Origin of the sequence: Rhodococcus sp. LW-XY12 (assembly GCF_019317345.1) — a bacterium.
Classification (GTDB): Bacteria; Actinomycetota; Actinomycetes; order Mycobacteriales; family Mycobacteriaceae; genus Rhodococcus; species Rhodococcus pyridinivorans.
The window spans coordinates 4,253,552-4,311,222 of sequence record NZ_CP079225.1; the positions used below are offsets into that span (position 1 = coordinate 4,253,552).

Below are 57,671 nucleotides of genomic sequence, written 5' to 3' on the forward strand. Positions count from 1 at the left end.
CCACGGCGCGACCGCCGGCATCGAAGTCGTCGTCGCGACCGGTCAGCACGCAGACGGGGTCGGCGACCGACAGGATGTAGTCGATTCGCTCGCGGGGGTGATCGGGGTCGAGGGGGACGTACGCGCCGCCGGCCTTCGCGACGGCGTACATGCCCACGAGCAACTCGACGGAGCGACGCATCCCCAGCGCAACCGCCGTCTCGGGCCCCACGCCGAGGTCGATCAGGTGACGGGCGAGACGGTTGACCCGTCCGTCGAACTCGCGGTAGGTGAGGGAGCCGGCCTCGTGATCGAGCGCGACGGCGTCCGGCCGGGCCGCGACCTGCGCGTCGAACAGCGACACCAGCGTTCCGACGGGAACGTCGTGCCGAGTGTCGTTCCACTCGTGCAGGATTCGCGTTCGCTCGACGGTGTCGAGGATGTCGAGATCACCGACGGGACGGTTGGGTTCGGCGACGATGCTGTCGAGCAACCGGACGAACCGATCGACGAACCCGCGGGCCGTCGACTCGTCGAACAGGGCCGACGCATAGGTCAGGTAGCCGACGATGCCGGTGGGTGTACCCGACTCGTCGTAGCGGTCCTGGACGATCCAGTGCAGGTCGAACTGCGAGGTGTCGTGTTCGAGGTCGACGAGGGCGACGTCGAGTCCGGGCAGCGCGAGGGTGCCCTGTTCGAAGTTCTGGAACGAGAAGCCGACCTGGAACAGCGGGTGCCGCGCGGTGGAGCGCTGCGGGTTGAGCACCTCGACGAGCCGCTCGAACGGCACATCGGCGTGCGCGAAGGCCCGCAGGTCGGATTCGCGGACGGCCGCGAGCAGGTCGTCGAAGGTGACGGCGCCGGATACCCGGGTGCGCAGCACGAGGGTGTTGACGAACATGCCGATCAGGTCGTCGAGTTCACGTTCGCCGCGACCCGCGATGGGTGTGCCGACGGCGATGTCGTCGCTGTCGGACAGTCGCGCGAGCAGCACCGACAGGGCGGCGTGCACGGCCATGAACAGCGTGGCGTGACGGCTCTGGGCGAGGTCGACGAGCCGGGCGTGGAGGTCGGCGTCGATGCGGATCTCGACGCGTCCGCCCTCGTAGGACTGCACGGCGGGCCGCCGGCGGTCGGTCGGCAGCGACAGTTGGTCGGGCAGTCCGGCGAGGGCACCGCGCCAGTAGTCGAGTTGCTGCGACACCAGCGAGTCGGGATCGTCCTCGGACCCGAGCACACGACGCTGCCACAGCGCGTAGTCGGCGTACTGCACCGGCAGGGGCGCCCACTCGGGCTCGGAGCCGGTGAGGGCCGAGGTGTAGGCGACGAGCAGGTCGCGCACCATCGGGGCGATCGAGAAGCCGTCGCCGGAGATGTGGTGGACGACCATCGCGAGGACGTAGTCGTCGGCGCCGAGTTCGAAGAGCCCGATCCGCAGCGGCACCTCGGTGGTGACGTCGAAACGGCCGGTCGCGAACGGCGCGACCGCCGCGAGCAGGGCGTCGTCCCCACCGGCGACGGTGTGGACCTCGATGTCCGGAGCGGTGTCGGCGGCCGGCAGCACGACCTGCACCGGCCCGTCCGGGGTGTCGGGGTAGACGGTGCGCAGCGATTCGTGTCGCTCGACGACGTGGGCGACCGCGATGCGCAGCAGGTCGACGTCGACCGAGCCCGACAGACGGATCGCCATCGGCAGGTTGTAGGCCGCCGAGTCCGGATCGAAGCGGTTGAGGAACCACATCCGCTGCTGGGCGAGCGACAGCGGCACCTGTTCGGGCCGCTCCCCCGCGGCGAGCGCGGGTCGCGCGGCCTGCTCACCGTGCTCGGCCACCGCGGCGGCGAGCGCTTCGACGGTGGGATGTTCGAACAGCGTGCGCAGCGGGATGTCCGCGCCGAGCGCGGCACCGATGCGGGCGATCACGCGGGTCGCGATGAGTGAGTTGCCGCCGAGCGCGAAGAAGTCGTCGTCGAGACCGACCCGCTCCACCTCGAGCACCTCGGCGATCGCGGCCGCGACCGCCTGTTCCGTAGGGGTGACGGGAGGGCGGAACTCCCGGATCGCGGCGAGGGGCGCGGGCAGAGCGCGACGGTCGAGCTTGCCGGATGCGTTGAGCGGAAACGCGTCGAGCACCATGAGCACGTCGGGCACCATGTAGCGCGGCAGCGACCTGCCGACCGCCGCACGCGCCGCCTCGATGTCGACACTCGCGCCTGAGGACGGGACGACGTAGCCGACGAGTTGCCGGCCGTGGTCGCCGTCGTGCACGACCATCACGGCTTGCGCGATCTCCGGCAGCGCAGTCAGGGCGCTCTCGATCTCGCCGAGTTCGATGCGCAGACCGCGCACCTTGACCTGGAAGTCGGTGCGGCCCAGGAAGTCCACCTCACCACTGGGCAGGATACGGACGAGATCGCCGGTGCGGTAGAGGCGTTCGCCGTCAGGTGCGGCGACGAACCGTTCGGCGGTGAGGTCGGGACGGGCGTGGTAGCCGCGTGCGACCTGCACTCCCCCGAGGTAGAGCTCACCGGGCACCCCGATCGGCACCGGGCGGAGTCGCGCGTCGAGCACCTGCACGGTGGTGTTGCGGATCGGACGGCCGATCGGGACGCTGCCCGCGTGCTCGCCTTCGACGCGCAGGACCGTTGCGGTCACGGTGGTTTCGGTGGGTCCGTAGGTGTTGTCGAGCGCCGCCGTCGATCGTGCGGCGAAGTCGGCGGCGAGATCGGCCGGCAGGGCTTCGCCGCCGACGGACAGGTAGCGCAGCGACTCGGGAAGCTGCAGCGCCGGGTCGGCGAGGAACACCGCGAGCATCGACGGGACGAATTCGAGGATGCTCACGCGCTCCTCACGCGACACTCGTGCCAGATAGGCGGGGTCGCGGTGCCCACCCGGAACGGCGACGACGAGGCGTGCCCCGACCTGCAAGGGGTAGAACAGCTCCCACACCGACGCGTCGAACGTGATCGGTGTCTTGTGGAGCGCAGCGTCGGCGGCGCCGAGGTCGTACCGTTCGCGCATCCACGCGATCTGGTTCGCGGCCGAACGATGGCTCACCGCAACACCCTTCGGGCGACCGGTGGAGCCGGAGGTGAAGATGACGTAGGCGGTGTTGTCCGGTCGCAGCGGCGCGACGCGGTCGGCGTCGGTGAGCGGCGCGTCGGAGACCGTCGACGGCGCATCGATCTCGAGCACCGGTGCCGCGGCGGGCAACGAACCCCGATCGGCTGCGGTGGTGAGCACGACGACGGGCCGAGCGAGGTCGAGCACGTACTCGGTGCGGTCGGCGGGATGTTCGGGGTCGAGCGGAACGTACGCTCCCCCGGCCTGCAGGATCGCGTAGATCGCGACCATCATCTCGATGGACCGGCCGGTGTACACGCCGACGAGGCTCTCCGGACCCACACCGAGTCCGACGAGGTGCCGCGCGAGACGGTCGACCCGCGACGCGAACTGCGCGTACGTCAGGGTCGTGTCCTCGAAGATCAGCGCCGGCGCGTCCGGGGTGCGGGCGGCCTGCTGGTCGAAGCGGGCGAGCAGGGTCTCGTCGACGGACCCCGCGTCGGCCGCATTGATTTCGTCCAGCAGGCGGATCTCGTCATCGTCGCGCAGGTCGATGTCGCCGACCGCGATCTCCGGTGCACTCACCGCGGCATCGACGAGTGCCACGAGGCGCTGCGCGGCCTGCGTGATGGTGTCTTCGGTGAACAGGTCCGTGGCGTAGGTGATCGAGCCGTCGATACCGAGGCGTCGGCCGTCGGCGTCGAAGGTCTCCCCGAGGTGGATTTCGAGGTCGAGCTTGGCGCCGGTCGCGCCCGGTTCGACGGTGCTCAGCCGCAGCCCGGGCAGGTCGATCTCCGAGCGCGTGAAGTTGTGCACCACGAGCAGGGTCTGGAACAGCGCCGAGTAGGCCGTGGAGCGGACGGGATCGAGCAGTTCGACGAGTCGCTCGACCGGCACGTCCGGATGCGAGAAGGCCGCGAGGTCGACGTCGCGCACCTGGTCGAGGATCTCGTCGAAGGTGGCGCCGGCGTCGATGCGGGTGCGCAGGACGAGGGTGTTGCCGAACATGCCGACGAGGTCGTCGAGGGCTTCCTCGCCGCGACCGGCGATCTGGGTGCCGATCGGGATGTCGCTGCTCCCCGACCAGCGTGCCAGCAGCACCGCGACGGCCGCGTGGGCGAGCATGAACAGCGTGATGCCGCGTTCGCGGGTGAACTGTGCGACGCGGTCGGCGAGCTCGGCGTCGAGGGCGATCGGGACGGTCGCGCCCCGCGACGACTGCACGGGCGGACGCGGCCGGTCGGTGGGCAGTTCCACCAGGTCGGGCAGGTCGGCGAGGGTGTCGGTCCAGTACGCGAGCTGACGGGCGAGCAGCGACTGCGGGTCGTCCTCGCTGCCGAGGAGCTTCTGCTGCCAGAGCGCGTAGTCGGCATACTGGACGCTCAGCGGCGACCAGCCGGGCTCGGCACCTTCGCGACGCGCGAGGTAGGCGGTGACGACGTCGCGCGACAGCGGTGCCTGCGACCCGCCGTCGCTCGCGATGTGGTGGGCGACGACGGCGAGGACGTGCTCGTCGTCGGCGATGCGGAACAGCCGGGCGCGCACGGGCACGTCGACGGTGAGATCGAAACCGCGCGTGACGAAGTCGGTGAGGACGCCGGTGATGTCGTCGGCCGCGACGTCCTGCGGTCCGAGATCGGACGCGGCCTCGCCGACGGGCACGATCACCTGGGCGGGCCCGGCGTCGCTGTCGGGGAAGACGGTGCGCAGCGCTTCGTGCCGGTCGAGGACGTCGAGCAGCGCGGCCTGCAACGCAGGCACGTCGAGCTCGCCGCTCAGGCGCAGCACCATCGGGATGTTGAAGGCGGCCGAGCCGGGATCGAAGCGGTTGAAGAACCACATGCGCTGCTGCTGGAGCGACAGCGGGATGCGGTCGGGGCGTTCGACGGCCACGAGCTCGGGACGACCGCCGGAACCGGCGGTGCGCGCCACGGCGGCGGTCAGCGCGGCAACCGTCGGAGCGTCGAACACCGTGCGCACGGGCACGGTGGTGTGCAGGGCGGCACCGAGCCGCGCGACGAGTTGGGTCGCGTTGAGCGAGTTGCCGCCGAGCGCGAAGAAGTCGTCGTCGAGGCCCACGCGGTCGACACCGAGCAGGTCGGCGTAGACGGACGCGACCGTCTGTTCCACGGGTGTCTCGGGTGCGCGGAAGGCGCGTGCCTCGAAACCGGGGACGGGCAGTGCCTTCCGGTCGAGCTTGCCGTTGGCGGTGATGGGCAGCGCGTCGAGGACGAGGATCTGCGCGGGCACCATGTACGACGGCAGTTCGTCGGCGAGGCGGTCGCGCAGCACCTGCGGGTCGGCTGCGGTGCCGGTCGCCGGGACGACGTAGCCGATGAGGCGTTCGCCGGTGCGCGCGTCGGTGTGCAGGACGACGACGGCCTGGGCCACCTCGTCGGCGCGGCTCAGCGCCGCTTCGATCTCGCCGAGTTCGATGCGCAGGCCGCGGACCTGCACCTGCGCGTCGCTGCGGCCGACGAAGTCGAGTTCGCCGGTCGCGGTGCGGCGCACGAGATCACCCGTGCGGTACATGAGCCCACCGGTGAACGGGTTCGCGACGAACCGCGCTGCCGTGAGTCCCGGCTGCGCGTTGTAGCCGCGCGCGAGACCGGCACCCGCCAGGTACAGCTCTCCGATGACGCCGTCGGGTACGGGATGCAGACGCGTGTCGAGGACGACGGCACCGGCACCTTCGATGGGCGCGCCGATGGTGATGCGATCGCCCGGAGTGAGCGGCGCGGTCTCGGTGATGATGATGGTGGTCTCGGTGGGACCGTAGCTGTTGACGAAACTGCAGACCGGTCCGAACTTCTCGACGAGTTCCGGCGGGCACACGTCGCCGCCGATCACCACGGATCCGAGGTCGGGCAGGTCGTCGGGGGTGACGGTGCCGAGCGCGGCGGGCGCGGTGATGATGTGCGTGATGCGTTCGCGGCGCAGCAGGTCGGTCAGTTCGGCACCGGCGACGATGTGCGGCGGCACGACCACCACGGTGGCACCGGCGGAGAACGCCGAGATCTGCTCGAAGACCGACGCGTCGAAGCTCGACGACGAGAACCGCAGCATCCGCGAGCCGGTGCTCAATCCGAGTTCGGGGCGGTGGTCGGCAGTGAAGGCGTTGAGGCCGCGGTGGGTGACGACGACGCCCTTCGGCGTGCCGGTGGAACCGGACGTGTAGATCATGTACGCCGCCGACTCCGCATTCACCGCGGACGTCACCGGTGCAGAAGAGTAGTCGTCGGCGTCGACGCTCAGCCACGGAACGTGCGACGGTCCGTCGCCGAGCCCGAGGATGGCCCGGGAGTCGGTGAGCAGGTACGCGATACGCGCTGCAGGCAGTGCCGGATCGACGGGCACGAACGCCGCGCCGGTCTTGACCACGGCCCACAGGGCGACGACGGCGTCGAGACTGCGCGGGAACGACAGCGCCACCACGGTTTCCGGCCCGGCACCGTGGTCGATCAGCTTGTGCGCGAGCCGGTTGGACGCGAGGTCGAGTCCGGTGTAGGTGAGCTGCCGTTCGCCGTCCACCACCGCGACACCGTCCGGGTTCGCGGCGACCCCGGCCGCGAGGATTTGCGGGAACGTCCTCTGCGGCAACGGCGCCGGCACCGAGTACGACAGTGCCCGACCGGTCTCGGCGTCCGACAGGAGGGCGATGTCACCCACGGCAGCCGTCGGGTCGGCCGTGCTCGCGTCGAGCAGCTGCACCCACCGCGCGGCGAGATCGACGGCGGTCACTTCGTCGAACAGGTCGGTCGCGTAAGTGAGTTCGGCGGCCAGTCCGCCACTCTCGTCCTCACGCAGCGCGATGTCGATGTCGAACTTGGCGATGGCGAGATCCGCTGTGAGCGGTTCGACCCGCAGCCCGGGCAGTTCGAGCTCGCCGATGCCCTGGTTCTGCAGCGACAACACGACCTGGAACAGCGGCGAGTGACTCTGCGAACGCACCGGATCGACGGCCTCGACCACCTGGTCGAACGGCACGTCGGCATGCGAGAACGCCGCGAGGTCGGTGGTGCGGACCTGCTCGAGGAACTCCGCGAACGACGCCGCGGGATCGATACGGGTGCGCAGCACGAGGGTGTTGACGAACATGCCGACGAGGTCGTCGAGAGCACGATCACCACGACCGGCGACCGGCGTGCCCACCGACACGTCCTCGGTGCTGCCGAGACGCGCGAGCAGCACGGCGAGCGCGGCGTGCAGGACCATGAAGCGGGTCGCGCCGTGGGCGTGCGCGAGACGGTCGACGCGGGCGAGGACCTCGGGGGCGATCCGGAAACCGGTGTTGGCACCCCGGTACGACGCCGCCGCGGGTCGCGGCCGGTCGGCGGGCAGTTCGAGCACGGCCGGGGTGTCGGCGAGGACCGAGGTCCAGTAGTCGAGTTGCTGCGCGATCGGGGCCCGCGGATCCTGCGGGTCGCCGAGCACTGTGCGCTGCCACAGCGCGAAGTCGGCGTACTGCACCGGCAACGGCTCCCAGGACGGCTGTGCGTCGTCGAGGCGCGCGGAGTAGGCGACGAGGACGTCGCGGGCCAGGGGCACGGTCGACGCGCCGTCGGCGCTGATGTGGTGCACGACCACCACGAGCACGTGGGTACGGTCGTTCTCGCGGAACAGCGCGCCGCGGATGGGGACCTCCCGCGTGACGTCGAAGCCGCGTCCCACCACTCGGGCGATCGCGGTGTGCAGTGCGCCGGTGTCGGGGGTGTCGATCGGGGTGAGGTCGAGCGGCACGTCGCCGGTGGCGAGTACGTGCTGCGACGGCCCGTCTTCGTGTTCCGGGAACACCGTGCGCAGTGCTTCGTGCCGGTCGAGCACGTCGCGGACGGCGGCAATGAGGGCGTCGACGTCGAGGTCGCCGTGCAGGCGCACTGCAAGCGGGATGTTGTAGAGCGGCGACGTCGGGTCGAAGCGGTTGAGGAACCACATGCGTTGCTGCGCGTACGACAGCGGCACCCGCGCGGGACGCTCCTGCGGCACGAGCGGCAGCCGCTCCCCCGTGCCGATGTGCGAGCCGGCGGTCTCGGCGAGCGCCTGCACGGTCGATCCCTCGAACACCACGCGCACCGGCACCGTGGTGCCGAGCGCTTCCCCGATGCGGGCCACCAGGCGCGTTGCGATGAGCGAGTTGCCGCCGAGCGCGAAGAAGTCGTCGTCGAGGCCCACGCGTTCGACGCCGAGCAGTTCGGCGACGATCTCGGCCACCGTCTCCTCGACGGGGTTGGTGGGGGCACGGAACTCGCGGGTCACCGGATCGGGAGCGGGCAGCGCCTTACGATCGAGCTTGCCGTTGACCGTGACGGGCACCGTCTCGATCGGCACGATCTGCGAGGGCACCATGTACGACGGCAGGACGTCGGCGACGGCGCTGCGCAGCGCATCGGCATCGACCTCGGCGCCGTTGCAGGGCACGACGTAGCCGACGAGCCGTTCGCCGGTGTGGGCGTCGCGGTAGACGTCCACGACGGCGTGCGCGACGCTGTCCTGACGGCTCAGCACCGCCTCGATCTCGCCGAGTTCGATGCGCAGACCACGCAGCTTGACCTGTGCGTCGCTGCGGCCGGCGAACTCGAGCTCGCCCGACGCGCGTCGGCGCACGAGGTCGCCCGTGCGGTACATGAGCCCACCGGTGAACGGGTTCGCGACGAACCGCGAGGCCGTCATCCCAGGTCGGTCGTGGTAGCCGCGGGCGAGCGCCTGGCCCGCCAGATACAGCTCGCCCAGCACTCCGTCGGGCACCGGCTGCAGGCGTGCGTCGAGCACGACGGCACCGGCGCTCCGGATGGGCCGGCCGATGGTGATGGCTCCGCCCGCGACCAGCGGGTCGGTCATCGTGATGACGATCGTGGTCTCGGTGGGGCCGTAACTGTTGACGAACCGGCAACGCGGCGCGAACCGCTCGACCAGCTCGGGCGGGCACACGTCGCCACCGACCACGACGGCCTCGAGATCCGGCAGCCTCGCCGGGTCGACGCCACCGAGCGCGGCCGGTGCGGTGAGCACGTGGGTGACGTTGTGGCGCAGCAGGAATGTTTCGAGGTCGGCACCGGCGACGATCTCGGGCGGCGCGACCACCATGGTGGCTCCGGCACCGAAGGCGGCGAGGATCTCGAACACCGACGCGTCGAAGCTCGCCGAGGAGAATCGCAGCACCCGCGCCTGCGCGGTGAGCCCGAGTTCGGTGCGGCATTCGGCGGTGAAGGCGTTGAGGCCCCGGTGCGTGACGACGACGCCCTTCGGGGTGCCGGTCGAGCCGGACGTGTAGATCATGTACGCCGCGGCGTCGGGTGCGACGCCGACGTCGAGCGCGGCGGTCGACACCTCGGCGCACCGGTCGACGATGCCGTCGGAATCCAGCGCGAGCCAACGGAAGTCGACGGCCGGAGCGATCCCGCTCATGGTCAGGCCGAAGGCGGCACCCGAGTCCGAGAGCATGAACGCGATGCGGTCGACGGGCAGCTTCACGTCGATCGGCACGAACGCCGCGCCGGTCTTCGCGACCGCCCACACCGCGACCAGCGACTCGATGGTCCGCTCGAAGGCCAGGGCCACCACGGTTTCCGGTCCGGCACCCTCGGTGACGAGGACACGGGCCAGAGCGTTGGAACGCTCGTCGAGGTCGCGGTAGGTGAGCTGTCGTGTCTTGTCCACGGCGGCAACACCGTTCGGCGACGCGGCGACACCGGCCGCGAGGATCTCCGGCAGCGTCCGGATCCGGATCGGTTCCGGTCGGGCCGCGTCGAGTGCCCGGGCGGTTTCGTCGGCGTCGAGATACGGCAGGTCGCCGACGGGGCTGCGCGGGTCGTCGAGCAGCTGCGCCAATATGCGGTTCCAGCGCTCGGTGGTGCGGGCGGCGGTGGACGCGTCGAACAGGTCGGTGGCGTAGGTGAGGGTGCCGGCCAGGGCACCGTTGTCGTCGCGGAGCGTGAACTCCAGGTCGAACTTGGCGATGCCGAAGTCGGGCACGATCGGTTCGACCCGCAACCCGGGCAGTTGGGGGTCGCTGGGGTGCGCTTCCTCGACCGACAGCGCGACCTGGAACAGCGGTGCGCTGTTCTGCGACCGCACGGGGTCGACGGCCTCGACGACCTGCTCGAACGGCACCTGGATGTGGGCGAAGGCGTCGAGGTCGACGTCGCGGACGGTGGCGACGATGTCGTCGAAGCCCGCAGCCGGATCGACAGGGGTCCGCAACACCACTGTGTTGACGAACATACCGATGAGGTTGTCGAGGCGGCGGTGGCCGCGACCGGCGACCGGCGTGCCCACGGACACGTCGTCGGTCGCTCCGAGCCGGGCGAGCAACACGGCGAGCGCGGCGTGCAGCACCATGAACCGGCTCACGCCGTGGGCCTGCGCGTAGGCGTCGAGGCGGCGGACGGTCTCGGGATCGACGGTGAACGGCACCGCGGCGCCCCGGAACGACGAGCTCGCGGGTCGCGGCCGATCGGTGGGCAGTTCGAGCAGCGCCGGTGCGCCGGCGAGTTTCGCGGTCCAGTGGTCGAGTTCGCGCGCGGCGATCTCGGTGGGTTCGCCCGGTGCGCCGAGCAGCTCGCGCATCCACAGTGCGTAGTCGGCGTACTGCAGCGGCAGCGGCTCCCAGAGCGGTGCCCCACCTGTGGCGCGCGCAGAGTAGGCGAGCACGAGATCGGTGGCGAGGACCTGGGTGGACCAGCCGTCGATGGCGATGTGGTGCACGACCATCACGACGACGTGGCTGCCGTCGGCACACTCGAGCAATGTCAGCTCGAGGGACGGTTCGACGGTGATATCGAATCCGCGTGCGGTCAGCGTCCGGATACGTTCGGAAAGGTCGTCTTCCGCGACCGTCTCCGTGCCGGCGACGAGCAGGGGACGATCCCGCAGCGCGTCGTCGACGGAGAGGATGTTCTGGTACGGACCGGCATCGGAGTCCGGGTATGTCGTCCGAAGTGTTTCGTGCCGTTCGAGGATGTCGACGACCGCCGCGCGCAGGGCGTCGAGGTCGAGATCGCCGCGCAGCCGTAGAGCCGCGCCGACGTTGTAGGCGCCGGAGCCGGGGTCGAACCGGTTGACGAACCACATGCGGGTCTGCGCCGGCGACAACGGAATCCGGTCGGGGCGCGGCCCGGCCGTGGGAACGGTCGCCGCGGCACCGGTGCCGCGGGCACGGTCGACGGCGGCGGCGAGGCCTTCGACGGTGGGCTCGTCGAACAGCGCGCGGATGCCGATGGTGGCGTCGAACGTCTCGTTGACGCGGGCGATCAATCGGGTTGCGCCGAGCGAGTTCCCGCCGAGCTGGAAGAAGTTCGACGACGCACCGACCTGCTCGACCTCGAGCAGCTCGCCCATGATGCGGGCGACGGCGGCCTCGGTATCGGTGCGCGGCGCGACGTAGGCGGCGGAGGCGTCGAAGTCCGGTTCCGGCAGGGCCGCCCGGTCGACCTTGCCGTGCGCGGTGACGGGCAGGTCGTCGAGCAGCACGAGCACCGACGGCACCATGTGCCGGGGCACGCGGTCGGCGACGGACGCGAGGACCGCGTTCTCGTCCGGCCGCTCACCGGTGGCGACGGCGTAGGCGGCGAGATAGTCGCCGTGCCGGCCGGTGCGCAGCGTGACGACGGCCTGCGTGATGCCGGGATTCGTGAGCAGGGCGCTCTCGATCTCGCCGAGTTCGACGCGCTGACCGTTGAGCTTGACCTGGAAGTCGGTACGGCCGAGGTATTCGAGTTCGCCGTCGCGGTTCCACCGGACGCGGTCGCCGGTGCGGTACATCCGATCGCCCGAGTTCCCGAAGGCGTTCGCGACGAAGCGGTCGGCGGTGACGGCGGGACCGGCCTGGTAGCCCCGCGCGACCTGCGAGCCCACCACGTACAGCTCACCCGGCACCCCGACGGGCACCGGACGCAGCACCGCGTCGAGGACGAGGAAACGGGTGTTCCACACGGGTCGGCCGAGCGGCACCTGCTCGGCATCGTCGCGGCGCGCGGTGCGGTGCGCGACCTGCACCATCGCGGTGCGGTGCGCGACCTGCACCGTCGTCTCCGTCGGGCCGTAGAGGTTGTGGACCTCGGCGCCGAGGACTTCGCGGACGCGGGCGGCGGTGGACGCCCGGAGTGCTTCACCGCCGGAGAACACCGCGCGCAGCGACGAGGCGTCGATGCCCGCGTGCTGTACCTCGGCGACGAACAGGTCGAGCACCGACGGCACGAACTGCGCGACGGTGACGCGTTCGCGGTGGACGACCGACGCGAGGTAGGCGGGGTCGGCGTGCCCGTCGCGGTCGGCGACCACCAGCCGCGCCCCGCTCTGCAGCGGAAGGAACAACTCCCACACCGACGCGTCGAAGGTGAAGGGTGTCTTGTAGAGCACCGTGTCGGCGGCGTCCGGCGCGAAGGCCGCGCGCATCCACGCGAGCTGGTTGTGCAGGGCGCCGTGCGTCACCGCGACACCCTTGGGCCGGCCCGTCGAGCCGGACGTGAACAGCACGTAGGCGAGGTTGCCGGGGCGGAGTGCGGGTCGTTCGTCGTCGGTCAGCGGGTCGCCGGCGTACCCGTCGACGTCGGACACATCGAGCACGCGCAGGCCGGCGGGCAGGCTGTCGCGGGTCTCCTCGGTCGCGAGCACGAGCTGCGGCGAGGCGGTGGTGAGGACGTGGGCGGTGCGCTGGGCGGGCTGGTCGGGATCGACCGGCACGTACGCTCCACCGGCGGCGAGCACGGCGTAGATCGCGACCAGCTGGTCGTAGGAGCGCGGAACAGCCACGGCGACGCGCGTTTCCGCAGCGACACCCTCGGCCAGGAGCCGACGGGCGAGACGGCGCACGTCGGACGCGAACTCGGCGTAGGTCGACGCCGATCCGTCGACGACGACGGCCGGCGCATCGGGTGTCCGCGCGACCTGCTGCTCGAACAACGCGACGACATCTCCGGCGGGCACGGGGTGCGCGGTGTGGTTCCAGGACTCGAGGACCCGTTCGCGTTCGCCGGGCAGGAACACGTCGACGGCGCCGACGGCATCGTCGGGGCGCTCGGCGACGAACTTCAGGATCTGTGTGAAGCGGCGGGCGAGGTCGTCGACGGTCGCGGCGTCGAAGACGTCGGTGCGGTAGCGCAGGCTCAACCGCAGGTGGGGTTCGAGCAACGCCATGAGCGAGAGCGGGTAATGCGTGGCGTCGCGGGCGTCGACGTCGGTGACGCGCATGCCGGCGATGTCGGTGTTCTCGTCGAATCCGGCGCGGTCGACGGGATACGACTCGAAGACGGTGAGCGTGTCGAAGAGGGTGCCGGTGCCGATGCGGTCCTGGATGGCGCCGAGGCCGACGAACTGCTGGTCGAGCAGGGCGGTCTGTTCACCCTGCAGGCGCAGCACGAGGTCGGCGACCGACTCGGTCTCGTCGATCCGCACCCGCACGGGCAGGGTGTTGATGAACAGGCCGAGCATGTTCTCGACGTCGGGCAGGTCGGCGGGCCGCCCGGAGACGGTTGCGCCGAACACCGCGTCGCGGGTACCCCAGTGCCGGGCGAGCAGCAGGCCCCAGGCGGTCTGGACGATGGTGTTGAGCGTCGCGCCGGTGCGTCGCGAGAGCCGTGCGAGGGCGTCGATGTCGTCGGCGTCGAGGTCGATGTGGATCTGGGCGGGTGCGTCGTCGACGGCGTCGGTGGCTCCGGGTGCGACCAGCGTGGGTTCGTCGAGGTCGGCGAACGCCTCGGCCCACGCGTCGAGGGCGCGGTCGGTGTCCTGCCGGTCGAGCCAGGTCAGGTAGTCGCGGTAGGACGCGGGGGTGGGCAGCGCCGCCTGACCGCCGGCGGCGTAGCCGACGAGGAGTTCGCGCACGAGCAGCGGCATCGACCAGCCGTCGAGCACGATGTGGTGGTTGGTGAGGGCGAGGACGGCGCGCTGCTCGGGGAGCCGGACGAGTACGGCGCGCAACAGCGGTGGGTGCGCGAGGTCGAAGCGGGCGAAGCGTTCGCTGTCGAGGAGCGTCTGCAGGTCGTGCTGCGGGTCGGACGATCCGGTGAGATCGGCCTGGCGCCACGGCATCTCGACGTGATCCAGGACGAGCTGGACCGGGCTGCCGGAACCGTCGTGCACGAAGGCCGTGCGCAGGGCGGCGTGTCGTGCGAGCAACGATGCGAACGCTGCCTGCCAGCGACCGGCATCGACTTCCCCTGCGAGGTCGAGACGCAGCTGTGCCGTGTAGACGTCGACCGCGTCGACGGACAGCGCGGCGTGGAAGGCCAGACCGGTCTGCAGCGGCGAGAGCGGCCAGATGTCGACGAGGCGACCGAAGCGGTTCTCCCACTGCTCGATCTGCTGCTGGCGGGTGTGCACGAGCGGCACGTCGGACGGGGTGAGACCACCGGCGTCGGGTCGCTGCGTGTGGGCGGCCAGGCCGACGAGTGCGTCCTTCCACCGTTCGGCGAGCGCGCCGACCGTCTCGGCGGAGATCACCCGCGGCACATAGGTGAACGACGCGGTGAGGTGCGCACCGTCGGGGCCGTCGACGACCATCGCGTTGATGTCGACGGCGACCGATGCGGCCACCCGTGATGCGCGGTTGGGGTCGAGGGCGAGATCGAGCGGCACCCAGCCGATCTCACGGATCTCGTCGGCGATGTGGCCGGAGGTGAGACGGCCGAGATAGTTGAACGACACCTGCGCGGTGGGCAGGGCGGCGAGGACCGGCGATGCCTCCGGATCGAGGTGGCGCAGGATGCCGTATCCCACGCCGTTGTTCGGGACGGCGGCGAGACGTTCCTTGACGGCCTTGATCGCGGTGGCGCTCGCGCGTCCTCCGGCGGCGGCGTCGGCGGGGTCGAGGTCGTCGGCGAGGTCGAGGCGCACGGGATACGCGCTGGTGAACCAGCCGACGGTGCGGGCAAGGTCGACGGTGCCGGTGGCGTCGAGGTCGCGGCCGTGTCCTTCGAGGGTGAGCAGCAACGAACGCTGCCCGTCCTGGGCGGCGGCGAGCGCGAGGGCGGTGAGCAGACCGTCGGCGGTGCCGCTGCCGTACAGCTCGGGCAGTCGGGTGAGCACCGCGTCGGTCACACTCGGGTCGAGATCGACCCGGACGGTCGCGGTGGTCGCCAGGATGTCGATCTCCGGGTCGAGCGACGCGACTGCGGCGAGCGGTGCTGCACCACCGAGGGTTTCGGTCCAGTGGTCGAGTTCACCGACGTAGTCGCGGGCGGTGTCGTGCAGGGCGTGCGCCCAGCGGCGGTAGGAGGTACCCACCTCGGGCAGCGACGGTGTCTGTCCTGCCGCGACCTGCATCCAGGCCTGGCCGAGGTCGGGCAGCAGTACCCGCCACGACACGCCGTCGACCACCAGGTGGTGTGCGACGAGCAGCAGGCGCCCCTGCCCGACCGGCTCGGCGACGTCGAACCACACGGCACGCAGCACGAGACCGGATTCCGGATCGAGATCCTGTGCGGCAGCGTCGCATTCACGGTCGACGAGAGAATCGGATTCGGTAGCGTCGGCGACCGGGACGCGGGTGATCCACGCATCGAGGTCCGGCAGTTCGGCGTGCGTCCGCCACTGCCCGTCGCGCAGCGTGGACCGCAGGATGTCGTGCCGGGCGACGACGGCAGCGAGCGCGGCCCGCAGATCGTCGTAGGTCAGATCCGCGGGGGTGGAGACGAGGACGGCCTGCGCGAAGGTGGAATAGTCACCACGCCCGAGCATCTCGTGCACGATCGGCGTGATCGGGATGTCGCCCACTCCCCCGCCGGGCAGTTCGTCGAGGACGAGGGCGGTGGGCACGGCGGCGGCGACCCGCGCGAGCGCCGCGATCGTCTTGTGTTCGAAGATCTGCCGGGCGGTGATGTGCAGTCCGGCGGCCTTGGCGCGGGCGGCGAACTGCATCGCGACGATGCTGTCGGCGCCGAGGGCGAACAGCGAGTCGTCGACACCGATGCGTTCGACGTCGAGCAGTCCGGCGGCGACCTCGACGAGGAGGCGTTCGGAGTCGGTTTCGGGGGCACGGAATTCTGCGGTGGCGAACTGCGGTGCGGGGAGCGCGGCGCGGTCGAGTTTGCCGGCGGGAGTCACCGGGATCTCGGTGAGTTCGACGACGGCCGCGGGCACCATGTGCGCCGGGAGAACGCGGGCGACACCGTCGAGCAGTCCCTGCATGTCGAAGGTCGCGGCGGATTCCATACGTACGTACGACACGGGGACGACGGAACTGCCGCTGTCGTGCACGACGGTCGTCGCGAAGTCGACGCCGTCCTGGTCGAGCAGGGCGGTGTCGATCTCGCCCAGTTCGATGCGGAATCCGCGGATCTTCACCTGGAAGTCGGAGCGGCCCACGAAGTCGAGTTGGTGATCGGGCGTCCACCGCACCTCGTCGCCGGTGCGGTACAGGCGCGTGCCGGGTTCGAAGGGGTTGGCCACGAATCGATCCGCGGTCTGCCCGGGACGGCGGTGGTAGCCGCGCGCCAAAGCCGGTCCGCCGAGATACAACTCGCCGACGAATCCGACGGGCACCGGTCGCAGGCGACGGTCGAGCACCACGGCGACGACACCGTCGAGGGGACGGCCGATGGTGATCGGGTCGCCGGGTGCCAGGGGGTCTCCGGCGGTGACGACGATGGTGGTCTCGGTGGGGCCGTAGCTGTTGGTGAACCGGCAGGTGGGAGCGAAGCGTTCGACGAGGTCGGCGGTGCACACGTCGCCGCCGACGACGACGGCCTCGAGATCGGGCAGGCCCGCGGGGTCGACGGTGTTGAGGACGGTGGGCGCCGAGACGATGTGCGTGACCCGGTGGGCGCGCAGGACGTCGACGAGTTCGTTGCCGCCGAGAACGTGCGGCGGCGCCACGACCATGGCCGCTCCGGCGCTGAAGGCCTGCAGCATCTCGAAGATCGACGCGTCGAAGCTCGCCGAGGAGAACCGCAGCATCCGCGAGTCGGTGCCGAGCGCGAGTTCGGGGCGGGTGTCGGCGGCGAAGGTCGCGAGCCCGCGATGGGTGACGACCACGCCCTTCGGGGTTCCGGTGGAGCCCGAGGTGTAGATCATGTACGCCGGGTTCTCCGGCACGGCCGGCGAGCGCACGACCTCGACGTCGATATCCGAGGGGAGCGGGTCGTCCACGGCGATCCAGCGGGGCCCGGACGGCAGGTCTGTGATCCGGCTCTGCACGGTGAGTCCGAGCTGTGCACCGGAATCATCGACCATGTAGGCGATCCGGTCGGCCGGGAGCGCCGGATCGATCGGGACGAAGGCCGCGCCGGTCTTCACCACCGCCCACACCGCGATCAGCGCATCGGCGCCGCGGTCCATGCTCAGTGCCACGAAGGTCTCGGGGGCGGCCCGGGCGTCGACGAGCTGTGCGGCGAGACGTGTAGAAAGATCGTCGAGTTCGCGGTAGGTGACCTGCCGGTCGCCGTCGATGATCGCGACGCCGTCGGGATTGCGGCGCACACCGTCGGCGAGGAAGTCGGCGAACAGCCGCACGGGCTGGGCGGGCAGTCCTCGATACGGGACGAGGCTCTCGTATTCGTCGTCGTGCAGGACCGTCAGTGTGCCGATGGTGCGGTCGGAGTCGGCGAGTTCGCCGAGATACTCGACGAATCGTGTGTGGTGCGAGCGCAGTTCGCCGACGGTGTACAGGTGGGGGTTGGCCTCGAGGTCGATGTGGGCGGGCTGCCCCGGCGCGCTCGGGTAGATGTTGAGCGAGAGGTCGTCGACCGGGCCGGTGCTCAGCACGTGCCGGCGGCCGACCGAATCGCCGTAGCGGATCTCGTGGTCGAACATCATGACGTTGACCGCGGGCCCGAAGAATCCGCGGTCGGCGCTGCCGTAGCCGGTGTCGCGGCGCATGTCCTCGTGCCGGTACCGCTGGTGACGCAGTGCCCCGGTGAATTCGAGCTGCATCCGGTCGATCAGATCGTCGCGGCTACCGTCCGGTTCGACACCGACGCGGATCGGGACGACGTTGGAGACCATGCCGCCGGAGCGACGCAGGCGGACGGTGGTGCGCGCCGAGACCGGGAGGCTGAGGACCACGTCGGTCTCACCGGTGACGCGGGCGAGGAAGGCCGCGAAGGCCGCTGCGACCACGGTCGCGAAGGTCGTGGTCTTCTCGCGCTCGGCGATCATCCGGTCGATCGCGGCCTCGACACGTTCGGGCAGGGGCGCACTGAACCGGACCGGGTGCGGGCCGACGGGCGCGGCGCGACCGGCGAGGCTGATGGGGTGCGGCAGGTCGCGGATGCGGTCGGCCCAGTAGGCGCGGTCGCTCTCGAACCGGGCCGAGTCGCGGTAGCTCTGTTCGTCCTCGACGATCTCCGGCAGCGGACTGACGTCGAAGCGGGCGGGTTCGCGCTGCTGTACCGCGGCGCTGTAACGCTCGGCGGTGCGGGTGTCGAAGGTGGTCGCCCCGTAGCCGTCGAGGGCGATGTGGTGGATCCGGGTGTAGACGAAATGGCGGTCGTCGGCGATTCGCAGGACCGCGCAGACGATCAGCCGGTCCTCGAGCATGTCGAGGGGCGTGCGGTACTCGGCGCGCATCCAGGCGATGGCCGCTGCTTCGGGATCGTCCTCGTCGCGCAGGTCGAGAATCGTGGCGCGGTCCTCGAGGTCGTGGTCGATGACCTGACGGGGGTGGCCGTCGACCTCGAAGATGCGGAGCATGCCGGTGCCCAGTTCGCGGGCGGTGGCGGCGCCGGCGTCGGCGAAGATCTCGGGATCGAATTCGCCTCGGACGTCGACGTACTGGGCGATGGTCAGTGGAATGTCGCCGAGCAGATGCTGGGCGAACCAGATCCCGCGTTGGGCCGACGAGAGCGGGAAACCGTCGCCGGCCTCCCCGAACTGCGACGATGCAGGCACATACTGCTGTTCCACTTATCTCCCCGGGCGCGCATGATCCGCACGGGTGTGCGCATCACAGAAACGGCGCGGTCTCCCCGACACGGCGCCTAACTGCGACCACCGTATCGTGCCTGAATCGCATTTCGTTTCTCAGGCTCAATATTGATTCGCGAGAAATCGTGACTGTAGTGCTCGAGCAGTCGCGGGTCCATGATGCGCCGCCACAGCGGCGGGAACAGAGCCAGGATGATCAATACCGCGTAACCGGCGGGTAGCTGCGGCGCCTGCGGCATCGACCGCAGGGTCTGGTAGCGGCGCAGCGGATTGGCGTGATGGTCGCTGTGCCGTTGCAGGTTGTAGAGGAACAGGTTGGAGCACACGTGGTTGCTGTTCCAGCTGTGCTGGGGCTGCACGCGTTCGTAGCTGCCGTCCGGGCGCTTCTCGCGCAGCAGCCCGTAGTGCTCGAGATAGTTGGCGCCTTCGAGGAACATGATCGCCATGACGGCCTGGACGACGAGCCACGGGGCGATCGACCAGCCGAACACGGCGATGAGCACCGCGTAGAGGACGACGCTCAGCGCCCATGCGTTGAGGATGTCGTTGTGCCGCAGATTCCAGAACGACGTGCCGCGACGTTCGAGCCGGCCCTTCTCGTAACGGATCGCGGAACGGAGGCTGCCGAACACCGAACGGGGCAGGAAGCGCCAGTAGCTCTCTCCCATGCGGGCGGTGGCCGGGTCCTCCGGGGTCGCCACACGGGCGTGGTGCCCCCGATTGTGTTCGACGTAGAAGTGGCCGTAGAACGACTGGGCGAGCGCGATCTTCGCGAGGCGCCGCTCGATGGTGGTGCGCTTGTGTCCGAGTTCGTGCGCCGCGTTGATGCCGACACCGCCGACGATGCCGAGTGTGGCGGCCATCGCGAATCGTTCGGCGCCGCCCATGGGCTGCGACACCCACATCCAGCACCCGAATGTCAGGCCCGCGTATTGCAGTGGGAGATAGAGATAGGTGCAGTAGCGGTAGTACCGGTCGTTCTCGAGCGTCCGCATCACGCTCTCGGGCGGATTGCTCGTGTCCAGCCTCGCGAACGCGTCGACCAACGGGCAGACGACGGCGATGACCAGTGCACCGGTGGCCCAGAAGACGCCGAGGTGGAGGTATTCGACGAGGAAGTAGGCGATGAAGGGGCTCAGGGGGACGACGAGTCCGTACAGCCAGAGGCGTTTCTTGGGGTCGGTCCATCGATCGTGTGTCGCACTGCGAGGAGTAGCCGAATCCACAAACACCAATCCCCCAGGAAGGAAAAACCGTCCGGTACGAATCCCCACGCACCGGAGAAAACAAACTGTTACCCCACGAACCGGATATACCTTACAAGCAGTACTTACCGACGGGTAGGCCTACGCCTCCCGGCTGTGACAGAGAGCACACGACGACGGCGCCGCACCGGAAGTGCGACGCCGTCGAACGCGGAATTCTCGAAAGAGTGCGACCTAGATGGCGCGCACACCCTGAGCCTGCGGGCCTTTCTGCCCCTGGCCGATCTCGAACTCGACTCGTGCCCCCTCGTCCAGGGTCTTGAAGCCCGAACCCTGGATCTCGGAGTAATGGACGAAAACGTCTGCTCCCCCACCATCCTGCTCGATGAAGCCGAAGCCCTTTTCCGCGTTGAACCACTTGACAGTGCCCTGCGCCATACCACTTGCTCCTTGCATTCCCCCACGTCACCCCGACGTGAGGCCTAGATGGACCTCGATCATCGCATTGATCCGGACATTCGTCGCGCCTTGTTTCCCAACTCGTTACCGCAACCGGCAAAACGCGGATGAAATCCTGTTGCGGCACGGTGGCACGATGTAAGCCGTGACTATCGAGGAGCAAGGCCAACTTCACCATCACATCAGCCGTCGGCTCGAGCAGTCGTCGAAGCTCCAGAACGTGCTCTACGAGATCCGCGGGCCGGTGCACGCCCACGCCGCGCGGCTCGAGGCCGAGGGGCATCGCATCCTCAAGCTCAACATCGGCAACCCCGCACCGTTCGGGTTCGAGGCGCCCGACACGATCGTGCAGGACATGATCGCGGCGCTGCCCCACGCGCAGGGCTACTCGGAGTCCAAGGGCATCGCCTCCGCCCGTCGCGCGATCGTCACGCGCTACGAGCTCGTGCCGCGCTTCCCGAAGTTCGACATCAACGATGTCTACCTGGGCAACGGAGTCTCCGAGCTCATCACCATCACCATGCAGGCCCTGCTCGACGACGGCGACGAGGTGCTCATCCCGGCACCCGACTACCCGTTGTGGACGGCGATGACCTCGCTCGCCGGTGGCACCCCCGTGCACTATCTGTGCGACGAGACCAACGACTGGAACCCGGACCTCGACGACATCGAGTCCCGGATCACCGACCGCACCAAGGCGATCGTGGTGATCAACCCGAACAACCCGACGGGCGCCGTGTACTCGCACGAGGTGCTCGAGGGGATCGTGCGCCTCGCCCGCAAGCACCAGTTGCTGCTGCTCGCCGACGAGATCTACGACAAGATCCTGTACGACGATTCGAAGCACATCTCCCTCGCCTCGCTGGCCCCCGACCTGCTCTGCCTGACCTACAACGGCCTGTCGAAGGCGTACCGGGTCGCCGGCTACCGGTCGGGCTGGATGGTCATCACCGGCCCGAAGGATCACGCAGAGGGCTTCCTCGAGGGCGTCGACCTGCTCGCCTCGACCCGCTTGTGCCCCAATGTGCCGGCCCAGCACGCCATCCAGGTGGCGCTCGGCGGCTATCAGAGCATCGAGGACCTGGTACGGCCCGGTGGGCGCCTGCTCGAGCAGCGCGACGTCGCGTGGGAGCGCCTCAACGCCATCCCGGGCGTGAGCTGCGTGAAGCCGCGCGGTGCGCTCTACGCCTTCCCGCGTCTGGATCCGGCGGTCTACGACATCCACGACGACGAGAAGCTCGTGCAGGATCTGCTGCTGCAGGAGCGCATCCTCGTCACGCAGGGCACGGGCTTCAACTGGCCGAACCACGACCATCTGCGCATCGTCACGCTGCCGTGGGCACGCGACCTGGCGGTGGCGATCGAGCGGATCGGCAACTTCCTGTCCTCCTACAAACAGTAGGAACAGGGCTTCCGACCCCAGGCGGGCAATCGTTGCCGAACAGTTACATTGCCCCTTTCGGGACCAAAGTCCCTGTTTAGAGGCACGGTCGACCTACCCGAACGGACAGTTTGTCGGCTTCGTGACCATCGACACATGCCAACCCCTCCCCAATCCGGGGTCGGAACCAGTAATTTGCCTTATGGCACTAAGCACTACGCACTGTGCCGGGCTCCCTGATCGATCGCCATCCCCCCTGTGCGAGATCAGGTGACGGTGGCGGGGACACCCCCCCTGCTCCCCGCCACCACCAGCCCCAACCATCTCGCCTCTTGGCTAGCCTGTCCGGGTGAATCACGGACACGGCCATTTCGGCCACGGACACGGCCACGGCCACGGCCACGGGCAGGACGAAAGTCCCATCCCACTCGGACCCATCGCCGCGAAGATCGTGGTCGGCCTGCTGGCTGCGATCGGTCTCCTGGTGCTCTTCGGCACCGCCCTGTTATGGCCGAGCAGCCGTGCCGTGGACATCCCCGCCCCCTTTCAGACGAGTAGCGGCGGCGCGGTCGTCACCGAGGCCGGAACGGTCGTCGAGCAGAACACCGGCCCGTGCGGCAGCGCGTCCTTCGGGCGCGTCTTCACCGGTGAGCCGTCCCCTCCCTCGAGCAACGCCTTCGACTGCGAACGCAGCATCGTCGCCATCGAATCCGGTCCCGACGACGGTGCCCGGACGCTCCTCGAGGTGATCCCCGGCCCGGGTCAGCCCGATCTACAGGCCGGCGACGAGATCCGTCTCGTCCGCCAGACCGATCCGGCGGGCGCCACCCAGTACTCCTTCTACGACTACGCCCGCGGCTTCCCGCTCGCGCTGGTGGTCGCGGTGTTCGCTGTCGTGGTGGTCGCGATCGCCCGCTGGCGCGGTCTGCGGGCCCTGATCGGCCTGGTGGTCGCGTTCGGTGTGCTGGTGGCGTTCATGCTCCCGGCGCTCCTGGACGGCAAACCCGCCGTGCCGGTCGCACTGGTCGGCGGTGCACTGATCCTCTACGCGGTGCTGTATCTGGCGCACGGTGTGAATCTGAGGACCAGTTCGGCGCTGCTCGGCACGCTCGCCTCGATGGTCGTCGCGGCCCTGCTGTCCTACGTCGCGATCCGCATGACACATCTGACCGGTCTGTCGGAGGAACAGAACACCGACGTGCAGCTGTACATCGGGCACGTGTCGATCTCGGGCCTACTGCTGGCGGGATTCATCATCGGCTCGCTCGGTGTGCTCAACGACGTCACCATCACGCAGGCGTCGTCGGCCTTCGAACTCGCCGGGCTCGATCCCGAGTCGTCGCGTCGTGAGATCTTCTCGGCGGCGATGCGCGTGGGCCGCGACCACATCGCCAGCACCGTCTACACGCTCGTCCTCGCCTACGCGGGCGGCGCGCTGCCTCTCCTGCTGCTGTTCTCGGTGGCCGGGCGGTCGATCACCGATGTGATCACGAGCGACGCCGTGGCGATCGAGCTGGTCCGCGCATGCGTCGGCGGCATCGCGCTCACGTTGTCGGTGCCGCTCACCACGGCGATCGCCGCCGTGCTCGCGCGTACCGACGCCCCCGGACAGCAGACGGGTGGCCGGCACGCGCGACGCGCGTGAGCGGGTGACTCAGGGAAGCCGGATCTGCGGCAGCGGCGGCAGCTCGATCGTCGGCAGCGGCGGCAGCGTCGGGACCGGCACTCCCAGCCCCGGGATGGTCGGAGCCGGAGCGGGCGGAGGTTCGGGGGCCGGCGGAACCGGGCGCGGTGAATGGGTGGTCGGAGCCGGCTCCTGCTCGACCGTGGTGGTCGTGGTGACCTGCGTGGGCGCTACCGCCGGCGCGGGGTTCTGCCGCGGCGCGTTGGTGGTCGTCGGGATGTACGACTGGGTGGGGCTCGTCTCGTCGGTCGACGAACTCGTGAAGCCGGTGCTCAGCGCCACGCCGATGACCGCGACGACCGCGAGAGCCGTGCCCGCGATCCCGGCGCCGGAGATCTGCCTGCCGCTGACCGACGGACCGCGACCGGCCAGCGACGACCACCACGGCTTCTTCGCGTCGGCGGACTCCGCACCGGTGGCGGCAGCCGTGGGCGCAGCGGCCGCGGCGGCGACGACCGGGATCTGCTCGGTGTCGGCGCTCGTCGACGGGGGCTGACCCGGCACGATGCGCGTGAGGGTGCTCACCGGTTGCGAGGTGACCGGTTGCGCGGCGGCCAGGGCCCCGCCCTTGGCGAGGACGAGTTCGGGCTCGTGCGGCACCACCAGGGGCAGGCCGAGCCAGGAGCGCAGCACCTCCTGCACGAGCGGGATGTGCGCGCCGCCGCCGAGCAGGACCACGGCCTCGGGGTTGCGACCGGCACGGGAGATCACCTGGTGCACGAATTGCGCCGACGACTCGACGCACTGCGCGATGAGCGGATCGAAGGTCTCGCGCGACATGAGCACGACCCCTGCCGCGCCCGGCACGGCCACGGTCTCGCTCTGCGAGAGCTTCTCCTTGGCCTCGCGGCACTGGGCCGACAATTCGTCGTCGGTGGCGGGGTCGTCGGGGCGCCACACACCGTTGGTGTCGAGTTGGTGGTCGCGGATCACGTTGTCGAAGACGCGGCCGCCGATGCTGTCGGTGCGTTCGGCGAGCACCTCGCGGGAGACGAGGTCGACGACGGTGACGGTGAGCCCGGCGTCGCCGAGGTCGTAGAAGACGGCGGTGTTGCTGCCGAGCTCGCCGGTGGCCTGCAGATAGGTGACGGCGGCTTCGGGTTCGGAGACGAGCAGGTAACGGTCGATGTGCTCGACGGCCATTGCCGCGCGCAGGCGCTCGCCCTGGGCCTGGTCGCGATAGACCAGTCCCACCCGCTCGATCGGATCGCCCGCCACACCGGTCTGGAAGAGCACCCCGAGGGTGCCTGCCGCCAGCCGCGCCGGATCGTCCTTACCGGTTTCGACCACCTGGAACTGGAACCCCGCCGTCGGGGTCGTTCGATCCACCGGCCGCACCACCCGAACGGCGCTCTCCCCCACGGTCACACCGAGAATAGAACTCATCAGCCGCCTTCGACGTTGGATGCGCCAGCCGCGTCAGCTTCCCCCGGCGCCCGAAATCACCGACGATGGTACAGAACGTTACCGGCGGGTCACGAGGGCCGTTCGTATGACGTACGCCGGGACGGAGCACCCCGGAGATGGCTCCTGAGCGCCTGGATAGCGTCTCCCATAGGATCGCCGAATGCGGATTCTCTATGTGTGTACCGGAAACATCTGCCGATCACCCACCGCAGAGAGGTTGACCACCGCATACGCGGCCGAGGCCGGTCGCGAGGACCTTTCGGCGCACAGCGCCGGCACCCGGGCGATGGTCGGTTACGGCATGGAACCCACCGCGGCACTCGTGTTGCAGCAGCTCGGAGGCGATCCGGACGGATTCGCTGCGCGTCGGATCACCCCGCCGATCGCGGAGGACTCCGACATGATCATCACGATGAGCGAGCGGCACCGCGCCAAGGTCATCCAGCTCGCACCGCGCAGGATGCGGGTGACGTTCACGCTGCGCGAGGCCGCCCGGCTGCAGAACGTCACCGGTGCGCGGACCATCGCAGAACTGACGACGGCCCGGGCGCAGATGTCTGCACCCGGGCCGGAGGACATCGTCGACCCGATCGGCCGAGACGAGGAGACGTTCGTCACGGTCGGATCCGAGATCGCCGATCTGTTGCTACCTCTCCTCGCCGCTCTCCGAGCCTGAGTCGTTCACCGGGCGTCGCGGTGCGTGCACCACGGGTCGCGACAGCGGCTCGGCGGCGGAGTACGCCTGCGGCGCCTGGTAGGGCTCGCTGCCGTATCGCTCCGATGCCGGCTGCGGCGCCGGCGGGAACTGCTCCGCAGCGCGGTAGTGGTAGGCGTCGTTGCTCGGCGCCGGGTGGGCCTGCGTGGCCGGCGGCTCGACATGATGCTGACCGTTCTGCGGCCGGGCCGGTCCCTCGACGGGTGCCGACGCGGTCGTCTGAGCCTGCGCAGCCGGCTGGGCGGCCGGTGCGGTCGGTGCCGGCGCTCCGACACGCTGCGTCGCCGGCGTGCTCGTCTGGGCGGCTGCCGGAGCAGCACCGTCCTTGTCGGAGCTGTAGTAGTAGCGGTATTCGTAGGCCGTGCCGCGTCCCTTGGTCGGGGTCAGCGCCAGGATCGTGCCCAGCACGGGCGCGTTGACCGCCCGCAGGTTGCCGACGGCCCGCGCGAACTGCTCGCGGGTGGTCTTGCCGTAACGCGCGATGAGCAGCGCACCGTCGGCGATGTTCGCGAGGATCGCCGCGTCGGTGACGGGCAGCAGCGGCGGCGCGTCGATGATGACGTAGTCGAAGCGCGACCGCAGGTCCTCGATCACCTCCCGCGCATGCGCGGAACCGAGCAGCTCGGACGGGTTGGGCGGCAGACCGCCGGCCGCGAGCACCCACATGCCGTCGAAGCGCGTGGGCTGGAGCACGTCCTCGAGTGCAGCCGTGTGTGCGAGCACGTTCGACAGGCCGGCGTCGCCGAGCGAGCCGAGGTACTTGGTCACACGCGGACGGCGCAGGTCGGCTTCGACGAGCACGACGGAGTGACCGGCCTCGGCGAGCACCAGGGCCAGGTTGACGGCCGTGGTGGTCTTGCCCTCGCCGGGCAGGGAACTGGTGATAACGATCGCGCGCGGCGGGTTGTCGACCTCGAGGAACTGCAGGTTGGTCCGCATCTCCCGGTAGGCCTCGGCGTCGCCGCTGTTGGCGTCCGCGAACACGATCGCCGGCTCCTCCTGCCGGGCCTTCTCGAGCGGGATCACACCCACCACACCGGTGCCGGCGAGCTCCTCGACGGCGTTGCGGTCCTTGATGGTGTTGTCGAGGCGATCGCGCAGCACCGCGAGGGCGATGCCGAGCAGCACACCGACGGCCAGACCCAGCGCGACGTTCCGTGTGGTCTTCGGCGTCACCGGCGCCGACGGCGTAGCCGCGTACTGCTCGACCACCACGCGGGCGGTCGGCGGGCCGCCGTCCTCGGGGGTCTCCAGTTCGCGTGCCATGACGACGAACTCGTCCGACAGTGCGTTGGCGAGGTCGCGGGCACGCTCGGGCGACTCGTCGGTGACGGCGGTGTCGATGAGCACCGTGTCGGGGGTCGACGAGGCGGTCACCTTGCCGGCGAGATCGACGGCCGACATCTCGCCGAGACCGAGCTTGTCGAGGGTGCGCTGCGCGAGGGTGGTGCCCTCGAGCAGTTCGGTGTAGGAGGTGACTCGCTGCTGCGAGAACAGGTTGCCCTGATAGATCTCCTGCACCGATGCGCCCGACGAGGTCGACACGAACAGGCGTGTCTTGGCTTCGTACTGCGGCGTGGTCAGCAGGGAGGCGCCGAGGGCGGCAAGAACCGCCACCACCGTCGTGACGGCGACGATCTTCCACCTCGCCTGCAGAATTCGCAGGTAATCATGTACTTCCATCAGGGCGTCTCCCTCGTTGCGGTAACACTGCGTGCGCACCCGGCGGGCGCGGTGTGGGGGTCGTCGTGGCACTCGAGCACGCTGTCGAGCACCGGGCCGATCGCACGCACCGCGTCCGAATCGGCCAGTTCCGAGTGCGTGAACGGCACCGGATGTTCGACGACGAGACCGCGCACATATCGCTGCCAGGTGGCGGCGATATCTGGGTGCCGGTCGAGATCGGGTTCGGCGACCACCAGGTCGATGTCGCCGTCGTATTCGCTGAGGGTGTGTCGGCGCACCGCGTCTTCGACGGCCTGCGCGGCGGCGTCGGTGCGGCGCCGGACCTCGGCGACGAGTTCTTCGGGCAGCCCGGCGATGTCGGGTACGTTCTCTGCCGTCGGGTGGGGCTCGGCAGGCACAGTCTCGGGCGTGAGCGTGTCGAGCAGCACTACCGCACCGACCTGCTCTCCGTGCTCGCGGAGCTGCACGGCCATCTCGTGTGCGATGGTGCCGCCCACCGACCAGCCCAGCAGGTGGTAGGGACCATCGGCCCTCACCTTACGGATTTCGGCCACATACCGCGCGGCGAGTTCGCCGATGCTGTCCGGAATGTCGTCGAAGCCCGTTGCCTGGAGACCGTAGAGGGTACGGCCGTCGAGATGCTGCGCGAAACCGGCGTACATCCATGCGAGTCCGCTGATGGGGTGCACGCAGAACAACGGCGGCTTCTCGTCACCGCGACCGGCGATCTCGACGAGGCTGCCGAGCGGGTCGCGTTCGTCATTACTGCGGCCGTGGTCGATGCGGTCGGCGAGCGACGCGAGATCCGGGCTGGTGAACAGCCACTCGACGGGAACGTCGGCGCCGAGCTCGTCGCGCAGTTCACCGGCGACGGTGACGGCCGCGATGGAACTGCCACCGAGGTCGAAGAAGCTTCGGTCAGCAGAGATCTCGTCGATCGGCCGGTCGAGGTGGCGGGCGAACACCGCGGCGACGGTCTGCGCGATGTGTCCCTGCGGCGCCACATATGGTTCGTCGACGGCGGTGTCGGGGGCGGGCAGCGCCGCGCGGTCGACCTTGCCGGATGCCATCAGCGGCAGTGCGTCGACGACGGTGATGCTCACCGGCCGCAGGTGACGCGGCAGGTCGGCGACGAGCGCGCGACGCAACGCTGCCGTGTCCGGTGCGGTGCCGGTCTCGGGCTGGATATAGGAGACGAGCACGGTGTCGCCGTCACGTCCGGGATGCGGAACGGTCACGGCCGCCGCGACTCCCGGACGGTTCAGCAGCGCCGCGTCGACCTCGGCGGGTTCGACGCGGATGCCGTGGATCTTCACCTGGTCGTCGATGCGGGCCACGTGATCCAGTACCCCGTTCGGCAGGATCCGAACCAGGTCGCCCGTGCGGTACAGCCGCGACCCGTCGTCGCCGAACGGGTTCGCGACGAATCGCGTTGCGGTGAGGCCGGATTCGTAGCGGTAGCCGCGGGCGGTGCTGTCACCGGTCACGTAGAGCTCGCCGACGATGCCGCGCGGCACGGGGTGCAGACGCGAATCGAGCACGTAGGCGGTAGCTCCCGCGACAGGCGTGCCGATGCTCGGCTTCTCGTCATCGGTGAGCGGCGCGGAATACGAGACGGCGACGGTGAATTCGGTGGGTCCGTAGCCGTTGACGATCCGGTGCCGCGACCAGCGGCCCACCAGTGCACCGGGCAGGGTCTCACCCGCGGCGACGATCGTCGTCGGCTCGAATGCCTCGGGGTCGAGGGTGCCGAGCACGGTGGGCGTGAGGTTGAGGTGCATGACGCGCTCGTCGACGATCAGCTCCTGCAGGGGTTCCCCGGCGAAGGTGTGGTCGGGGGCGATCACAAGGGCACCGCCGTGCGCGTGGGCGGAGAGCAGTTCGAAGACCGCGGCGTCGAAGGTGTGCGAGGCGACCTGCAGCACGCGCGATTCCGGCCCGAGGTCGAGCAGGGCGGTCTGCACGTCGAGCAGCGCCGCGAGCCCACGGTGGGTGACGTCGACGCCCTTCGGCGTGCCTGTGGTGCCGGACGTGTAGATCGTGTAGGCGAGGTCGCCGGATGTGACTGCGGGACGCGGGGGTTCGACGGCGTCGAAGTCGATGCTGCGGTCGGCGGTGAGGTCGAGCCACGTCACGTGGCCGAGTTCGCGGTAGCCGACGGTCAGGCCGATGCGAGCACCGGAGTCGGCAAGGATCGCGGCGCTGCGCGCGTCGGGCTGGGTGAGGTCGACGGACACCCATGCCGCACCGAGTTTCGTGATCGCCCAGACGGCGAGCGGCCAGTACTCGCTGCGCGGCACGGCGATCGCGACGAGGTCTCCGCGTCGTACGCCGTGGGAGGCGAGCACGGAGGCGATCTCGTCGGCGCGGGCGTCGAGTCCGCCGTACGTCCAGGCGACGGTGCCGGAGCGCACCGCGATGCGTCCGCGATGCTGCTCGACGGCGGTCGCGAAGATCTCGGGCAGGGTGCGCGGTGCGACGGCGGGAGCCGACAGCGGTGCGGGCACCGGCACGGCGAGATCGCCGACGGCGCGGTCGGGTTCGGCGAGGGCGGCGGCGAGCATCGCCACGAGGTCGGTGAGCATCGCGTCGCCGGTAGTGTCGTCGAACAGATCCGTCGCATAGACCAGGCGCAGGTCGAGTCCGGCCTCGCGCTCGACGAGTTCGACGACCACGTCGAACTGCGCGGCCGGTTCCCCGGCGTCGGTCTCGGCGATCTGCACATCCGGCAGTTGCGGCAGCACCTCGCCGGCCTCGACGCGGTGCGTGAGCAACACCTGGAAGAGCGGGCTGTACGACGGGTCGCGCCGCGGCGCGAGGCGGGCGACGACCTCGTCGAACGGCACGTCGGCGTGCGCGAGCGCACCGAGATCGGTGGCCCGCACGTCGCGCAGCAAGTCGGTGAACGGACGCGACGGGTCGACGGCGGTGCGCAGCACGACGGTGCCGACGAACATGCCCACGAGCCGGTCGAGGCGGGCATCCGTGCGACCCGCGATCGCCGTGCCCACGGCGATGTCGGTGCGTCCGCTGCGACGCGCGAGCATCGCGGCGAGCACCGCGTGGACGAGCATGAACACGGTGACGTCGTGGCTGCGCGCGACGTCCCGGAGGCGACGGTGGGTCTCGGCGTCGAGGGTCGAGACGATCTGCGCGCCACGGTGGGTCGGCTGCGCGGGGCGCGGCCGATCGGCGGGCAGCGGCAGCGGGCCGTCGGGCAGGCCGGCGAGTGTGGTTGTCCAGTAGTCGAGTTGGCGGGCGGCGAGCGAGCCCGGATCGGTGGGGTCGCCGAGCAGTTCGTGCTGCCAGCGCGCGTAGTCGCCGTAGGTGACGGGCAGCGACTCGAAGACCGGCGCTTCTGCCCCGCGACGCGCGGCGTAGGCGACGGCGAGATCGGTGAGCAGCGGACCGACGGATGCGCCGTCGAACGCGATGTGGTGCACGGCGGCAGCGAGCACCCAGCGGCCGGGTTCGACGTCGAACAACCGGATCCGCATCGGGGCCTGCGCCGTGATGTCGAAGGGCGTGGTGATCGTGGCGGTCACGGCCGCGGCGACGTCCTCCGGCGCGGAGTGTTCGAGCACCGGCGGGTCGACGGGTACCTGCACGTCGTCGGTGAAGGCGGTGCGCAGCACGCGATGGCGGTCGACGACATCGCTCACCGCGGCGGTGAGGGCGTCGACGTCGAGGTCGCCGCTCAGCGTGAGCACGACCGGCACGAGATAGCCGGCGGTGCCGGTCTCGGACCGCGCGACGATGCCGAGGCGACGTTGCGCGGGGGCGATCGGTGCCGGGGTGTCGTCGTCGTAGTGCCGCAGCGCGACGCGCTGGTCGTCGCCGGATTCGATGCGGGCGGCGAGCGCGGCGAGCGTGGGGGCGGCGAGCACCTCGCGCACCGGCACGTCGGTGCCGAACGCCTCGCTCAGCCGCGCGGCGAAGACGACGGCCGACAGCGAGTCGCCGCCGGCGGTGAAGAACCCGCGGTGCGCGGCCGGGCGGGCACCGAGCACGTCCTCGGCGACGGTGACGACGAGATCCTCGGCGTCGGTGAGCGGCCGGTCGAGGGCCGCGTCGTCGTCGAGGGCCGCGGCGTCGTGCAGTTCGAGCGCGGCGACGTCGAGCTTGCCGTTGGGCGTGAGGGGCAGCTGGTCGAGCGCGTGCACGCGGGTCGGCATGCGGTGCGGCGGCACGACGAGCGCGAGTCGCGCGGTGATGTCGTCGGCCGACAGGTCCGGTCCGGCCGCGAACGCGACGAGCGTGCCGCTCACCGCGACCACCGCTGCCTGCCGGATACCGGGCTGGGCGAGCAGCGTGGCTTCGAGTTCGCCGGGTTCGATGCGCACGCCGCGCACCTTGAGCTGGCGATCGGTGCGGCCGAGATAGCCGAGGGTGTCGTCGACGCGGCGGTGGACGCGATCGCCGGTGCGGTACATGCGGGCACCACCGGGAGCGGCCACGAAGCGTTCGGCGGTGCGGGCCGGGTCGTCGAGATATCCGGCGGCGAGGCCCTCACCCGCGAGATACAACTCGCCGACGCCTCCGGCGGGCACGGGACGCAAGCGCGCGTCGAGCACGTGGGCGACGGTGCCGGGCACGGGCTTGCCGATGCTCGGTCGGGTGCCGGGTTCGATGTCGACGAGGGTCGCGACGATCGTGGCCTCGGTCGGTCCGTAGGCGTCGAGCATCACGCGGCCGTCGGCCCAGCGCGCCGCGAGCGACGGCGACAGGGATTCGCCTCCGGAGGCGACGACCTTCAGGTCGGGCAGTCCCTCGGGATCGAGGGTGCCGAGCACCGTGGGGGTCGACAGGTAATGGGTGATGCGCTGTTCGGCGAGGTAGCGGTGCAGGTCCTGACCGGCGTAGACGTCCGGGGGTGCGACGACGAGCGTCGCACCGGTGGTGTGGGCGAGCAGCAGTTCGAGCAGTGCCGCGTCGAACTCGGGTGAATAGCCGTGCAGCACGCGGTCTCCGGGCTCCACCCGGTAACGCTCGGCCGCTTCGGCGGCGAGCGGGGCGAGTCCGCGGTGCGTCACCGCGACCCGCTTCGGGGTGCCGGTGGAGCCGGAGGTGGACACGACGTAGGCGGTTCCGGGCAGGCACGTCTCCCCTGCCTGCCGCGAATGTGTGAAGGCCGCACCGGTCTTGGTGATGGCCCACAGGGTGCGGATGTAGTCGACGCTGCGCGGTGCGTCGATGCGCACGATCTTCCCGTCCCGCGCGCCGTCGGCCCGCAGTTCCTCGGCGAGGGCGTCGGACTGCTCGTCGAGTTCGCGGTAGGTGAGCGATTCGCCGTCGCCGCGCAGGGCTTCCCGGTCGGGATGGGCGGCGGCGGTGGCGCGCAACATCTCGGCGAGTGTGTGTGCCGGGGCCGGTTCGCCGCCGTCGAGGGCGGCGGCCGGGGCATCGACGACCACTTCACCGATGGTCCTGTCGGGTGCGCTCGCCAGGCTGCCGAGCAGCGCGACGAAACGGCTGACGAGCAGTTCGGCGGTGCGGCCGGCGAAGCGGGAGGCGTCGAACACGAGCGTGCCGGTGTAACCGTCGGGACGTGGGGCCAGCGTGAACTGCAGATCGAACTTCGGTGTGTCGTCGAGGACTTCGCGGGCCTCGACGGTGAGCTCTCCCAGGCTGATCGGGTTGATGCCGAAGTCCTGCAGCGCCAGCGCGACCTGCGGTGCGCCGCTCTGCCGCTCCGACAGCAGCTGCTCGTAGGGCACGGCGACGTGGTCGAAGGCGGCGACGTCGAAGTCGCGGACCTGGCCGAGCAGCCCAGCGAACGACATGTCGGGGGCCACGCGGGCGCGCAGCACGAGGGTGTCGAGGAACGGGCCGACGAGGTCTTCGAGCTGCGCCCAGCGGCGTCCGCCCACCACGGCGGCGACGGCGATGTCGTCGCTGCCGCCGAGTCGCGCGAGCAGTACCGACAGCGCGGCGTGCAGCACCATGAACTCGGTGGCGCCGTGGGCGCGGGCGAGGTCGGCGAGCGCGTCGCGTACCTCGGCGGGCACCCTGAAGTCGACGCTGCGCGCACCGGTGTCGGTTCCGGTGGCGTCGGCGGGTAGTTCGGTGACGGTGAGTCCGTCGAGGGCGCGTCGCCAGTGCTCCAGATCGCGTTCGGGGATGCCGCGTTCGGCTTCCCACAGGGCGTAGTCGGCGTACTGCAGCGGCAGCGGTTCCCACTGCGGTGCGGCGCCGTTCACGCGGGCGAGATAGGCAATCGTCAGGTCGCGCAGCAACGGCCGCAGCGACGTGCCGTCGGCGATCGAATGGTCGACGTCGAGATACAGCACGTGCTGGTCGGGGCCGGTGCGTTCGAGTCGCACGCGCCACCGGTCGCTGCGCGGCGCCTCGTGGACCTGCTGGTAGACCCCGTCGCCATCGACGATGTAGTCGGTGCGCAGGATCTCGTGGCGCAGCGCGACGTCGCCGAGCGCGGCCTGCAGGGCACCGAGGTCGAGCGGTCCGCTCAGGTTGACCTCGCTGCGCAGCCGGTAGGCATCGGGGGCGAGCGAACTCAGTCCCCACAGGCGACGCTGGGCGCGGCTGAGCGGGATCCGTTCCGGTCGCGGCGACACGGCGACGGGTCCGGCGTCGGTGTCGAAACCACCGGCGTCGAGGGCGGCGGCGAGCGCGTCGACGGTGGGGTTCGCGAAGACGGTGCGCAGCGGCACGTCGGTGCCGGTCTCGTCGCGCAGACGCCCGACGAGGACGGTGGCGAGCAGCGAGTTGCCGCCGACGGCGAAGAAGTCGTCGGTGCGTCCCACCGTGGTGCCGTCGCCGAGGACGTCGCCGATGATGCGGGCGACGAGTGCTTCGGTCCCCGTGCGGGGTTCGCTGCCTTCCCCGGCTGCGGGTTCGGGCAGGGCGGCGGCGTCGACCTTGCCGTGGGAGGTGAGCGGGATTGCGGCGAGCGGCACGATCGCGGTGGGCACGAGGTGCGCGGGCAGGACGGTGCGCAGCTGGGCTCGCAGGTCTGCGTCGTCCAGGTTCTCACCGGTGACGTAGGAGATGAGGCGGCCGCTGCGCACGAGGGTCACGGCCCGGTCGACGCCGTCGAGAGCGGTGAGAGCGGTGTCGATCTCGCCGGGTTCGATGCGCACGCCGCGCAGCTTGATCTGGTTGTCGCTGCGGCCGACGAATTCGAGGGCACCGGCGCGGGTCCAGCGCACGAGGTCGCCGGTGCGGTAGCGACGGCCGTCGGGTCCGGCGACGAACCGCAAGGCGGTGCGCCCAGCGGCATCCCGGTAGCCGGACGCGAGTCGCGGTCCCGAGACGTACAGTTCGCCGACCACGCCGGCGGGCACGGGACGCAGTCGCTCGTCGAGGACCTCGACGGTGACGCCGCGGACCGGGGTGCCGATGACGATGTCGTCGCCGGGTCGCAGCGGCTGCGAGTTGGTGACGAACATCGTGGCCTCGGCCGGGCCGTAGCTGTTGACGAGGGTGCGCCCGTCTCCCCAGCGGTCGACGATCTCGCGAGTGAGCCGGTCACCGCCGAGCACGAGCGTGCGCAGGGCCGGCAGGTCGCGCACCGGCACGGTCGCGAGCGTCGACGGCGTCATCACCGCGTGGGTGATCGCGGCACTGTCGAGCAGGCCACCGAGGGCAGCGCCGCCGTAGCTGTCGGCGTCGGCCACCACGAGCGTCGCGCCGGAGATGCCGGCGGTGAGCATCTCGAGCATCGCGGCGTCGAACGACGGTGCCGCGACGTGCAGGACGCGATCGCCCGGGAAGGCGGCGAGGTATTCGCCGATGTCCTCGGCGAACGCGCTCGCGGCGCGCTGGGTGACGGTGACGGCCTTGGGGTGTCCGGTGGTGCCGGAGGTGAAGACGAAGTAGGCGGGGGCGTCGGGTGCGGGATCGACGACGTCGGCGAGCGGTTCCTCGTCGTCGGAGGTCACCTCGAGCCACCGCACGGTCGCCGGAAGTGTCGGCGCTTCACCGACTCCCACGCGCACGTCGGCGAGCATCTCGGCCAGGCGCGCGGTGGGGGCGGTGGGGTCGACGAGCATGGGTGCGGCGCCGGCGCCGACGGTGCCCCACACGGCGAGCACCGATTCGAGCGAGCGCGGGTAGGCGCACGCGACCGGATCGCCCGGGCGCACCCCGGCGAGCTGGAGGCGCGCGGCGAGAGCGTCGGAATAGTAGAGCAGTTCGGGATACGACAGTTCGCGGTCGTCGTCGATGATCGCGAGTTCCTCGCCGCCGGCAGCCGCGCCCTGCGCGAGCCACTGGCGCAGCGACCGGGGTGCGCCCGGCACAGCGCCGACGGTGGGCAGGCCGGCGTCGCCGTGCAGGGCGATCTCCCCGACCCGCACGTCCGGATCGGCGACGGCCGCGCTCAGGATCGTTCGCAGGCGGTCGGCGTAGGCGGCGACGGTGTCGGCGTCGTACAGGTCTGTGCTGTAGAAGAATTCGAGGTCGATGCCGTCCTGCTGCTCGGTGACGGTGACCTGCACGTCGACGTTGACCGTTTCGGTGTCGACAGGCGCGGCGGTGACGTTCAGGCCGGGCAGCGCGAAGGTCGACGCGACGGGTCGCGCCTGCGCCAGCGCCACCTGGAACAGCGGGTGCCGTGCTTCGCTGCGGGCGGGCTGCAGCTTCTCGACGAGCGTCTCGAACGGTGCGTCCGGGTTGCCGTAGGCGGCGAGGTCGCGGCGGTGCACCTGCGCGAGCAGCTCGGTGAAGGTGGCGTCGGGGTCGACGTCGGTGCGCAGCACGAGGGTGCCGGCGAACATGCCGACGACGTCGTCGAGCTGCGGGTCGCCGCGACCGGAGACGGCGGTGCCGATGGGGATGTCGCGACCGGCACCGTGCCGCGCGAGCAACGCCGCGAGTGCGGCGTGCAGCACCATGAACACCGTCGCGCGACCCTCACGTGCCAGCGTGTGCAAACCTCGGACGAGGTCGACGTCGAGCGAGATGGTGTGGGCGGCACCGTGTCCGGTGGGTTGCGCGGGGCGTGGCCGGTCGCCGGGCAGGGTCACCTCGTCGGGCAGGTCGGCGAGTTCGCCCAGCCAGTACGGGATCTGTTCGTCGGCGACGCTGCGCTGCCACCGCGCGTAGTCGGTGTACTGGACGGGCAGTTCCGGCAGTTCGGGGGTCGCGCCGGTGAGGCGGGCGTCGTAGGCGACGGCGATGTCGCGCAGCAGCGGCGTGAGCGACCAGCCGTCGGCTGCGATGTGGTGCAGGACGACGAGCAGCACGTGCCGATCGGGTGCCGTCCGGTACAGCCGCATGCGGGCCGGGGGTTCGACGGTGAGGTCGAAGCCGGTGGTGGCGTAGTCGCGGACGAACTCGTCGAGGGCGTCATCCGGTACGGCCACCGGATCGAGATCGGGGCGCGCTGCGGGCAGCACGGTGTATTCGTCGGCGGCCGGGTAGACGGTGCGCAGCGTGCGGTGCCGTTCGAGCACGTCGGCTACAGCGGCGGCGAGGGCGTCGAGGTCGAGGTTCCCGTCGAGCCGCACCGCGAACGGCAGGTTGTAGCTCGGGGAGGCCGGGTCGAAGCGGTTGATGAACCACAGGCGCTGCTGGGCCGCCGACAACGGGGCGGGTGCGTCGGGGTCGGCGACGAGACGCGCACGGCGAGAGGGCTTATCGCTTCCACTGGTTATGTGTGAAGTTAGGGCTGTAATGGTCCGGTTCTCGAAGATGTCTCTCACGGTGACGTCGGCGTCGAGCACGTCCGACAGGCGACCGGCGAGGCGCGTGGCGAGCAGTGAGTTGCCGCCGAGGTGGAAGAAGTCGTCGTCGGCGCCGAGGGTGCCGGCAGTGATGCCGAGCAGTTCGGCGCACACGTCCGCGACGAGTTCCTCGACCGGTCCGTGCGGTGCCGCTCCCCCATCGGCGGTGACGTCGGGGGTGGGCAGCGCGGCGCGGTCGAGCTTGCCGTTGGCGGTGAGCGGCAGCGCGTCGAGAGCCACGGCGGCCGACGGGACGAGGTAGTCGGGCAGGCTGCGTCGCAGGTCGCACAGGGCCGCGGTGGCGTCGCCGCCGACGAGATAGGCGACGAGGCGGTCGTCGCGCAGCAGCACGACGGCCTGGCGCACGCCCTTGCTGCGCAGCAGGGCGGCTTCGATCTCGCCGGGTTCGATGCGGTAGCCGCGCAGTTCGATCTGCTGGTCGGCGCGACCGAGATAGTGCAGGGCACCGCTGGTGTCGCGGCGGCCGAGGTCGCCGGTGCGGTAGCGGCGGGTGCCACCGGGAGCGGCGACGAAGCGGGTCGCGGTCTGGCCGGGGCGTCCGCGGTAGCCGCGCGCGAGTTGGTCTCCGCGCACGTACAGTTCGCCGATCGCACCGGGCAGTGCGGGTCGCAGCGACGAGTCGAGCACATCCACGGCGAGACCGGGCAGCGGCGCACCGATGCCGGTCGCGGTGGCGTCTCCGAAGGTGACGTGCACGGTGGTCTCGGTGATGCCGAACATGTTGACCGCCCGCACATGCGGATGACGCTCGGCCCACGGGCGCACCCGCGCGGGGTCGAGGGCTTCGCCGCCGAAGATCAGCAGCCGCAGGTCTTCGAGCGGCGCGTGATCGGTGGCGGCGAGCTGGTAGAAGGCCGTGGGGGTCTGGTTGAGCACCGTCACCCGGTTGCTGGTGAGCACGTCCACGAAGGCGGCCGGGTCGCGCACGGTGAGGTGGTCGATCACCACCACGGAAGCGCCGGTGGCGAGCGGTGCCCACATCTCCCACACGGAGAAGTCGAAGGCCGGCGAGTGGAACATCGTCCACACGTCGTCGGCGCGCAGTCCGAACTCGTCGACGGTCGCGGCGAGCAGCGACAGCACGTTGCGGTGCGTGACCTGCACGCCCTTGGGGGTTCCGGTGGAGCCGGAGGTGTAGACGATGTAGGCGCCGAGATCCGCGACGAGCGGGAAGTCGAACAGGGCGCCGTCGTCGAGGCGGCCGGCCACCTCCGGGTCGTCGAGTCGCAGCGTCGGCACGCGGACGTCGGTGAAGTCGTTGTCGGTGACGACCAGCGAGGGCTGCGCGTCGTCGAACAGGACCTGCAGTCGCGTGGCGGGATGCGTGACGTCGACGGGCAGGTAGATTCCACCGGCGCGGGAGACGGCGAGGATCGCGACGACGAGGTCGGGGGTGCGCGGCAGCGCGACGGCGACGACGTCCTCGGCGGTGACGCCGCGTTCGCGGAGGAGTTTGGCGAGCGCGCCCGAACGCGACCACAGCGCGCCGTAACTGAGGGAGTACCCGTCCCCCACCACGGCGACGGCCGCCGGATCGTCGGCCACGCGCTGCGCGACCAGCTCGGGCAGCGACTCTGCCGAAAGTTGTTGCGCGACGCCGACGGGGGTGAGGTCGGCGTCGCCCAACTCGATACCGCCGACCGACACAGCCGGGTCGGCGGTAACGGCATCGAGGATACGCACGAACCACGACTGCCACTGCGCAATCGTGTGCGAATCCAAAAGTTCGTCCGCGTACGTGAGGACCGTTTCCAAACCGGCGGGTACACCGGTCTCGGAACGGCGTTCGCGGACGGTCAGTTCGAGGTCGACGCGGGCCGTGCCCACCGGGATTTCGCGGATCGTCGTGGAGCTGCCGGGCAGCGTGAACTCGTCGAGCGAGAACGACTCGTACGCCAGGATGACCTGGAACAACGGGTGGTGCGCGTCGGTGCCGGCCCCCACCGCGTCGACGATGCGATCGAGCGGCACGTCGGCGTGGGCGAAGGCGTCGAGGTCGGCGCGACGGGTGTCGGCGAGCAGGTCGGCGAAGGTGCGGCGCGGATGCACCCGCAACCGCAGCGGCACGGTGCCGACGAACATGCCCACCACGTCGTCGACCGCGGCGTCGCTGCGTCCGGAGACGGGCGTGCCGATGGTGACGTCGTCAGTGGCGGCGAGCGCCGACAGCAAGATCGCAAAGGCCGCGTGCATCACCATGAACGGCGTGACGTCGTGGGCGCGGGCGAGCTTGTCGACTGCGGCGTGCAGTTCGGCGGGGACCGTGAAACTCGCGCGACCCGCGGTACCGGTGGTCGCCGCGCTGCGGGGACGGTCGGTGGGCAACGCGAGCAGCGGCGACGCATCGTCGAGGGTCTGCTTCCAGAAGGCGAGCTGCCGTGCCGCGAGCCTGTCGGGATCGTTCTCGTCGCCGAGCACGGCCCGGTGCCAGCGCGCGTAGTCGCGGTAGGTGACCGACGGTGCCGGCAGCTCCGGAGTCTCCCCGTCGCGGTGGGCACGGTAAGCGGCGACGGCGTCACGTCCGAGCGGCAGCAGCGACAAGCCGTCGGCGGCGATGTGGTCGATCACCACGGCGAGCACGTAGCCGGAGCTTGTCCGATACAGCCGGGTGCGGATCGGCGGGTCGACGGTGAGATCGAAACGCTCGCAGGCGAATTCGATCAGTTCCGCATCGAGGTCGGTGCCGGCGTCGACGGGCTCGAGGTCGGGCGTCACCGTCGGCAGCACGTGCTGGCGCGGGCCGGACGGGCTGTCGGGGAAGACCGTGCGCAGCGAGTCGTGGCGGGTCAGCACGGTGGCGGCGGCCGCGCGCACGGCGTCGAGGTCGGTGTCGGCGTCGAGGTCGAGCGCGAAGGCGATGTGGTCGCCGCCGTCGATACCGTCGGCCACGTCGAACCGGTTGAGCAGCCACATGCGCTGCTGCGCGGGGGCGAGCGGCGCGTCGCTGTCGTCGTCGATGTGCACGAGCGGTAGGTGCTCGCCGGTGGGTTCCTCGGCGAGCAGGTTCGCGAGTTCGGCGACGGTGGGGTGCTCGAAGATGTCGCGCACACCCATCCGGCGACCCGCGACTCCCCGCAGGCGCGCGGCGAGCTGGGTCGCGAGCAGCGAGTTGCCGCCGACGGCGAAGAAGTCGTCGGATCCGGCGACGCTCGGCAGGTCGAGCAGGTCGGCGACGACACCGGCAACGAGTTCTTCGGTGGCGCTGCGGTATCCGTCGGTGCGGGTCGCGGTGACCACCGGCTCGGGCAGCGCGGCTCGGTCGATCTTGCCGGTGCTGGTGAGCGGGAACGCGTCGAGCACGGTGACGGTCGCGGGCACCATGTGCCGGGGCAGCCGCTGGGCGGCCCATTCGCGGATCTCGTGCGGGTCGAGGCGGCCGTTGCGGCTGTGCACGTAGGTGGCGAGGGTGTCGCCGCGCACCACGGTCACGGCGGTGCCGATGCCCGGGTGGGTCTGCAGGGTGGCGTCGATCTCGCCGAGTTCGATGCGGAAGCCGCGGATCTTGACCTGGTGGTCGCTGCGGCCGACGAATTCGAGGGCCCGGTCGTCGTCGTGTCCGGTCCAGCGGACGAGGTCACCTGTGCGGTAGAGACGCCCGGTACCGAACGGGTTGGCGACGAACCGGTCGGCGGTGAGCGCGGGTGCGTCGAGGTAGCCGCGGGCGACGCCCTGCCCCCCGAGATACAGCTCGCCGGTCACACCTTCGGGCACGGGCCGCAGGCGTTCGCTGAGCACCACCGCGGTGACGCCGACGAGGCCGGTGCCGATGGTGAGCCGGTCGCCGGGTGCGAAGGGTTCGCTCGATGTGGCGAGCACCGTCGTCTCGGTGGGTCCGTAGACGTTGAGCAGGGTGCGGCCGGGTGCCCAGCGTTCGGCGGTCTCGACGGGCCATGCCTCGCCGCCGATCGCGATGGTGCGCAGGGCGTCGAGTCCGGTGGGGTCGAGCTGTGTGGGCACCGAGGGCGTCGAGAACCAGTGGGTGATGCCTTCGGTGCGAAGCAGTTCCACGAGTTCGTCGCCACCGAACAGGTCGGCGGGCGCGACCACCAGCGTGCCGCCGGAGGTGAGCGCCAGGACGTATTCGAGCACCGCGCCGTCGAAGGCGGGGGTGGCGAAGTGCAGCACCCGTGCGTCGGTTGCGGTGTCCGAGATGGTGGGCAGGTCGAAGCGTTCGACGAACGACTGGGCGAGCGGGCCGAGTCCGCGATGCGAGACCACCACGCCCTTGGGCCGGCCGGTGGAGCCCGAGGTGTAGACGACGTAGGCGGTGTTGTCGACGTGCAGCGGCCGCACACGATCCGCGTCGGTGATCGGGCGGGTGTCGCCCTCGACGGTGAAGGCGATCGGCTCGACCCCGTCGGGCAGCGCGACGTCGCCGTCGACGATCGCGTACCGCGCGCTGGAGGCGCCGAGCAACTGGGCGATGCGTGCGGCGGGCTGGTTGGGGTCGACTGGGACGAAGGCCGCGCCGCTCAGCGCCACGGCCGCGGCAGCGAGCACGGAACGCGTCGACCGCGAGAGCACGACGGCCACACGGTCTTCCGTACCGATGCCCTGCTCGATCAGCGTCCACGCGAGCGGGCGTGCCGCCGTGCGGATCTCGACGGCCTGACCACCGGGTTCGGCGACGCAGGCCGGCGACCGGTCGATGATCTCGGCGAAGGTCGCCTCCGGGCCGGGTTCGGCCGGTTCGACGGAGAGAGTGCCGAGATCCAGGTCGCCGACGGGCAGCGACGGATGCTGCGCGACCTGCTCGAGCACTCCGCTCAGGCGGGTCACCCAGCGGGCGATGGTGTCGTCGTCGAACAGTTTCGTGTCGTAGACGAGGCGGCCGGTGAGCGATCCGTCGCGCAGTTCGCGCAGCGAGATCTCGAGGTCGAATCGTGCCTGCGCAGAGGCGATCTCCTGCGGCCGCACGGTGAGGCCGGGCAGTTCGAGGTCGGGCACGTCCACGTTGTCGTAGGCGAGCATCACGTGGAAGGGCGAGAAGCCGAGGGCGTCGACGACGTAGTCGAACGGCACGGTGGCGTGCGCGAAGGCGTCGAGGTCGGTGTCGCGGGTCTGCGCGAGCAGCGACGTGAACGGCTGTGCCGGGTCGACGTTCGTCCGCAGGGTGACGGTGCCGACGAACATGCCGACGAGTGCGTCGAGGTCGGGATGGTCGCGACCGGCTGTTCCGGTGCCGATGGCGATGTCGTGCCCGGAGGTCCAGGCGGCGAGCCACACGGCGACGGCGGCGTGCACGGCCATGAAGGTGGTGGCGTCGTGCGCGGCGGCGACGGACCGCAGCGCCGCGACCTGGTCCGCCGGCACCGTGAAGTCCACGGCCGCAGCGGGACCGAAGCCGCCGTTGCGGAGGCGGTCGGTGGGCAGCGGCGCGGCGTCGGCGAGACCGTCGAGTGTGCGTGTCCAGTAGTCGATCTCGCGACCGGCGCGGGTGTCGGGCGCCGTCGGATCGCCGAGGCGGTCGAGATGCCACTGCGCGTAGTGCCGGTAGTGCAGTGGCAGCGGCGTCCACGCGGGCGCCTCCCCTGCGGTGCGGGCGAGGTAGGCGGTGGCGACGTCGGCGGTGAGCGGCACGAACGACGCACCGTCGAGCGCGATGTGGTGGGCGACGACGGCGAGCACGTGCTTGTCGTCGGCGAGTCGCAGCAGGCGGATGCGGAACGGGATCTGCGCGGTGAGATCGAACGGTTCGGCCGCCCACTCGGTGATGAGGGCTTCGACGTCACCTTCGGCGTTTTCCGGTTCGAGTGCGAGACCAGCCACGGCACGGTCGAGCGGCAGCACGTCCTGCACCGGGCCGTCGAGTTCGAGGCGGAACAGGGTGCGGAGGGTTTCGTGCCTGTCGAGGACGTCCACCACCGCGGCCTGCAGGGCCGGCAGGTCGAGGGCGCCGTCGAGGTGCAACGCGAACGGCAGGTGGTAGGCGGCCGGGTCGCCGTGTGCCCGGGCGAGCAGGAACAGTCGGCGCTGCGCGGGGGCGAGCGGCGACGGTCCGGTGTCGGGGGTGGCGACGGGTCGCGATTCCGATTCGGGTCGCTTCGCCGCGGCGGCCGCCAGTCGGGCGACGGTCGGGTGGGCGAACACGTCGCGCAGCTGCACGTCGCGGCCCAGTGCGGCACCGAGACGGGCAGCGAGTTGCGCGGCGCCGAGCGAGTGACCACCGAGCGCGAAGAAGTCGTCGTCGGCTCCGATGTCGTCGATGCCGGTGAGCTCGGCGAACAGCTCGGCAACGATCTTCTCGGTCGGGCCGTTGGGCGGCCGCGATCCGACGGCCACGGCACGCTCGGGTGCGGGCAGCGCACGCCGGTCGACCTTGCCGCCCGGTGTGAGCGGCAACGCCTCGAGCACGGTGATCGACGACGGACGCAGATAGGTGGGTAGTTCGTCGGCGAGGCGGACGGTGAGGTCGGCGGGGTCGACGTCGCCCACGACGTAGGCGGCGATGTGCTCGCCGTGGACGGTGACGGTCGCGGCCTGCACCTCGTCGAAGGAGACGAGCGCGGCTTCGATCTCGCCGAGTTCGATGCGGTAGCCGCGGATCTTCACCTGCTGGTCGGCGCGGCCGAGGAATTCGAGGTGGCCGTCGGTGGTCCAGCGGGCGCGGTCGCCCGTGCGGTACATGCGCCCACCGAACGGCGATGCGACAAAGCGTTCGGCGGTGAAGGCCGGGGCGCCGAGGTAGCCGCGCGCGACGCCCGGTCCCCCGAGATACAGCTCGCCGATCACGCCGGCGGGCACGGGATGCAGGCGGGAGTCGAGGACGACAGCGGTCATGCCGTCGATCGGCCGGCCGATCGGCACGCCCGCACCGGGCTGCAGCGGGTCGCTGAGCGTCGCGAGGATCGTGGTCTCGGTGGGCCCGTAGGCGTTGAGCATGGTGCGGCCGGTGGACCAGCGGTCGGCCACGGCCTGCGGCAGTGCTTCGCCACCGGCGTCGAGAACCTGCAGGTCGGGCAGGCCGTCGTCGGGGGTGACGGCGAGGATCGCCGGTGCGGTGATCGCGTGGGTGACGGCTTCGCTGCGCAGCAGGGTTGCCAGCGCCGGTCCGCCGACGGCGTCGGGCGGGCAGATCACCAGAGTCGCGCCGGCGTCGAAGGCGAGGAGCAGTTCCTGCAGCGACGCATCGAAGGACGGCGACGCGAGGTGCAGCACCCGCGATGTCTCATCGGCCCGGTAGCGATCGCGCAGCGTCGACACGAGCGCCGACACACCGCGATGGCCGACCGCGACGGCCTTCGGGGTGCCGGTGGAACCGGAGGTGTGGATGACCCACGCCGTGTTGTCGACGTGCAGCGGCCGCAGGCGATGCTCGGCAGTGAAGGTCTCGCCGGATCCGTCGGCTCGCGGCGCGAGGCGGGTGACGTGCTCGGGCAGCACCGGATGGTCGTGGGCGACGGCGATCCGCACGTCGCGCAGCACCTGCTCGAGGCGACGGGCGGGAAGTTCGGGGTCGAGCGGGGTGTAGGCGGCGCCGGTCTTGGCGACGGCCCACAGTGCGACCACCGAATCGATCGAGCGAGGCAGCAGCACCGCAACGCGCTCTTCGGGGCCCGCACCCACCGTGACCAGCGCATGAGCGAGCGCGCCGGAGCGAGCGTCGAGTTCGCGGTAGGTGATGCTGTCGTGTCCGTCCACGACGGCGACGGTGTCGCTCGCGGCGTGGCGGGTGAGGACGTCGGGCAGCAGTTCCGGCTCGGGCGCGGTGCGTCCGCGGGCGGGAGCGAGGCCGTCGAGTTCGGCCGGGTCGGCGAGGGCGAGATCGCCGACCGCGACGCCCGAGTTCTGCACGAATTCCTTCAGGAATCCGCGGAAACGGCTGTGCAGCGACGACAGGTGCTCGTCGCTGTAGAGATTGGGGTTGGCCTCGAAGTCGACGCGCATCGTGCGGCCGGCGACGCCCGGGTAGACGTTCACGGCGAGATCGTCGATCGGGCCGCTGGACTGGTGGTGGTACTCCCCCGTCACGTCGCCGAAGGCGATCTCGGGATGGAACATCATCAGGTTGACGGTGGGGCCGAACGGGCTCGCCGCCTCGTCGCGGGAGCGGCCGAGACTGCGCAGATCCGCGAGCATGTCTTCGTACCGGTAGCGCTGGTGGCGCAGGGTGCTGCTCAGTTCCACCTGCACGTCGCGGATGAGTTCGACGGGTGTTGCTGCCGGATCCACACATAGGCGCAACGGCACGACGTTGGCGAGAACACCAGCGGATCGACGCAGCGCGGCGGTGGTGCGGGCCGAGACGGGCAGGCTGAGCACGACGTCGACCACACCCGTCGTACGGGCGAGGAACGCGCCGAACGCCGCGAGGACGATCGGCACGTCGGTGGAGTTCGCGTCGTGTGCGAGCGCCGAGACCGCGGCAGCCGTGTCGGCGTCGAGTTCGGAGTTCGCCCGACGTGCCGGCACCCCGAGAGGTGCTTCGTGATCGACGAACGACACGGATTCGGGCAGGTCGGCGAGGCGCTCGAGCCAGTGCTGGCGGTCGGTGTCCTGACGCTTCGAGCCCACATACGCGGCCTCGACATCGAGAATGTCCGCGATTGGCATCGCCTTGAGCGGCGGCGCCTCGGAGCCGGAAACCCACGCCGAATACAACTCGGCGGCGCGGTTGAGCATGTTCACCGCGCCCTGCCCGTCGAGCGCGATGTGGTGGACGTAGCTCGACAGGAAATAGCGGTCGTCCGCAATGCGCAGCACGGTGGTGGCGATGAGCCGGTCGCTCAGCAGGTCGAGGGGCTTCGTGTACTGCTCTGTCATCCAGCGATGAGCTGCAGCTTCCGGGTCCTTCTCGGACCGCAGGTCCAGGTAACGCGGTGCGTCCTCGATCTCGGGGACGACCTTCTGGAACGGCTTGCCGTCCTGTTCGACGAGCACGAGAGTGCCCGACTCGACCTCGCGCGCAGCCTGATTACAGGCGTCCCGAACCAGGTCCGCGTCGAGCTCGCCACGGAACTCCACGTATTGCGCCGTGGTGAACGGTATGTCGGGATTCAGTTGCTGCGCGAACCACAGGCCCCGCTGACTCGGGGACAGCGGAAATAGATGCACCACGCTCCCCTCGTCCTCCCGACACAATTCAGGACACGGGAAGTGCAGAACCCTCCCCTGTCATGCGATCGTGGACGGAGCCTCCCAACTCCACGGTCACGATCACCGTGCAGAAGTTTACTTACAGTCACTGTTACCCACCACTTGAACGGTCGGCCAGATCGAATCGGGTTATCGTCTCGAGCGGAAACCACGAAGGGGGCACAAGCGGCGTGAACGATGTTACCGGTGAGTCAGTTTCGCCCGAACCGCGTCGACGGAAGGTGCGCAGGCGCCTGTCGGACGAGGAGATCGCAGCTCAGCGCAGGAAGCGCCGGCGCGTGCAGATCGGCTGCGGCGTAGGCGCACTCGTTGTCGTCGGATTCATCGGCTGGCTGGGTTACGAAGGCTTGCAGGCGAAGTCGAACCTGGAGAAGGCACAGGACTTCGCGACGCAGGCGAAAGACGCACTGCTCGCAGGCGATACCGACAGGGCCCGCATCGTCGCGGGCGACGCCGATCGTTACGCCCAGGACGCCCAGAGTTCGGTCGACTCGGTGCCGTGGCGTATTGCCGGTGCCGTTCCATTCTTGGGAAGCCCGTTCGATTCCACTCGCCAGATGACCACTATTGTGAGTGGTCTCACAGAGCAGGTTCTCCTCCCCGCGGTCGACGCAGGTAGTGCCGTGTCTCCCGATCAGTTGATTTTGGACGGCGCACGAATCAATCTTGCGGCTCTCCGCGACGCCGCGCCCGTCCTCGAGACGACCTCCGCGGCGATCAGTGACCTCGACGAGCAGGCCCAGAACGTCGACAGCACGTGGTTGGGACTGATCGACGACGCGCGGGTGGATCTGCAGGACCAGGTGTCCGAGTTGTCCGGACTACTGAACAACACTTCGCTCGCAGCCCAGATCGCGCCGGCCATGCTGGGCGCAGACGGTCCGCGTAGTTACTTCGTCGGTTTCCAGACGAATGCCGAAGCGCGCGGCACAGGCGGACTGCTCGGCGGCTTCACTGTGATCCGAGCAAATGACGGAGCGGTCTCCGTTGACGACGTCACGAGCAACCGGGAATTCCGGTTCGACTACGACCCGATCGACCTCGGCCCCGATTTCCAGCGTGCCTACGGGCACAGCCGCCCCACCCAGGACTTCCGCAACAGCAATGTGAGTCCCCATTTCCCTTACGCGGGCCAGATCTGGCAGTCGATGTGGCAGCAGGAGACGGGCCAGCGCGTGGACGGTGCAATCGCGACCGATCCGGTGGCGTTGAGCTATGTCCTCGATGTGGTCGGCGACGTCACGCTCCCGGGTGGAGAGAAGATCACCGCCGAGAACGTGGTGGAACTGACCGAATCCACAGCGTACGCCCGGTTCGGCGACGACCAGACAGCCCGTAAGGCATACCTCGAAACAGTTGCACAGACCGTGGTGAAGAAGCTGACCGGCAGCATTTCGAAGCCGCGGGCACTCCTCGAGGCACTGGGTCGCGCAGCCGGTGAAGGTCGGCTCGCAGTCTGGAGCTCCGTTCCGGAAGAGCAGGACGTCCTGGCAACCACACCTCTCGGTCACGTCGTGCCCGACGACCCCGCCCCGTACGCCCATGTGGTGGTCAATAACCTGGGTGGGAACAAGTTGGACTACTACTTACAACGCGAGATCGAGTACACGGCGGGGTCGTGTGAGGGAGACACCCGCGAGTCGAAGGTGACCGTGCGGCTCACTAACGGTCTCCCTCCAGGGGACTACACGAACTACGTTGCGGGAATGTTCGACAACCCTGTCGGTGCGCCTGTGGGCACGAACCTCACTGACATCGGGCTACTTGCGACACAAGGCGCCAAGTTGAAGAAGTTGACGGTCAACGGCGCAACCGCCTTTGGTTACACCGGCATGGAGCGCAGTCACCCTCTGTTCAATGTGCAGGTCCCGGTACCGCAGGGAGAGACCGTCGAAATCACCTACCAGCTAACAGAACCCACCGTGACGGGCACACCGCAGGTCCCGGTACAACCACTCATTGATACACCGATGCAGAAGATCGATGTACCCATTTGCGAGTGATCCACAGGAGAGCTGCGGTGCGCCGCCATGACACCGCTAACTCTCAATGATCTTCTCACCAGCTGCACGGTAAGCGCTTTCAGTCGACGCTTTGTCGTGGTGCCACCACTGCTCGTTGGCGCGGTACCAGTCGATGGTCGCGGCCAGGCCTTCGCGGAAGTCGCGGTAGCGGGGCTGCCAGCCCAGTTCGGTGCGCAGGCGGGTCGCGTCGATGGCGTAGCGCAGGTCGTGGCCGGGGCGGTCGGTGACGAAATCGAACTCGCTGCGGTCCTTGCCGCACAGTTCGAGGACGGTTTCGACGACGGTGCGGTTGTCGGTCTCCCCGTCCGCGCCGATCAGATAGGTCTCCCCGAGCTGTCCGTGTTCGATGATCGTCCACACGGCGCTGTTGTGGTCGTCGACGTGGATCCAGTCCCGCACGTTGGTGCCGGTGCCGTAGAGCTTGGGGCGCACGCCGGTGAGCACGTTGGTGATCTGGCGGGGGATGAACTTCTCCACGTGCTGGTACGGACCGTAGTTGTTCGAGCAGTTGGAGATGGTCGCGCGGACGCCGAACGAGCGCACCCAGGCGCGTACCAGCAGATCCGAACCGGCCTTGGTCGACGAGTAGGGGCTCGACGGGTTGTAGGCGGTGGCCTCGGTGAAGCGAGCGGGGTCGTCGAGGGCGAGGTCGCCGTACACCTCGTCGGTGGAGATGTGGTGATAGCGCACGTCGTACTTGCGGACGGCCTCGAGCAGCGTGAAGGTGCCCACGAGATTGGTCTGCACGAACGGCGCCGGGTTCGCCAGCGAGTTGTCGTTGTGGGACTCGGCGGCGAAGTGCACCACCAGATCGGTGTCGGCGACGAGCCGGTCGACGAGGTCGGCGTCGGCGACATCGCCCTGGACGAAGGTGATCGTGTCGGCGACCGGGTCCAGGGAGGCGCGGTTGCCGGCGTAAGTGAGCTTGTCGAGCACGGTGACCTGCGTGTCGGGTCGTTCCGCGACGGTCTGATGGACGAAGTTCGCGCCGATGAAACCGGCACCACCAGTCACAAGCACTCTCATCTTTGAACCTCCATCTAGTTCCTCGACTCGCCGTTATCAAACGACAATGAAAGACTGTAAGTATGCGTGGAATCATTCTCGCCGGGGGGACCGGATCGAGACTTCATCCGATCACTCTTGGCCTCAGCAAGCAACTTGTACCCGTCTTCGACAAGCCGATGATCTATTATCCGCTGTCGACTCTAATGTTGGCCGGCATATGCGACATCCTGATCATCACCACACCGCACGACTCCGACCAATTTCAACGACTTCTTGGGGATGGCTCACGGTTCGGAGTCAGCCTTACATATTGCGTCCAGCCCGAACCAAATGGGCTAGCGCAAGCCTTCGTCCTTGGAGCTGACCATATCGGGAATAACTCAGCCGCGCTCATCCTCGGCGACAACATCTTCTACGGTCAAGGCATCGGCTCACAACTTGCCCGTTTCGAGGATATTGATGGTGGAGCCGTGTTCGCATATCGCGTATCGGATCCCAGCGCATACGGCGTTATCGAATTTGATGACAACGGTCGTGCCATTTCGCTTGAAGAAAAACCCGCAACTCCAAAGTCGCCATATGCGGTACCCGGCTTGTACTTCTACGACAACGATGTAGTCGAAATAGCCAAGAGCCTACGTCCGTCAGACCGAGGCGAATACGAAATCACCGATGTGAACCGAACATATCTCGAAGCAGGAAAGCTACAGGTCGAAGTTCTTCCTCGTGGCACCGCGTGGCTCGACACCGGCACCTTCGATTCACTGCTCGATGCCTCCAACTACGTACGTACGATTGAAGATCGGCAGGGCCTAAAGATCGGAGCACCGGAAGAAGTAGCGTGGCGATGCGGTTTTATCACGAATGACCAATTGCTCGCATTGGCTCAGCCGCTTGTTAAGTCAGGTTACGGACAGTACCTCCTTGATCTACTAGACCGTGAAGGACGCTGACCATGCTCTATCGCGAACTTAAAGTCCCAGACGCATACGAAATCACGCCACGACAATTTGGCGACGATCGGGGAGTATTCCTCGAGTGGTTCAAGCAAGAGTCCTTTACGGACGCCTCGGGTCGGCCCCTAGAGCTGGCGCAGGCCAACTGCTCGGTCTCTGCCGCCGGAGTGCTGCGCGGCATCCACTACGCGGATGTCCCTCCCGGCCAGGCGAAGTACGTCACATGCGTGTCGGGGTCGGTGCTCGACGTCGTCGTCGACCTGCGGGTCGGTTCGCCGACCTTCGGGCAGTGGGATTCGGTGCTGCTGGACACGAAGGACCGGCGCGCGATCTTCCTGTCCGAGGGTCTCGGTCACGGTTTCCTTGCCCTCGAGAACAACTCGACCGTCGTCTACCTGTGCTCGACGGGTTACAACCCCGACCGCGAGCACGAGGTGCACCCCCTCGATCCGGAGATCGGGATCGACTGGCCCACAATAGGTGCCGACGGGCGCCCGCTCGAGTACGAGCTATCCGCTAAAGATCGAGCAGCACCGGGACTAATCCAAGCAATGGACGCCGGAGTACTTCCCCGGATAGCTTGATTACATACTGTGAACTGACCAGCAAGCTGTCGCTACGCAAATAAGAACCTGATTATAAGGACATTATATGAAATCCGTGGCAATAATTGGAACTCGAGGCTACCCAAGTTACTACGGGGGATTCGAGACACTGGTGCGTGAATTGGCGCCATACCTGGCAGACCGTGGCTGGAACGTAACGGTGTACGGTCGCAGCGGCGCGATCAAGGACTCAGATCCAAGCAAGGACACGCGGGTGCATTCGAAACTCACGCCCGGTATCGAGTCCAAGTCGCTCAGCACGTTGTCATATGGATTGACGTCCGCGGCACACTCAGCCTTCAAGAAACCCGACGTCGCGCTAATCATGAACGTTGCCAACGGATATTGGCTACCCATACTAAAAGCTCGCGGAATCCCCACCGTCGTGAATGTCGACGGCATCGAATGGGAAAGAGAAAAATGGGGCAAAGCCGCAAAATTTGCCTTTAGGAATGGCGCAAACCTTACAGCGCGGTTTGCCGACCATCTAGTCTACGACTCGCGTGAAATCGGAAGACGTTGGCTTGAAGAATTCTCACGAAACGGTGACTTCATTCCATACGGCGCCCGGGTCGACGACGACTTGCCGCTCAAGGACGAGCTTATCCCCGGCAGCTACGCCCTCGCTGTCGCACGGTTTGTTCCGGAAAACACCATTGAAGAGTTCTTGGCAGCGGCAAAGGACGTTAGTGTAAACCACCCGGTTGTCATCGTCGGCTCCTCTGGTTATGGCGGACCCATTGACGAAGCCGCAAGGATTCTTTCCGAAACCAATGAAAACATTCACTGGCTTGGCCACATTAGCGACGACGATCGACTTCATGCGCTTTGGCAAAATGCAGGAGTTTACTTTCACGGTCACAGTGTTGGGGGTACGAATCCAGCCTTGGTACAAGCGATGGCCTGTGGGTGCGCAATCGTCGCCCGTGACACCCCATTCAACAACGAAGTCCTTGATGACGCCGCGATTTTTGTGAAACCCCGCCCGGACGAGATATCACGCGCACTGCAGAAGGTCCTGACCAACCCAGCTATGCGAAAAGATCTCGGACTACGTGCTCGCGAACGGCAACTCGTCGACTACACATGGGACGCAGTGTGCAAATCGTACGAAGAAGTAATCAGCGCGGCAATCAGGTAATGCCGAATTGACCATCATTTAAAGATGGGATACGCCCGATGCACGGATCCAGTGCTTGACTGGAACCAATGGATTCGTGCATCGGACGACTGCTGCGTTTCCACTCTCGATAGATACTCACTCTGACCAGAAAAGGTCCGCTAGTGAAACTGACCCGCCCGTTTCCCGCTGAGGACCTAGTCCCGTTCCCCAGACCTGAGTTAGGACATTACTGACCAGTAGATCCGCGGTCGTGGCCGTGACCTGCGGAGTTGTGTGTTTCGGAAATCGGTTTGGGGCACTAAGCAGGTACTGTCCAGGCGTGACATACGTGCGGAAGGTGCGCACCGCCTCCGGCGCGGTCGCGGTGCAAGTAGTACGCAAACACCGAGGTCGACGCGAGATCGTGGCACATGTCGGATCCGCGCACACCGATGCCGAGTTGGGGGTTCTGCTCGAACGGGCGCGTCGCCTCGCCCAGGGTGATCAAGGGTTGCTCGATCTGGACGTGCCGGAGCCGACCACACGGGTCGAGGACGTCGCCGACTTCCGCGCCGGACAGCTACCCTTGCCCACACCCAAACCCGCCGGTGCGGCCATATCGGGACGAACTCTGCGCACCAGCGCCCGACTGCTCTACGACGTGATCGGATCCGTCTACGACCGACTCGGGTTCGATATCGTCGACGATGCGATCTTCCGGGATTTGGTGATCGCCCGGATCGTCGAACCGACCTCGAAGGTCGACGCCCTGCGCATCCTCGACGACCTCGGCGCAAAGAGTTTGTCCTACAAGACTGTTCAACGACATCTGAAGCAAGTGCTCACCGGAAACTACCCGGACAAAATCGCACGTAAGTGTTTCGAGTACGCCGCCGGAACCGGCGGCCTGAGCCTGCTGCTCTACGACGTCACCGTGCGCCGTGAGGCGCTTGCTGTTCGAGCGGAGGTGAGAGACCTTTGCCTTGAGCCTGGCCGTAGCCAGGAGTCTATGAAGCTGGGGGCAGCCTGACCGGGGAGACGCCCGGGAGGGTGGGAGCAGCCCTGACAAAGCCGTGTCGCGTCAGCACCGCTGGATGACGTGGGCGCGGCGAGCGATGCCGAAGAGGTATACGCGAGGAACCGGTGTCATCACCTGTCTTGACGTATAACCGCCTCTAACCCTGCGGATTTGGGGCGGGCGCGGTGAGCTGTCTGCCGGAGTGACGGGCAGGCAGACCGTCCGGGGGACGAGTTACTTTTCCCGGGCGGGGCCGGCGGCGAAGGACTACGGAGTAGTCGCCGGTGGGTGCCGCAGGCAGATAGCCGGGTGCCTCCTTCGGTGAGCGAACAGCGAGTGAACACGGGAAGGTTCTCGGATCTGCCACGACCGTGGTGCAGCCGGTGCTGCGGGGTGGCTGGGTGCGTCGTCCACCGACCGATCCGGGAGCTGGCGGAGCCGCCGTAGTACTGCGAGTCCGGGAGAGCCGGACACATCGGGAAGGGCGGCAGCGACAATGGATAGGAGGTACTGCGATGGCGCAAGACGCGTCGGTGAACTCCGGCGCCGGGCCTCGGGCGGATATCGCCCGGGATCGGGTAGCGCGGACGCAGATCAAGTATCACCGGTGGGCCAAGACCGACCGCAGTGCGCGGTTCGGGGACTTGTTCAACCTCGTGTCCCACCCGGACTATCTTCGGATGGCCTGGTCGGTGGTGGCACGCAACAAAGGAGCTCGCACTGCTGGGATCGACGGTGCGACAGTGCACCGGATCGAACAGCGCGGCGAGGTCCAGGCGTTCTTGTCCGGGATCGCCGCAAGCATCGAGGACGGCACGTATCGGCCCGCGCCGGTGCGGCGGGTGCTCATCCCCAAACCGGGCGGCAAGTCCCGCCCGTTGGGGATCCCCACCGTGACCGACCGGGTCGTGCAACAGTCGTTGAAGATGGTGCTGGAACCGATCTTCGAGGCCGACTTTCTGCCGGTCTCATACGGTTTCCGGCCGAAGCGGCGAGCCCACGATGCGGTCGCCGAGATCCATTACTACGCCCAACGCGGGTACCGGTGGGTGCTGGACGCGGACATCGAAGGATGTTTCGACCACATCGATCACCGGGCATTACTCGCACGGGTGCGGGCACGGATCACGGACAAGAAGACCGTCGCATTGGTGCGGGCGTTCCTCAAGGCCGGGGTGCTCGATGAGCTCGGCCGCCAGGGCGGCACCGATGCGGGAACGCCTCAGGGCGGGATCATTTCACCGCTGCTGGCCAACATCGCGTTGTCCGCTCTGGACGAGGCGATCATGGCTCCGTGGCAACCCGGTGGCGATCAGGCCACGCAGTGGGCTCGTCGCAAACGGGTGCGTAGCGGGATGGGCAACTGGCGGATCGTGCGCTACGCGGACGATTTCGTCATCATGACCAACGGCAGCAGAGATGACGTACTCGCCTTGAAAGAACAAGTCACCGAGGTGCTCGGCGGGATCGGACTCCGTTTGTCCGAGACCAAAACCCGCATCACGCACCTCGAGCATGGGATCGACTTCCTCGGCTTCCACCTCCAGTGGAGGCAACGACGAGGAGGCGGAAAGTGGTACTGCATGACCTTCATCGCCGACAAGGCGTTTCGATCGATCAAGCAGACCATCCGCCAGTTGACCCCACGCCGGTCTCCTCGGCCCCTGACGGCTGTGATCGTCGAGGTCAACGCGGCACTGCGTGGCTGGACCTACTATTTCCGCCACGCGCTGGCCGGGCGACGGTTTTCCTTCCTCCGGTATTTCACCTGGCGAAGGTTCGTGGCCTGGCAGCGCGAGCAGCGTCGTTGGAACTGGTCCAAGGTCAAACGATGGCTCCGCCGTTCCGACGGCAGTTGGAGACCCATCGCGACCTCGGATGCGGTCCTGTTCGATCCCACTCGAGTGCGGATCGAACGCTACTGGTACCGCGGGACGAAGATCCCCAGTCCCTACGACCCGATCATGGCTGCCTGACCGGCACCATCGTCGTGGAGAGCCCGTTGCGTTGAAAGGCGCACGGCGGGTTCGGCGGGAGGCCCGGGGAAACGGAGCAGCAGCAATGCCGCCACCGCGCCCCGGGTCCACCCAACACCCTGTATTTCGAGGCCGAGAAGGAAGATGACCTGCGCAAGGTCGGCTATTCCAAAGAACGGCGGGTCGATCCGCAGATCGTGGTCGGTCTGCTGGTCGACCGAACCGGGTTCCCGCTCGAGATCGGCTGCTACGAGGGCAACAAAGCGGAGACCCACACCATCATCCCGATCGTGCGTCAGTTCCAGAAACGCCACGACATCGAGGGGGTGGAGATGATTATCGCCGCCGACGCCGGCATGCTCTCCGCCAGCAATCTCAAGGATCTCGACGACGCAGGGCTGAAGTTCATCGTCGGCTCCCGCGTCACCAAGGCTCCCGGCGACTTGGAAAGTCATTTCCATTGGTGTGGAAATGTTTTCATTGACGGTCAGGTCGTCGATACCGTCACGCCCCGGCACGGCCGCAGTGTGGTCAACAACGTCGGACAACGGGCCGAGCCGGTGTGGGATCCGGCCGGGCATCCGAGTTCGTGGCGGGCGATCTGGCAGTACTCGACACGGCGAGCCGTGCGTGACAACCAGACTCTCAATGCCCAGGAAGCCCGCGCCCGCGACATCATCGACGGCGGCAAGGCGCCGAAGTCGACCCGGTTCGTCAAGACCACCGCCAAAGGTCGCAGTCTCGACACCGCCGGCATCGAGCGGGCTCGTTCACTGATCGGGCTCAAGGGCTACGTCACCAACATCCCTGCCGTCGTGATGGAGCCGGGGGTGTTTGGGACGCCTTTCGGAAAGCGCGGTTCTGATGATCGGGTAGCGGTCGGACGGGCATCGGATAGCGGCATCTGCCCGTCCGACCGCTGGGCCGCTATGGCGTTGCCGTGGCGAGGTGCCGTCTCATGTTCGGGCCGTCGAGGGCGATGATCTCGGCGCCGGCGACGATCCGGTTGAGGATCGATTCGGCGATGACCGCGTCTTGGAGCGACTTGTACCAATCTGGCGGATCGAACTGCGAGGTCACCAGCGTCGAGCCCCGCCCTTCCCGAGCGGCAAGGATGTTGAGCAGCTCCGCCGCGGTGTGCGGAGCCACCGGCGTGGTCAGGAAGTCATCGAGAACCAGCAGGTCGCAGTTGTGCAGATCAGTGAGGAAGTCCAGCCTGCGCTGCGAGGTCGGCTCCAGCACGGCGAGCCGGTTGGCCAGGTCGTCGAGCCGGAAGAACCTCGCGGTGTAGTACTTTCGGCACGCGGCATTGAGCAGCGCCTGGGCGAGGTAGGTCTTGCCCACGCTGGACTGGCCGAGCACGACGAGATTGCGGGTGGCGTCGATCCATTGACAGCTGGAAAGTCGTGCGATTAGCTCGCGGTTGACGTTGCGGTCAGGCAGGTAGCGGATCTCTTCTACGCAAGCATCAGGGTTTGGCGATCTGGAGGCCTTGAGTAGTTTCTGGGTCCGGCGTTCCTGCCTGGCCGTGATCTCTTTGTCCAGGGCGTGGAAGATCTTCTCCGAGAAGGTCCACTCGTCGCAGGCGGGATCGTTGGCCAAGTCGATGACGGTCTGGCCGAACGCGGTCATCCGCAACTGGGTGAACAGTGGCATGTCGGCGTCGGTGAGATGACGATCAGTCACTGCAGCTCCTCCCGCCCCGCGGTGCCGCTGCTCGGGCCTCCGGTGAGGACGGCGAGGCTGAACTGCTCCGGCCCGGCCAGATGCGCCCCGGTGGTATCTCGCCGATCCGGCGGTACCGCTACAGGCGTTGCGGTCGCCGGCGTCGTCGCTGCGGTCGTGGTGGTGGGTCGAGCGGCGGCCTGGGCCCTCAGGGCCGCCAGCTGCTGCTTGACGGCGGTGTAGCTGATCGCCCGGCGTGAGGTCTCGGAGACCAGCTGCCCGCAGGCCCGCTCGAGCAGCATCTTGTTGTCCCCGCGGGCCAGGGCGAGGATGTTCTGGCACGAGCGGTAGCCCTGAGCCTCGATCCGCTGGCGATCCAGGACCTCACTGATCGCGGCCACGGTGTGCGGTCCGATCTTGTGGGCCTGGCGCACGAAATACGCCCGCGACCACAGGTCCGATGACTGCAGATGCTGCGCGGGAACATGGTCAGGGTCGGTCACGAAGGCGTGCCGCCTACCGGAGACGGCGTGGGAGGCGATGACCTCCCCGCCAGCCATGACAGTGAGCGTGGGGCCGGTGATCTTCACATCGACGTGCTGGCCAGCGAAGGTGTAGGGCACCGAGTACTTCACCGTGGCGATCTCCACGTGGTAATCCCTGTTGACCTTGGACTTCTTCCAGATGACTGGCTGCCAGCGGGCCTCGGGAAGGTCGAACAGTTCCGACTGCTCGTGCTCGGTGAACAGCTCCCGGCGGCTGGTCTTCTGGCCGCGGAACGGGGTCCGGTCGTTGATCGCCTCGACCTCGGCGGCGATCGCCTCGTTCGCATCATCCAGGCTAGCGAACCGCCGATCGGCCAGCCGTCCGATCACCCAGTTCGTCACCACCTTCACCCCAGCCTCGACGTGCCCCTTGTCTGTCGGGCGCACCGGCCGAGTGGGCACGGCAGCGGTCTGGTGATACTCGAGGAAGTCACGGTACTCACGGTTGACCTCGCGGGCCCGGTCACCGCGGGCGATCTGGTTCGACGCCGTCGAGGCGTTGTCCGGGACGATCACCTGCGCCGCGCCGCC

At 68.8% G+C, this 57,671-nt stretch carries 18 protein-coding genes and 1 pseudogene (2 of these 19 running past the window's edge); 10 read left to right on the forward strand and 9 right to left on the reverse strand.

All coding sequences use genetic code 11. From position 1 onward, the window contains the following. The 3 genes from KXC42_RS19635 to KXC42_RS19645 all read right to left on the reverse strand — a co-directional run. Positions 1-18,880 carry the 5' portion of a non-ribosomal peptide synthase/polyketide synthase gene (locus tag KXC42_RS19635; RefSeq protein WP_219129430.1) on the reverse strand. The gene continues 11,681 nt to the left of window position 1, outside the view, so only the first 18,880 of its 30,561 coding nucleotides appear in the window; the start codon lies at positions 18,878-18,880; its stop codon lies off the left edge, out of view. 74 nt (positions 18,881-18,954) lie between these two features. Continuing rightward, positions 18,955-20,127: an alkane 1-monooxygenase gene (locus tag KXC42_RS19640; protein WP_064256517.1), complete on the reverse strand. Its 1,173-nt coding sequence runs from the start codon at positions 20,125-20,127 to the stop codon at positions 18,955-18,957. A gap of 213 nt (positions 20,128-20,340) precedes the next feature. After that, entirely contained in the window at positions 20,341-20,544 is a 204-nt protein-coding gene (locus tag KXC42_RS19645; RefSeq protein ID WP_006553044.1) for a cold-shock protein, read from the reverse strand. Positions 20,545-20,710: 166 nt separating this feature from the next. Between KXC42_RS19645 and KXC42_RS19650 the strand changes: the two genes are divergently transcribed. Continuing rightward, the gene (locus KXC42_RS19650; RefSeq protein ID WP_219129431.1) at positions 20,711-21,967 is read left to right on the forward strand and encodes a pyridoxal phosphate-dependent aminotransferase; all 1,257 of its coding nucleotides are present in this window, start codon (positions 20,711-20,713) and stop codon (positions 21,965-21,967) included. A 328-nt stretch (positions 21,968-22,295) separates the two neighbouring features. Next, positions 22,296-23,591, forward strand: coding sequence for a YibE/F family protein (locus KXC42_RS19655; RefSeq protein ID WP_219129432.1), 1,296 nt, complete (start codon positions 22,296-22,298; stop codon positions 23,589-23,591). 9 nt (positions 23,592-23,600) lie between these two features. On the opposite strand, the gene KXC42_RS19660 is transcribed toward KXC42_RS19655, so the two are convergent. After that, positions 23,601-25,016 carry an Hsp70 family protein gene (locus tag KXC42_RS19660; RefSeq protein WP_257605883.1) on the reverse strand — a complete coding sequence of 472 codons (1,416 nt, stop codon included), beginning with the start codon at positions 25,014-25,016 and terminating at the stop codon, positions 23,601-23,603. 181 nt (positions 25,017-25,197) lie between these two features. Here KXC42_RS19660 and KXC42_RS19665 point away from each other — a divergent pair, with 181 nt between their 5' ends. Continuing rightward, complete coding sequence (locus tag KXC42_RS19665) at positions 25,198-25,713, forward strand: low molecular weight phosphatase family protein (protein ID WP_033096244.1); 516 nt, start codon at positions 25,198-25,200, stop codon at positions 25,711-25,713. On the opposite strand, the gene KXC42_RS19670 is transcribed toward KXC42_RS19665, so the two are convergent. Beyond that, positions 25,684-27,435, reverse strand: coding sequence for a polysaccharide biosynthesis tyrosine autokinase (locus tag KXC42_RS19670; RefSeq protein ID WP_019291002.1), 1,752 nt, complete (start codon positions 27,433-27,435; stop codon positions 25,684-25,686). The genes KXC42_RS19665 and KXC42_RS19670 overlap by 30 nt on opposite strands. Then, complete coding sequence (locus KXC42_RS19675; protein ID WP_257605884.1) at positions 27,435-46,202, reverse strand: non-ribosomal peptide synthetase; 18,768 nt, start codon at positions 46,200-46,202, stop codon at positions 27,435-27,437. Before KXC42_RS19675 ends, KXC42_RS19670 begins: the two co-directional genes overlap by 1 nt. A gap of 209 nt (positions 46,203-46,411) precedes the next feature. Between KXC42_RS19675 and KXC42_RS19680 the strand changes: the two genes are divergently transcribed. Further along, on the forward strand, positions 46,412-48,244 hold the full coding sequence (locus KXC42_RS19680; protein ID WP_373922165.1) for a DUF4012 domain-containing protein: 1,833 nt from the start codon (positions 46,412-46,414) through the stop codon (positions 48,242-48,244). A gap of 36 nt (positions 48,245-48,280) precedes the next feature. On the opposite strand, the gene rfbB is transcribed toward KXC42_RS19680, so the two are convergent. Then, on the reverse strand, positions 48,281-49,291 hold the full coding sequence (rfbB, locus tag KXC42_RS19685) for a dTDP-glucose 4,6-dehydratase (RefSeq protein ID WP_219129433.1): 1,011 nt from the start codon (positions 49,289-49,291) through the stop codon (positions 48,281-48,283). Positions 49,292-49,353: 62 nt separating this feature from the next. Here rfbB and rfbA point away from each other — a divergent pair, with 62 nt between their 5' ends. The 6 genes and pseudogenes from rfbA to KXC42_RS19715 all read left to right on the forward strand — a co-directional run. Beyond that, complete coding sequence (rfbA, locus tag KXC42_RS19690; RefSeq protein ID WP_219129434.1) at positions 49,354-50,226, forward strand: glucose-1-phosphate thymidylyltransferase RfbA; 873 nt, start codon at positions 49,354-49,356, stop codon at positions 50,224-50,226. A 2-nt stretch (positions 50,227-50,228) separates the two neighbouring features. Further along, positions 50,229-50,813, forward strand: coding sequence for a dTDP-4-dehydrorhamnose 3,5-epimerase (gene rfbC / locus KXC42_RS19695; RefSeq protein WP_219129435.1), 585 nt, complete (start codon positions 50,229-50,231; stop codon positions 50,811-50,813). Between the two features lie 67 nt (positions 50,814-50,880). Then, positions 50,881-51,975, forward strand: a complete 1,095-nt coding sequence (locus KXC42_RS19700; protein WP_219129436.1) for a glycosyltransferase — start codon at positions 50,881-50,883, stop codon at positions 51,973-51,975. A gap of 301 nt (positions 51,976-52,276) precedes the next feature. Beyond that, a complete protein-coding gene (locus tag KXC42_RS19705; protein WP_219129437.1) occupies positions 52,277-52,966 on the forward strand; it encodes a hypothetical protein in 690 nt (229 codons plus the stop codon). A 503-nt stretch (positions 52,967-53,469) separates the two neighbouring features. Then, positions 53,470-54,930, forward strand: a complete 1,461-nt coding sequence (gene ltrA / locus KXC42_RS19710) for a group II intron reverse transcriptase/maturase (protein WP_219129438.1) — start codon at positions 53,470-53,472, stop codon at positions 54,928-54,930. A gap of 116 nt (positions 54,931-55,046) precedes the next feature. Next, a pseudogene (locus KXC42_RS19715) lies at positions 55,047-55,751 on the forward strand (IS1634 family transposase); the annotation flags it as partial. 106 nt (positions 55,752-55,857) lie between these two features. Here the strand turns inward: KXC42_RS19715 and KXC42_RS19720 are convergent. Together KXC42_RS19720 and istA are read right to left on the reverse strand one after the other, a co-directional pair. Then, a complete protein-coding gene (locus KXC42_RS19720; RefSeq protein ID WP_007633699.1) occupies positions 55,858-56,616 on the reverse strand; it encodes an ATP-binding protein in 759 nt (252 codons plus the stop codon). Further along, positions 56,613-57,671, reverse strand: the 3' portion of a protein-coding gene (gene istA / locus KXC42_RS19725) for an IS21 family transposase (protein WP_257605819.1). 600 nt of this gene lie beyond the right edge of the window; the window shows 1,059 of its 1,659 coding nt (coding positions 601-1,659); the start codon falls outside the window, past its right edge; it ends in the stop codon at positions 56,613-56,615. Before istA ends, KXC42_RS19720 begins: the two co-directional genes overlap by 4 nt.

Bases quoted from the DNA above. Each gene is read 5' to 3' on its own strand.
- rfbC (WP_219129435.1), top strand. From the start codon at position 50,229: ATGCTCTATCGCGAACTTAAAGTCCCAGACGCATACGAAATCACGCCA.
- KXC42_RS19665 (WP_033096244.1), top strand. From the start codon at position 25,198: ATGCGGATTCTCTATGTGTGTACCGGAAACATCTGCCGATCACCCACC.
- ltrA (WP_219129438.1), top strand. From the start codon at position 53,470: ATGGCGCAAGACGCGTCGGTGAACTCCGGCGCCGGGCCTCGGGCGGAT.
- rfbA (WP_219129434.1), top strand. From the start codon at position 49,354: ATGCGTGGAATCATTCTCGCCGGGGGGACCGGATCGAGACTTCATCCG.
- KXC42_RS19645 (WP_006553044.1), bottom strand. From the start codon at position 20,544: ATGGCGCAGGGCACTGTCAAGTGGTTCAACGCGGAAAAGGGCTTCGGC.
- KXC42_RS19670 (WP_019291002.1), bottom strand. From the start codon at position 27,435: ATGGAAGTACATGATTACCTGCGAATTCTGCAGGCGAGGTGGAAGATC.
- KXC42_RS19660 (WP_257605883.1), bottom strand. From the start codon at position 25,016: ATGAGTTCTATTCTCGGTGTGACCGTGGGGGAGAGCGCCGTTCGGGTG.
- rfbB (WP_219129433.1), bottom strand. From the start codon at position 49,291: ATGAGAGTGCTTGTGACTGGTGGTGCCGGTTTCATCGGCGCGAACTTC.
- KXC42_RS19700 (WP_219129436.1), top strand. From the start codon at position 50,881: ATGAAATCCGTGGCAATAATTGGAACTCGAGGCTACCCAAGTTACTAC.